Source organism: Streptosporangium sp. NPDC004631, assembly GCF_053601935.1.
Map to the genome: position 1 here is coordinate 56946 of NZ_JBSGCR010000013.1, position 57117 is coordinate 114062.

Sequence of the window (57117 nt, forward strand, 5' to 3'; positions counted from 1 at the left end):
ACGCGTCAGACCTTCAGATAACGGCGCAGGGTGACGAACGAGGCGACGACACAGATCAGGACGCCGGTGAACATCGTCCCGATGATGACCTGGGCCACGTCGTTCCAGGTGAGCTGGGTGCCCGCCGCCAGGCTGATCTGCAGGTCCTCGAAGAGGAACACCTTCGTCACGATGAGCAGCACCGCCGACACGACACCGCCCAGCAGGCCGGAGATGATGCCCTCCATGACGAAGGGCAACTGGATGTACAGGTTGGAGGCGCCGACCAGTCGCATGATCCCGGTCTCACGCCTGCGGTTGTAGGCCGACAGGCGGACGGTGTTTCCGATGAGGAGAATCACCGCGAGCACCAGGAAGCCGGCGATCACCAGGGCGAACCAGCGGATTTTCTCCATGAACTCGAAGAAACGATCCAAAATCTTACGCTCGTCCACCACGGCTGAAATGCCCTGAGCGCTTTTCAGTGAATCGATCACCGCGGTATACTTTTCCGGATCCCTCAGCTTGATTCGGAAGGACTCGGGCATGTCCTGGACCTGAATCGCCTCAAGCATGATGGTGTTCTCGGCGTACATGCTCTTGAAGTTCTCGTAGGCCGCCGCCGCGTTCTCGAAGTCGACCTGCTGAACCTCGGGCATGGCCTGGATCATTTTCATCAGATCCGTTCGCGCCTGCGCGCTCACACCGGCGCTGCCCTTGCAGGAGGGGAAGGCGTCGTTCTTCTTGCACAGGAAGGCCGACACCTCGACCTTCCCCGACCAGAAGCTTCTCATGTTCGCGACCTGAGAGTTGATCATCAGGCCAACGCCCAGCAAGGCCATGCCGATCGCCACGGTCACGATGACCGCGATGGTCATCGTGAGATTACGGCGGAGGCCGATCCAGACCTCAGAGAAGATGAAGTTTGCCCGCATGCTCTTCCTGTCGCTTTTGCCGGTCCTGGTGTCAGTACGCCTGGCCGTACACGCCACGCGACTGGTCTCGGACGATCTTGCCGTCCTCCAGTTCCACTACGCGCTTGCGCATGGAGTCGACGATGGCCGCGTCGTGGGTGGCCATGACGACGGTGGTACCCGTTCGGTTGATCCGGTCAAGCACCTTCATGATGCCGATGCTCGTAGCCGGGTCGATGTTTCCCGTCGGCTCGTCCGCCAGGAGGATCATCGGACGATTCACGAACGCGCGGGCCATGGCGACCCGCTGCTGCTCGCCACCGGACAGCTCGTCGGGCATCCGGTGGGCCTTACCCTCAAGCCCCACCAGTTCGACGACCTCGGGCACAACCTTACGGATGAACCGGCGCGGCTTGCCGATGACCTCCAGGGCGAACGCGACGTTCTCGTACACGTTCTTGTTCGGCAGCAGCCGAAAATCCTGGAAGACACAGCCGATACGGCGGCGCAGGTGCGGGATCTTGAAGTTGGAGAGTCGGGCGAGGTCCTTGCCGGCCACGTGGATCGCCCCCGAGTTCGGGCGCTCCTCCTTGAGGACCAGGCGCAGGAAGGTCGACTTCCCGGACCCCGAGGGGCCGACGAGGAACACGAACTCGCCCTTGTCGACATCGACGCTGACGTGGTCCAACGCGGGCCGGGTCTGGTTCGCGTAGACCTTGGTGACATTATCAAAATGGATCACGGGCGCATCACGGCATGCCAGTCTAGGGGTTAGGACGGTCGCGGTGGTGGCAGAGGTTCACTTCCGCCTCTCGCCTGCCGGGGGGCGCCGGTCTTGACTCTTGATCGACGTTCCGGTTGGCCGAAGCCCAGTCTAGGGGGAAGACTGGCATGGAACGTCCATAACAGAAACAAAACGATTCGGCGCCCGGTAACGACCACATAAAGTAGTTCTGACCTAGGAGCGGGAGGCTCTCATGAGCTGTGAAGACCTCGTCTGCGCCCGGTGCGCCCACCCCGTCGCGGAGGGTCGCTGCCCCCAGTGCCGGGCCTACCGTGATCGAATGCACCATCAGGGCCTCGGCGGCATGACCCCGGCGATGCTCTCGCTGCTGTTGCTCGCACTGCTCTTCCTCACCCTCGCGCTGAAGCACCTCACCGGCACCTAGAGCCCCCCGGGGACGCCCGGAGACGTCCGGCGGAGGCGTTTCAGGCATCCCGAGGGCGCCCGCCGGGCACGGAGGACACCTCCCCCACCGGAAAAGGAGAGCCCGCGGCCGCACCGCCGAGGCGCCGCCCGCCGTCGCGGGCCGCCGCGTTCCTACCCGTCGACGCCCGACTCCTGACGACGGATCCACCGGATCTCCGACTCGATGAACTCGTCGAGGTCGCCGTCGAGCACCGCGCTCGGGTTGCCCGCCTCGGTGCCCGTCCGCAGGTCCTTGACGATCTGATAGGGGTGCAGCACGTAGTTGCGGATCTGGGTGCCCCACGAGGTGGTGGACTCTCCCCGGATCTCGTTGAGCGCGGCCGCCTCCTCCTGCCGCTTGCGCTCCAGCAGCTTGGACTGCAGGACCGCCATCGCGGTCGCCTTGTTCTGCAGCTGGGAGCGCTCGTTCTGGCAGGAGACCACGATGCCGGTGGGCAGGTGGGTCAGCCGGACCGCGGAGTCGGTGGTGTTGACGCCCTGGCCTCCGGGGCCGGAGGAGCGGTAGACGTCGACCCGCAGGTCGTCCTCGTTGATGTCGATGTGGTCGGTCGTCTCGACGACCGGCACCACGTCCACCCCGGCGAAGGAGGTCTGCCGGCGGCCCTGGTTGTCGAACGGGCTGATCCGCACCAGGCGGTGCGTGCCGTGCTCGCCCCGGAGGGTGCCGTAGGCGTAGGGCGCCTTGACCGTGAAGGTGGCCGACTTGATGCCGGCCTCCTCGGCGTAGGAGGTCTCGTAGACCTCCGTCGGGTATCCCTTGCGCTCGGCCCACCGGATGTACATCCGCAGCAGCATCTGTGCCCAGTCCGCGGCGTCCACGCCACCGGCCTGGGAGTTGATCGTGACGACCGCCTCACGGGCGTCGTACTCGCCCGAGAGCAGGGTGCGGACCTCCAGGGCGCCGATGTCACTCCTGAGGGACGCCAGCTCGCGGTCGGCCTCCTCGCGGGTCTCCTCGTCGTCCTCGGCGGCGGCGAGCTCGTACAGGACGCCCAGGTCCTCCAGCCGGCGCCCCAGGGACTCGACCCTGTTGACCTCGCCCTGGAGGTAGGAGAGCTTGCTGGTGACCTTCTGGGCCCGATCCTGGTCGTTCCACAGGTCGGGCGCGGCGGCCTGATCCCCGAGCTCCTCGATCTGCTTGCGCATCACGTCGAGGTCGAGCACGTCCTGAACGCTGTTCAGGGTGCCGACAAGCTCGTTGATCTCTTCTGCCGGATCGATGACTGCCACGTCTGTAAAGGGTACGCGACCGGCGAACCCCGTTGTGTACGGCCCGCACCCCCGCCATGGCTAGCATGGGCGCCGAGGAGATCGTGAGGAGGCGGACGTGCGAGGACGTGGGCGACGGGGGCTGCTCGCGCTCACCCTGGTCCTGGTGACCGTCACCGCGGCGTGCTCGGATTCCGGCGACTCCGCCCCGAGGCGGAGCCTGCCGACCACCGGCGCGGCCTCCACCCCCGCCGCCCTGGCCGGCCCCCCGGTCACCCAGGCGCAGGCGGGCCGGGCGCTGGCCGGCCTCCTCGGCGCCGAGGGGGTGCTGGGCAGTGCCGGGCCGCATCTGGACGCCGATCGCAGGAACGTCCTGGCGCAGACGCGCGACGCGCAGGAGGCGCTCACCTCGGCCGCCTTCAACGGCTCGGCCGACGACTTCCCCCGTTACACCTGGGGCAGTCCGCGACTGCTGATCCCCCGGGAGCAGCGGGCCCCCTTCTGGTTCGCCGCGATCGTGGATCGGGAGGACGAGGCAGGCAAGGTGCGCACCGCCATACTGACCGTGACAAAGTACGGCGAGCGCTCCTGGTACCTCAGCTCCACCTCACTGCTGGAGCCGGGCACGCGGGCGCCGGAGGTCGCGAAGGACGCGCAGGGTTACGCCACCGCGCTGGACGACGACGATCCGACCACGGCGATCAGCCCCCGGCTCATGGCGCCGCTGCACGCGACCTCCGCCGAGGAGGGCACCGCGGGGTTCGCCGCCGGGCTGATCGAGAAGGGGCCGCACACCACCGGCTACGCCGAGGAGATCGCGGGCAGGCGTCCGAAGTACAAGACCGACTGCCTGGGCTACGACTCGATCTTCGGTGCGAGCAACTACCCGGTGCACGCGCTGCGCACCGTCGACGGCGGCGCCGTGGTGATGTACTCGCTGGTCAGGACCACCACCGTGACCTCCAAGATCGAGCCGTGCGCGGAGATCAGGGTTCCGCCGAACGCCGAGAAGCTGGCCTCGGAGCCCGGCGCCCGCAAGGAGTTGCGGACCGTGGAGACGCAGCAGTACGTGAGCACCGTCCCGGCGAAGAACAGCCGCAGGCCGGCCAGGGTCATCGGCTACCTCGGCGGCGTCACCAAGGTGTTCGCCAACTGATCGGCACCGGCCCCGAGGTCGCGAGACCCCGGAGCCCCGGAGGCGGGCCGGACCCCTCGGGGGGATCCGGCCCGGCTCAGGTCACCGCTCGCTGTGCGGGAGGCCGGTGGAGGCCACCAGCGTGCGGATGGCGCGCAGCGCCACCGACAGTGTGGCGAGGTCGAAGTTGTCGCTCTCCCAGATCTCCGACAGGGTCTGCCGGGACCGGGCGACCGCCGCCGAGTTGGCCTTGGTCCAGCGCGCCAGCCGCTCCTCGGGGGTCAGTCCCGGCGTGCTGTGCGCCAGGACGTCGCGGGTGAGTGAGGCGTGCGCGGCGTAGAGGTCGTCGCGGAGCGCGGCCCTGGCCATGGAGTTCCACCGGCTGTCCCTGGGCAGCGCGATCACGCGCTCACGCAGCCTGGCCACCTGGAGCCGGTCGGCCAGGTCGAAGTAGACCTCGGCCACCTCGTTCACCGGACGGCCGGTCTGCGCGGCCACCTCGACCAGGTCGAAGGTGGAGTAGGCCGGCACCATCGCGGCGACCCGCTCGGCCATGTCCCCGGGCACGCCCCGGGAGACGAAGGCGTCGCGCCGCTCCTCGAACCCCGCCAGGTCGGATCCGGTCAGCAGCTTGGGCAGGTGCGGCAGGAGGCCGTTCATGCCCTTGGCGAAGAAGTTCACCGTGGAGGCGAGGTCCAGCGGCGCGCGCCGGTTGCCGAGTAGCCAGCGGGTGCCGCGCTCGGCGAGCTTGCGGGCCTCCAGCTCCATGGCGATCTGGGTGGAGGTGTCCACCTTGTTGTCCAGCGCCTCGATCTGCCGCCAGAAGCTCGGCAGGTCGAAGACCTCACGGGTGACCAGGTAGGCGCGGGCGATGTCCGGGGTGGACGCGCCGCTCTCCTCACCGAGGCGGAACATGAAGGTGGTGCCGCTGGAGTTGACCAGGTCGTTCACCACCCCGGTGGTGATGATCTCCCGGCGCAGCGGGTGGGAGTCCATGTAGTGGCGCATGCGCTCGCGCAGCGCCGACGGGAAGTAGGACACCAGCCAGGAGGCCAGGTAGGGGTCGTCGGGCAGGTCGGAGCCGAGGATCTCGGCGTCCGCCACCAGCTTGGTGTAGGCCAGCAGCACCGAGAACTCCGGCGCGGTCAGCCCGAGCCCGGCCTGGCGCCGCTCGGCGAGCGCCTTGTCCGTCGGCAGGAACTCCAGCTCACGGTTGATCAGCCCGGCCCGCTCCAGCTTGCGGAGCTGGCGCGAGTGGATGTGCAGCATCTCGGACGCCTGCGCGCGGGCCGCGGCCAGCACCACGTTCTGGTCGTAGTTGTCGCGCAGGACCAGTCTGGCGACCTCGTCGGTCATATCGAGGAAGAGCTGGTTGCGCTGCTTGTCGGTGAGCTCGCCGTCCCGGACCGCCCGGTCCAGCAGGACCTTGATGTTCACCTCGTGGTCGGAGGTGTCCACCCCCGCGGAGTTGTCGATGAAGTCGGTGTTGACGAGCCCGCCGCCGCGCGCGAACTCTATCCGGGCGAGCTGGGTGAAGCCCAGGTTGCCGCCCTCGCCGATCACCTTGCAGCGCAGTTCGGAGGCGTTGACCCTCAGGCTGTCGTTGGCCTTGTCGCCGACGTCGCCGTGGGACTCGCTCGACGCCTTGACGTAGGTGCCGATGCCGCCGTTCCAGAGCAGGTCCACCGGGGACCGCAGGATGGCGCTGATCAGGTCGTTGGGGGCCAGCGACGTCACCCCGTCGGCGATGCCGAGCGCGACGCGCATCTGCGGCGACACCGGGATCGACTTGGCCGTGCGCGGCCAGACCCCGCCGCCGGGCGCGATGAGCGAGGCGTCGTAGTCCTCCCACGAGCTGCGCGGCAGCGCGAACAGCCGGGCCCGCTCGGCGTAGCCGCGCGCGGAGTCGGGGTCGGGGTCGACGAAGACGTGCCGGTGGTCGAAGGCCGCGATCAGCCGGATGTGCTGGGAGAGCAGCATGCCGTTGCCGAACACGTCACCGGACATGTCGCCGACGCCGGCCACGGTGAAGTCGGTGGTCTGGATGTCCACACCGGCGGTGCGGAAGTGATACTTGACCGACTCCCAGGCACCTCGGGCGGTGATGCCCATTCCCTTGTGGTCGTAGCCGATGGAGCCGCCGGAGGCGAAGGCGTCGCCCAGCCAGAAGTCGTACTCCTTGGCGACCTCGTTGGCGATGTCGGAGAACTTCGCGGTGCCCTTGTCGGCGGCGACCACCAGGTAGGTGTCGTCCTCGTCGTGCCTGACCACGTCGGCGGGCGGGACCACCTGGCCGTCGACCAGGTTGTCGGTGATGTCCAGCAGGCCGGAGATGAAGGACCGGTAGCAGGAGACGCCCTCGGCGAGCACCTCCTCACGGCCGCCCGACTTCGGCGGGTTCTTCACCACGAAGCCGCCCTTGGAACCGGTGGGGACGATGACGGTGTTCTTCACCATCTGCGCCTTCACCAGCCCGAGGACCTCGGTACGGAAGTCCTCCATCCGGTCCGACCAGCGCAGGCCGCCTCGGGCGACCTTGCCGAAGCGCAGGTGCACGCCCTCGACCCTGGGCGAGTAGACGAAGACCTCGAACTTCGGCCGGGGCAGCGGGAGCACGCTGATCGACGGCGAGTCGAACTTCAGGCTGATGTACGGCTTGCGCTCGCCGTCCACCGTCTGGAAGTAGTTGGTCCGCAGGGTGGCGTTGATCATTTCCAGGTAGGCCCGCAGGATGCGGTCCTCGTCCAGCGACGCGACGTCGTCCAGGGCGCCGAAGGTCTCCTCGTTCAGCGCCTCGCTCAGGTCCGAACGGACGTCGCCGGCGCGCCGGGGGTCGAGCCTGGCCTCGAACAGCCGCACCAGCAGCCGCGCGAGCCGTACGTTGCCGAGCAGCACCCGCTCGATGTAGTCCTGGCTGAACGTGGTCCCCGCCTGGCGCAGATACTTGGCGTAGACCCGCAGGATCTCGGCCTGTTCCCAGGTCAGCCCGGCGGCCAGGACGAGCGCGTTGAATCCGTCGCTCTCCACCCGGCCCCGCCACAGCGCGCCGAAGGCGTCCTGGAACAGCCGCTTGAACTCGTCCCTGTCCACCTCCGACGAGGGGGTGTAGCGCAGGCCGAAGTCGTAGATCCAGGCGTCCTTGGTCGCCGGGTCGTTGTCCCGGTCGATCTCGTACGGCCGCTCGTCGACGACCTCGACGCCCATCCGCTGGAGCAGCGGCAGCACGTGCGAGAGGGAGATGGACGCACCGATCCGGTAGAGCTTGAACCGGCGCTCGCCCTCCGCGGCGTCGTAGGGTTCGTAGAGGTTCATCCCGATCTCGTCGGGCGATCCGGCGAGCGCCTCCAGGCGACGCAGGTCGGCCACGGCCGTGCTGGCCGGGAAGTCGGCCTTGTAGCCCTCGGGGAAGGCGTTGGCGTACCGGCGGATGAGCGCGGGGGCCTCCTCCTGGGGGCTCAGCTCGGTGATGGCGTCCGCCAGGTCGTCGTCCCAGGAGCGGGTGGCCGCGGCCAGATCGGCCTCCAGCTCCTCCACGTTCACCGTGTCGGCGCTCAGCGGCTTGCCCCGCTCACCGCGCACGACCACGTGCAGCCGGGCGAGGGCGGACTCGCCGATCATCGCGCTGTAGTCGAAGGAGGCCCCGCCGACCGCCTTGAGCAGGATCTCCTGCATCCTGATGCGGATCTTGGTGGTGTAGCGGTCACGCGGGAGGTAGATCAGGAAGGAGATGTAGCGGCCGTAGTCGTCCGGCCGGAGGAAGACCTTGACCTGCTTGCGCTCGCGCAGCCTGAGCACGCCGAGCGCTATCGGCATCAGCTGCTCCACCGAGGTCTGGAAGAGCTCGTCCCGGGGGAAGGTCTCCAGTATCTCGATGAGGTCCTTGCCGTCGTGGCTGTCGGGGGCCAGCCCGGCCAGGTCGAGGACCTCGGCCAGCTTGCGCCGGAGCACCGGGATACGGGAGATCGACTCGCTGTAGGCCACGTGGGTGAACAGGCCGAGGAAGCGCCGCTCACCGACGACCTCGCCCCTGTCGTCGAAGAGCTTCACGCCGACGTAGTCGAGGTAGGCCGGGCGGTGCACGGTGGCACGGGTGTTGGCCTTCGTGATGATCAGCATCTGCTGCTTCTCACGGGCCTTGGCCCGCAGCTCCGGGGGGAGGGCGGCGAAGCTCTCGGACCCCGCCTTGTCGTGGCGGAGTATGCCGAGACCGGTCCCGGGCATCGGGCGCAGCGCGTCGCCGCCCTCGCCCGTCTCCAGCCGGTACTCGCGGTACCCCAGGAAGGTGAAGTGCCCGTCGGCCAGCCAGCGCATCAGCTCCAGGCTGTCGGTCACCCCCGACGGGTCCAGCGGCGGCGGGTTGACCGACACGTCCTCGGCGGTCTGTACGGCGAGGGCCTGCATCTTGGTGAAGTCCTCGACGGTGTAGCGCACGTCCTCCAGGACCCGCTGCAGGTCGGTCTCCAGCTGCTTGAGCGTGGCCGGGTCGGACTGCCGGTCGATCTGGAACTGCATCCAGGACTCGACGAGCACCTGTTCGGCGTCGTCCTCCGTGGCCAGGCCGCGCAGGGCCCCGGCGACGTCCCTGCGCACCCGCATCTGGGGGTGGACGACCCGGCGCGCGGTGATCCCGTGCCGGTCCAGTTCCATGGTCACCGAGTCGACCAGGAAGGGCATGTCGTCGGTGACCACCTCGACGACGGAGCAGCCGGGCTCCCAGCCGTGCTTCTCCATTTCCGGCGTGTACGCCCGCACCAGGGCCCGGCCCTGGGGGCGCCGTTCGGCGAGTCGCCGCTGGGCCCTCGCCGGGCCGTACACGTCGACCGGGTCGCGGCTCAGCAGGTCCTCTGGCGCGACATGCCGGTAGTAGAGCCTGAGAAAACCGAGTGCCTGCTCATCACTCACGTGGTTGCCGCCGGGCATGCGCGCGCAGATCTTCGCGGCACTCCTCAGCAGCTCGTCCTTCGCCTCGTCGAGCGGCATGTCGCTCTCACTCCTTTGTGAGGGATTTTTCATATTTTGATGGGATTCACGATGAAACTCGTCGTTCCCACGGCGGGGAAAGTGAAGTGGGCGTGCGCGCCCGGCCGGATGAGGCACCCCGTCGAAACACCTCTACCCAGCTTCATACCGATACGTCACCCGGCCAATGTGTGACATGTCCGCCATAGGCAGCGGTCTTGTCATGGTGGGCCGGTCTTCGGCCAGTTGCCGTGGGTCGTGATGGACCCTCGGTGCCTCGCCACCGTCAGCGCAGGACCGAAGATCCCCTGGTCGGGGACGGCGGATCCTTGCTGGGAGAGGGCGGTGAGACAAGCATCCCACATGGTGGGCTGGGAGGGGCGGTGGCACCGCCGGGCGAGTCCGGTCTTACCGGTGCTCCCCTGCCGGGCTTCACCGGTGTGTCCCGGACGGATCGCGTTCCCCACCGGCGTGGGGAACCCGGTTCCGCGGAACCCGCCGGGCCGAGCCGGCCGGTCCCTGAGGTCCGGCGGTCTCATCGTCCCAAGCACCTCGAACCGCCCCAGGGGAACCCTCGGACCGGAGCGATGGGACGAAATCACCCACTGCTCGCCGAAACTTCGCCCATCGGGCATGGCCCGTGGCACAACACCTCCAGCGGCCATCTACCTCGATCCCCGTTGACCGAAGCATGCCGCCGCTCTTGATACCACCCGAAAAGCTGCAAAACGTCAACGTGGTCCGGTCGTCGCCGAGGTCCCGGAGGATCCGGCCCGACGACACCCGGCGGCTTCGGAAGCCCGCCCATCCCGGAGGCCCGGTACGCAGCCGATCCAGGGGATCAGGCTCCGCACGGACCGCAGGGTCACCCCTGCCCGGCGAGGGCCGTGGAAGGCCCGCATGTCTCGCAAACCGTACGAACCCGCAACGGGTGGGCCCGACGACTCCGCAGTGTTCCACGTACGGCTCACACTCGCGTGCTGTCTCAAAAAAACATCTCAAAAGGCGTCTCAGAACGATGTCTCAGAACGGTGTCGCAAAAAGGCCGCCGAGGGCACTCGGATCCAGGGGACGTCCGGCACCTCCTTCGGCGGGGGCCGAGGGGACACGACGGGCCCGGAGATCCGGAAGGACCGGAAGGACCGGAGCGGCGCGGCCCTCAGGCGGAGGAGGCCTCAGCGGTGCGGGTCGGTGAGGGGCAGGTGCCGGTACACCGTGGCGCGGGACACCCCGAGTGCGGCGGCGATCTCCGCCACGGTGCGCGAGCCGCCCGCGTGCATCCGCCGCGCGGTGTCGATCATCTCGGGGCTCATCACGCCGGGCCTGCCGCCCGTCCGGCGGCGCGGCTCCGGAGGGACGCCGAGGTCCGGTGCCGCCGCCCCGCGCTCCCGGGTGGCCTCGCCGAACAGCCCGCGCACGCCAGCCAGCACCTCCCGCCTCAGCGATTCGGTGGGCGTGCCGGCGAGGAGGACGACCGGGTCGCCGAGCATGGCGACGGCCTGCGCCGCGCGCACCCGCTCCGCCAGGTCCGGATCGGGCCCCGCCACCAGGCGTCTCACCTCGCCGGAGACCCGGACGAAGCGGTGGGAGACCGGATCCCCGGTGAGCGAGGCGAGGTCGTGAAAGATCGGGCGCAGCACCCGCCGGTGGGTGAGATACGCCTCCAGCACCCCCTCGACCACCTTCCGGCGCGTCTCGCGCGGATCCGGCCCGGCGGCGGCGGTCACGGCCGCCTCCAGGTCGCGGACCAGGGGTTCGGCCAGCGCGGCCAGGATGTCGGCCTTGGCGGGGAAGTGGTAGAGAACCGCGGTCTTGGTCAGGCCCAGCCGCTCGGCGATCCTCCGCACCGGCGTGCGCTGGTAGCCGTACCGGGCGAAAAGGTCGAGCGCCGCCCGCAGGATCCTCACACGGGTGTCCGGTGAGGTCGTCTCGCCCACGGGACGAGCCTAGCGCCCTCCTGACCGCCGGTCGGCAACCCGGGGTGACATTGCTGACCACCGGTCAGTGGCGGAGGCTCCAAGGAAGATCAACAACAGACGGCCGGGACGATAAAAGCTGATCTGTCCCACCGGATGAACCGACTCTTCCGACAAAAGATCCACACATCATCAAAGTGATACGAATGTGACCAACCAAGCGGGCTCTCCGGCCGTCTCACCGGGCAGGCAATACCAACCCATCGGGGAGACGATCATGCGGCCCGCTCCGGACAGGCGGACATTCCTTCGAGCCGGCGGCCTGGCCGCTCTGACCCTGGGGGCCGGATCCCCCGCCTGGGCGGCCCCGGCCCCGTCCGACTGGAACGCCCTGGGCCGAGGGCTGGACGGCAGGCTCGTCCGGCCCGGCGACGCCGTCTACGACACGGCCCGCCGCCTGTTCAACCCGGCCTTCGACGCGGTACGGCCGGCAGGCGTGGCCTACTGCGCCCACCCCTCGGACGTGGTGGAGTGTGTGAACTTCGCCCGCCGGACGAACGTGCCGCTGGCCGTACGCTCGGGCGGCCACTCCTACGGCGGCTGGTCGACCGGGACCGGCCTCGTCCTCGACGTCTCCCGGATGAACAAGGTCACCCGGACCGCCGGGCGCGCGACCGTCGGCGCGGGCGCCAAGCTCGTCGACGTCTACGACCGGCTCGCCGCGAGCGGGGTGAGCATCCCGGCGGGGACCTGCCCCACGGTGGGGGTCAGCGGGCTGACACTGGGCGGCGGGATCGGCGTGGTGTCCAGAAAGTACGGCCTGACCTGCGACGCGATGGAGTCGGTCCAGCTCGTCACGGCCGACGGCCGGCTGCTGACCTGCGACGCCGACCACCACCCGGACCTCTACTGGGCCTCACGGGGCGGGGGCGGCGGCAACCTCGGCGTGGCGGTCTCCTTCGGTTTCCGAACCCACGCCACCCGCGAGGTCACCGTGTTCTTCCTGCACTGGCCATGGGCGAAGGCCGCCAGGGCGCTCCGGGCGTGGCAGTCCTGGATGCCCACGACACCCGACGAGATGTGGTCCACGATGCATCTCGGCAACGACGGCGGGATGGACGTGCAGGTCGGCGGGCTCTACCTGGGCGGCAGAGCGGCCTGCGAGCGTCTGCTCGACCGGCTGGCGGACCGGATCGGCCCGGTCTCCACCACGTTCGTCCGGCAGACCTCCCACCGCCACGCCATGATGATCATGGCGGGCTGTTCCACGCTCTCGGTCTCCCAGTGCCACCGGCCGGGCTCCCTGCCGGGGCAGACCCGGGACGGCAGGCTCAGCCGGGACAACTTCCGCGGCAAGTCGCACATGGCCTACCGCCCGCTCTCCGAGGCGGGCGCCAGGGCGCTGGTCGCCGAGGTCTCCCGTCCGGGCAACCACACGGTGCTCCTGGACGCCCTCGGCGGCGCGGTCGGCAGGGTCGGCCCCGAGGCGACAGCCTTCCCGCACCGGAATGCCCTCTACAGCGTCCAGTACTACGCCCACCGCGCCGGAGCGGCCGGATGGGCCAGGAACGCGCACGCCGCGATGCGCCCCCACTTCGGCGACCACGCCTACGTCAACTACGTCGACCCCGAGCTGAGCGGCTGGCGCGCGGCCTACTACGGGGCCAACGCCACCCGCCTCGCCCGCGTCAAGGCGGCCTACGACCCCGGCCGCCTCTTCCGCCTCCCCCAGGGCATCTGAACGCGGCGGAGGGAGGCCGGGGCTCCACCTGCCGTAATTGAGTGGACCCGCACGGGGACGGGTCGGCAGGATCGAAGGCATGCGCAACTGGCCACTCTTCGGGCTCCGGGTGACCACCCCTCGCCTCGAACTCCGGCTTCCGTCCCTCGACGACCTGGACGCCCTCGGCGACCGCGCCGCCGAGGGCGTCCACGCCCCGGGCTCCCTGCCGTTCCTGACCCCCTGGAGCGAGGGGGAGCCGGCCGAGCGGGCCCGGGGAACCGTCCAGTTCCACTTCCGCCAGTGGGGCGCATGGTCTCCGGAGAAGTGGGACTGCCCCTTCGTCGTGGTCTTCGACGGGCAGATCGTCGGCACCCAGGGGCTGGCGGGCGTCGACTTCGCCGTCACCCGGGAGGTCTCCAGCGGCTCCTGGCTCGGCCGCCGGTTCCACGGCCTGGGCATCGGCACCGAGATGCGCGCGGCGGTACTCCACCTGGCCTTTCACGGCCTCGGGGCCCACTACGCCACCTCCGGGGCGTTCGCCGACAACCCCGCCTCCCTGGCGGTCTCCCGCAAGCTCGGCTACACCGGTGACGGAGTCCAGATCCACAACCGGCAGGGGAAGCCCGTGGAGACGCTCCGCCTGCGCCTCTCCCGCGACGACTGGACCACCCCGCCGGGGTTCGAGATCCACGGCCTCGCCCCCTGCCTTCCCCTCTTCGGCGCCACCCCGGCCTGATCGGCCTCTTCGACGCCGGACCTCAGCCCGGTGAGACGGGAGGCTCGGCCACCGGGGTGAAGTACGACAGAACCTCGGGGTTGGCCATGGCGTCGAGGTTGGCGGCCCGCTCGGGCGGGATGCCGAGGAGGATCTTACGGATGGGAACCTCCAGCTTCTTGCCGCTGAGAGTGCGGGGGATGCCGGGAACCTCGATGATCTCGTTCGGCACGTGGCGGGGGGAGAGTTCCCCCTTGAGCGCCTTGCGCAGACTCATGATCAGCCTCCCGGACAGGGGGACTCCCTCGACCATGGTGACGTAGAGCAGCAGGCGCCCCTCCTGGCCGAGCCGGCCGGTGTCGATCACCAGACTGTCGGCGATCTCCTCGAAGCGCTCGACCACGCGGTAGAACTCACTGGTCCCCATCCGGACACCGCCCCGGTTGAGCGTGGAGTCGGAGCGGCCGTAGATCACACAGCCGCCGTCGGGGAGGATCTTGATCCAGTCGCCGTGCCGCCAGACGCCCGGATAGTCGGCGAAGTAGCTCTCCCGGTATCTCGTCCCGCCGGGGTCGTTCCAGAACATGACCGGCATCGACGGCATGGGCACGGTCAGCACCAGCTCACCCACCTCGCCGATCACCGGCGTGCCCGACGGGTCGAACGACTCGACCTTGGCCCCCAGGCAGCGGCACGGGATGACGCCCGCACGGACCGGGAGCAGCGGAACCGCGCCGACGAAGCCGGTGCAGACGTCGGTGCCGCCGGAGAACGAGCCGAGTTGGACCTCCGGCAGCGCCTCGTGCACCCAGACGAACCCCTCGGGCGGCAGCGGCGAGCCGGTGGAGCCGAGACCGCGCAGCGCGGTGAGCCCGGAGGGCCGAAGCCCCGCCTTCATGGACGCGATGAGATACGGCGCGCCGGTCCCGAAGTAGGTGACCTCCTCCTCGGCGGCCAGCCGCCACAGCGCGTCGGTCTCCGGGTGGGTGGCCGCCCCGTCGTAGAGCAGCACCGCCGAACCCGTCAGCAGGCCGCCGATGAGATAGTTCCACATCATCCAGCCGGTCGTGGTGTACCAGAAGAAGACGTCGTCCTCGCCCAGGTCCTGGTGGAAGGAGAGCGCCTTGAGGTGCTCAAGCACCACACCACCGTGGCCGTGCACGATCGGCTTGGGCAGCCCGGTGGTGCCGGAGGAGTAGACGACCCAGAGCGGGTGGCCGAAGGGCACCGGCTCGAAGGCGAGCGGCCCGGCCGTGGCCCGCAGGTCGGCCCAGTCCACCGTACGGCCTCCGCCTGACGGCGGCCCGTCCCCGCCGGACGCCTCCCCCTCCCCCGATCCGCCGGAGACATCCGGCCCGGCCATCCGTACCCGCGCGACCAGACCCGGCAGCTTGGCGGCGATGTCCTGAACCACCTGGACCCGGTCGAACCACTTGCCGTTGTAGGCGTAGCCGTCCACCGCGATGAGCACCTTCGGCTCGATCTGGGTGAAACGGTCGATCACGCTGGGCGCGCCGAAGTCCGGCGAGCAGGAGGACCAGACGGCCCCCAGGGAGGCGGTGGCGAGGAAGGCGACGAGCGTCTCGGGCACGTTCGGCGCGTAGGCCGCGACCCGGTCCCCCCGGCCGACCCCCAGCCCGGCGAGCCCCACCCGGACCCGCGCGACCTCCTCGGCCAGCTCGCCCAGGGTGAGCGTACGGCGCCCGCCCGCCTCGTCACGGAAGATCACTGCCAGCCGGTCGGGGTCGTCGGCGGCCCGGCGCAGCGCGTTGGCCGCGTAGTTCAGCGTCGACCCGGCGAACCACTCGACGCCGGGCATCGTCCCGGACATGACGGGGCCGTCACCACGCTCCCCCACCACGCCGAAGTAGTCCCAGATCGACGTCCAGAACTCGGCCGGGGCCTCCACCGACCACTCCCACAGGGCCTGGTAGTCAACGGGCCGGCCGAGCCACTCCAGATAACGGGTGACGTTGGCCTTCTCCACGATCTCCGGAGTGGGCTCCCACAGCAGCGCGCCTTCCTCAACCATGGCCCCATCCTCTCGGCGCCCCACCGGAATGTCATCCCCCGGGGCCACACACCCCCGAAGCCCCCGATGTGGACCGGCCACGCAGGTTCCCCAACCCCAAACCACACCTCCGGCCGCCCTACCGATTGAGGGCTCAGCCATTGTCGCCCCCGATGGCACACTTTTGTGGACCTCCGGCTCCCTGCCCGGCCCGGTACACGATCTGAAGGCCCCCCGCCTCTGGTGCGGCATCCGCCGGCTGGAGGCCGCCGACCTGATCACGCTCGCCGACAAGGGCTACATCAGCTCAGGTCAGCACGTGCTCGTGCCGTACGGGAGCCGGGACAATCCACAGTCACAAAACCGCCCACACCAAGCTCCGTAGCCCCGGCGAACGCGCCGACGCGCAGGTGAAGGATCGGCACATCCTGCGGAAATCACACGGCCAGAAGACTCAATGTCAGGCCGGGTTGCCCGTCGTTTCCGCCCGGTCAGGATGGAAGATTTCCTCGATGGCCAGGCCGAAGACGTCGGCGATGGTGAACGCCAAGGGCAGGCTGGGGTCGTACCGCTCGGTTTCGATGGCGTTGATGGCCTGCCGGGAGACTTGGCACCGGTCGGCCAGGTCGGCCTGGCTCCACCGGCGAGCAGCACGCAGTTCGCGCAGTCGGTTCTTCATGGTGCGCGGTCACCGGTGCAAGCGGGTACGCAGGTCCGCGATCAGCAGCCAGGTCGCCACGCCACCGAGGAGGATCAACTGCGCGAGTTGATGGAGCCGGATGATGCCTGCGGCATCGAGCAGGGTGGCCACTTGCAGCCCTACGAGGACTGCGGCGAACGCGATGGCCATGCTCTCCAGCTGAATCCTGCGCAGGTATTCGTCCGCGCGCCGGAACGCCCGCAGCAGCACCCAGGCTATCGCGAGGGTGAACACGGCGGTGGTCGCGATCCACCAGGCCTTCTGGGCGGCGCTCTGATCGGGGGTGCTGCCCAGGGCCAGGGCGATCCCGCCCAAAGTGGCCACGGGTATGCCGTCGATGAGCACGGCGCGGCGGGCCGCACGTGTCACCTGGTCCTGCTGTACCTGCTCTGCCATGCGATGAATGTAAGGTGTCCCTTCCATGAAGTCAAGTGGCATTGACTTCATGGAAGGGAGACCTTACATTTTGGCGATGCCGAACGAGAGACGACTCCTGACCCGCCGAGCGCTGCTCGGTACCGCCGTGGCGTCAGCCATCGCTTCCGTCCCGGTGGCCACCGCGGCATTCGCCCGGTCGCGACCCGCCGCGGACTCGCCGGTCGCCGCCACCCCCACGCCGGCTCCGGTGCCGCTTACCCTGCCCGCGCCAACCGGTCCGCATCCCCTGGGCACGGTCTGGTTGCACCTGGTCGACCGGGCACGCGTCGACCCCTGGCGGGATTCCCGCCAGGCCCGTGAACTTATGATCCAGATCTGGTACCCGGCACGCGCGGCCCACGGCCACCCGGCCGCGCCGTGGATGTCACCCGGTGGCGCCACCTTCTTCGAGCAGGAACAGGGCATCCCCTCCGGCACGCTGCTGCTGCCGGCCACGCACGCCCGCCTGGCCGCACCGGTGGACCCCGGCCGGTGCGGGAGGCCGGTCGTCCTGTACTCGCCGGGCCTGCGCAGCGACCGCAGCCTCGGCACTGTTCTGATCGAGGAACTGACCAGCCACGGCTACCTGGTCGTGGCCATCGACCACACCTACGACGCCGACCAGGTCGAGTTTCCCGGCGGCCGGGTGGAAACCTTCGCCATAACCGGCGACATCGACGACACCCTGATCGCCAAGGCCCTCGCGGTGCGCACCGCGGACACCCGGTTCGTGCTGGACCGGCTCACCGCGCTCAACGCCGGACACAACGCCGACGCCGGACGGCGTCCCCTGCCACCCACCCTCGCCGGCGCGTTCGACCTGTCCCGCGTCGGCATGCTCGGCCACTCCCTCGGTGGCGCCACAGCCGCCGCGGCCATCCGCGCCGACCGGCGCCTGCGGGCCGGCGTCAACCTGGACGGCAGCCTTCTGCCGCCTGTCACCACGGGCACCGGGCGCCCCTTCCTTCTCTTCGGCAGCGACCCCGGCCCAGGTCCGGAGGATCCCAGCTGGGACCAGTTCTGGGCCGGCCAGTACGGCTGGAAACGCGAACTGGCCCTCATCGGCTCCACCCACACCTCATTCACCGACCTGGAAACGCTGCTACCCCAGGCCGCGCCCATCCTCGGGTTGACGCCCGGCCAGGTGACGCAGGCGATCGGCACCCTCGACCCGCACCGCGCCATCCACGCGCAACGCGCCTACGTACGAGCATTCTTCGACCTTCATCTACGCCACCTCGACAACCACCTGCTCCAGCGCCCCTCACCCCGCTACCCGCAGATCCGGTTCCTCCGATGAGGCACCGGCCGTCCCCACACCACGGTCACCCTTTCAGGCCTGCGGTGATCCCGGTCCTGGACCGACGACACCTCGGGCAGCCCCACCCGCCATCGAGGCCGGCGGCCCGGCACCCCGGCCCATCGTCCGGCGGGCGACCCGTCAGCCGACGTCGCGGCGGCGGAAGCCGTACAGGCCCGCGGCCACCAGCGCGGCGGCGATCGCCGTCAGCGCGAGCAGCGGCGACGCGGTCACCTCCCCGCCGGGAAGCTTGGGCAGGTGGCTGAAGGGCGACAGGTCCAGCAGCGTCTGGGGCAGGTCCAGCAACGCGCCGACCTGGCCGAACAGCAGGAACACCGCCAGCGCCGCCCATGCCCCGGCGACCAGCCTCGGCAGCAGGCCGAACAGCGCGACCGCCAGGGCGGCCAGGGACCACACCGCGGGCAGCTGCGCGAGCGTCGCGCCCAGCACCCTGGGCAGCTGACCGGCGAGGTCGTCGGCACTGACGCCGTAGGCGACCCCGACCGCCAATCCCAGGACCACCAGCACCACGACCGGGCCGAGCAGCGCGAACACCAGGTGGCTCGCCATCCAGCCGACCCTGCTCACCGCGACGGCCAGGATCGGCTCGGCGCGCATGAGCGTCTCCTCGGTGCGCATCCGCAGCGCGGCCTGTACGGCGTAGCCGGAGGCGCCGATACCGAAGATGCTCAGCACGCCCGCGATGAAGACGTCCGCCACGTTCGTGGTGCCGCCCAGCCTGGCCATCATCTCCATCAGCTGCCTGTTCTCGGCCATCGCGTCGGCCGCGGTCTTCGCCGCGCCGCCGATCACCAGGCCGAAGAGGACGAAGCCCGCGCTCCAGCCGAGCAGCGCCCCCCGGTGCAGCCGCCAGGCCAGCGCCAGCGGGGAGGCGAAGCCGGGGGCCGCCCGCGCCGGGCCGAGGCGCGGCGGCAGCAGACCCGCCGCGACGTCTCTCCGCCCGGCCAGGACGTAGGCGACGGACGACAGCACCACGAGCACCGCGAGCGACAGGGCCAGGGGCCACCAGACCTCACCGGCGAAGGGGCGCAGCTTCTGGCCCCAGCTGATCGGCGACAGCCAGGACAGCCCCGAGGCGCCGGTCGAGTCGCCCGCCATCCGCAGCAGGTAGGTGCCACCGAGCACCGAGAGGGCGATCGCGCGGGCGCCGCCCGCGCTCTCGGTCAGCTGCGCGGCGACCGCGCCCACGGCGGCGAACACCATGCCGACCGCGGCGTAGCCCAGGCCGGTGGCGATCGCGCCGGAGGCCGGGTACCCCTGCTTGGTGAAGGAGACCATGATGATCAGCGCGACGACCAGGTTGGCCGACGCCGTCACGATCAGCGCCGCCGACAGCCCCGCGTGCCGGCCGAGCACGGTGGAGCCGAGCAGCTCGCGGCGGCCGGCCTCCTCCTCCACCCGGGTGTGCCTGATCACCGTGAGCAGGCTGGCCAGGCCCAGCAGCACGGGGGTGAATCCGGCACGCCACACGCCCAGCGCGGCGGCGTTCCAGTGCGTGACCGGGCCGTAGAGCGCCTCAAGCGCCGGGCTGGCGAAGGAGGCGGCGAACTGCCGCAGCGCCTGATCGGTCGTGTAGAGCTTGGCGATGCCCGTGGTCTGGCTGATCGGCAGCACGGCCAGGATCAGCACCCAGAGCGGCATGATCACCCGGTCTCGGCGCAGGATCAGCCTGACGAGCGCGCCGGTGCCGGTCATCGGACCGGCTCACTCTGGTAGTGGCGCATGAACAGCTCTTCCAGGGTCGGCGGCCGGCTCGTGAGCGAGCGCACGCCGGAGTCCGACAGCTGCCGCAGCACCTCGTCCAGCCGGCCGGTGTCGACCTCGAAGTCCACCCGGTTGCCGTTGACGCGCAGTTTGTGGACGCCGCGCAGCCCGTTGGGCGGGGTGGCCAGCTCGGCGGTGATCGACGTGCGGGTCAGGTGGCGCAGCTCGGCCAGCGTGCCGGTCTCGACCGTACGGCCGTCGCGGATGATGCTCACCCGGTCGCACAGCTTCTCGACCTCGGCCAGGATGTGGCTGGAGAGCAGCACCGTACGGCCCTGCGCGCGGATCTCGGCGACGCAGTCGGTGAAGACCGCCTCCATCAGCGGGTCCAGGCCGGAGGTGGGCTCGTCCAGCAGCAGCAGCTCCACGTCGGAGGCGAGCGCGGCGACCAGGGCGACCTTCTGCCGGTTACCCTTGGAGTAGGCCCGCCCCTTCTTCCTCGGGTCCAGGTCGAACCGCTCGATCAGCTCCTTCTTGCGGGCCTCGTTGAACCCTCCGCGCAGCCGCCCGAGCAGGTCGATGACCTCGCCACCCGACAGGTTGGGCCAGAGGGTGACGTCGCCGGGCACGTAGGCCAGACGACGATGGAGCTCGACGGCGTCCTTCCAGGGATCGCCGCCCAGCAGGCGAACCGTGCCGGAGTCGGCCCGGAGCAGGCCGAGCAGGACGCGGATCGTGGTCGACTTTCCGGCGCCGTTCGGGCCCAGGAAGCCATGCACTTCGCCAGGCTGGACCTCAAGGTCCAGGCCGTCCAGTGCGCGTGTCCGGCCGAAGTTCTTCGTCACGCCGGACACGGAGATGACGTTACTCATGCTTTAGACTGTACAGAGACTTCAGACGCACGTGAAAGTAATAAATACGGATTCTTGACGCCCGGGAGGTGGATCGATGCGAGACGAGGAGGCCGTGCGCCAGTTCGTGGAGCGTATGAGCCGGCAGCTGTCCGATTGGGGGTTCCCGCCGATGGCGGCCCGCGTGCTGTTCGCCGTGATGACCGCGGAGGAGGACTCGCTCAGCGCCCTCGATCTGGCCGAGCGGCTCGACGTCAGCTCCGGCGCCGTCTCCGGCGCCGTACGGTATCTCACCGACAGCGGCCTGCTCCGCCGGGAGCCGGTGCCCGGCTCCCGGCGCGACCTCTACCGCCTGGCCAACGAGACCTGGTGGGAGGCCAGCCTCACCAAGATGAACCGGCTCAAGACCATCGCCGACGCCGCCGACGAGGGGGTGTCCGCCCTCGGCGGCCCCGACACCCGCTCCGGCCGCGCCATAGCCGAGATGCGTGACTTCTTCATCTTCTGCCATGACGAGGTCCCGCTGTTGATGGAGAAATGGCGGGAACGACAGGCCGCCCAGGACTGACACTCCGCGAAACCGCCCGACACCACCACGCGCACCCCGTCCGGCCCCACCCGAAACCGGATCGGGGCACGCGGGCCCGTCGACGGGCGGGACGGCGGCGACCTGGTGGATGAGAACGACCGCACCCGGGATCCCCAAGGGCCATGGCCGGATACCTGAGGTCGATCTCTTATCTCGTACGGCTATCCCTTACGGCGCCATCCGAGGTCGGCTGGCCGCGACCAGGCCGCTGAGGGTACCGCTACCCCCGGGCCGCGAGGATGGCGGCCAGGGCGGCGGTGATGTTGGCCTCGGCGGTCGCCTTGTCGACACCGAGGCCGGCGAGCACGCCCGCGCCGTCTTCGAGTTCCAGCAGTGCGAGCAGGATGTGCTCGGTCCCGACGTAGTTGTGCCCCATCCGCAGGGCCTCCCGGAACGTGAGTTCCAGCGCCTTCCGTGACCCCGAGTCGTACGGAATGACCTCGGGCACCTGATCCGCCGCCGGCGGCAGCGTCGCGGCCACGGCCTGCCGGACGGTCTCCAGTGACACGCCCTGCGCGACGATCGCCTTCGCGGCAAGCGCGTCCGGCTCGCTCAGCAGCCCCAGTGCCAGGTGCTCGGGGCGGACCTCGCTGTTGCTCGCCGCGTGAGCCTCGTTGTGCGCCGCCATGACGACGTTCCTCGCCCGCGGGGTGAACCGGCTGAACCCCTGGCTGGGATCGAGGTCCGACACCTCGCCGGGCCCCTTGGGGACGAAGCGCTTCTGAGCCGCCTGCTTGGTGACCCCCATGCTCCTGCCGATGTCGGTCCAGGACGCGCCCGAGCGTCGCGCCTGGTCGACGAAGTGGCCGATCAGATGGTCGGCCACGTCGCCGAGGTGGTCCGCGGCGATGACCGCGTCGGAGAGCTGGTCAAGGGCGTCGGAGTGCGCCTTCTTGATGGCCTCGATCAGGTCGTCGAGGCGGATGGGATGCGTCCTGCGCGTTGGATCCGTCATGCGTCAACCATAGGTTGACGATCCACGTATCGTCAACCTCAGGTTGACGATACGTGGATCACGCCACCCCGACGGCTTATCCCCGCCTTCCGGCCAAGCACCGATGCGCGAAGCCTCTCCGAACGTTTCACCGCGAAACGGCAGACCGAACTTCTTAGCAAGGCTCGTCCCGGACCCGGCCCTGCGCCAGGATCGATCTCATGCGACTTCTCATCCTGGGTGGCACAAAGTTCCTCGGGCGGGTCATCGCCGAGCAGGCACTGTGGCGTGGCCACGACGTGACAACGTTCAACCGTGGCCGGTCCGGCGACGACGTGCCGGGCGTTACGGCGATCCGTGGAGACCGCAGCAGCGCCAAGGACCTGGTGGCGCTCGCCGTACGCGGCCCGTGGGACGTGGTGATCGACACCAGCGGCATGACCCCGGGCCTTGTGGAGGGCTCCGCCCACGCCCTGGCCGACGCCGTCGACCGGTATGTGTTCGTCTCGACGGTCAACGTCTACAAGGGGTGGCCCGTTGAGCCACTGGACGACACCTCTCCTGTCCGCGAGTACACCCCCGAAGGTCCGGAGGGGGAGAATGACGCCGACGGGTACGGCCGTCTCAAGGTCGGATGCGAGCTGGCCGTCACCACCGTCTTCGGCGACAGGGCCACGCTGCTGCGTCCCGGGGTCATCATCGGCCCGTACGAATATGTGGGTCGTCTGCCGTGGTGGCTGTCGCGTATCCAGGCCGGTGGCCATGTTCTCGCCCCCGGCGCATCCACCTGGAAGATCCAGCCGATCGACGTGCGCGACGTCGCGGCCTTCGCCCTGGACGCCGCCGAGCGGAGTCTTGGCGGGACGTTCAACGTGACGGCCCCGGTCGGTCACGCCACATTCGGCGAGTTCCTGGCCGCGTGCCGGGAAGTGACGGGCAGTGGCGCCGACCTCGTCTGGGTCGATGACACCTTCCTCCGTGAACACGGCGTTCCCGAATGGGTTGGCCTGCCCATGTGGCGGGATTACGAGGGGACCTGGCAGGTGGACGCGGAGCGTGCCCGCCGGGCGGGTCTGCTGTGCCGTCCCCTGGCCGAGACCGTCGCCGACACCTACACCTGGCTGAGCACCGGCGTACGGATCTCCTCCGAACGCTTCACCGAACTGGGCATCACCCTGGAACGGGAAACCGAACTCCTCACCGCATGGGACGCCCGCCAAGCTGGCGATTAGTGCTCTCCGGGGGGTAGCACCCGCGCGGTGGACGTGGCGGCGAACTGGAGCACCGCCTCCGTCAACTCATGGACAGCCCGAGTCGGTTCGCCAACCGCGAGTTCTCCCCGGATGCTTTTCAAGCGGTGCAGTACCGGATAGGTCCGCATGTCGGTCGGCAGAGCGAAAACCGGCTGCAAGGTTTCGTGGGTGGCGGTTACATCACCGCCCAATAGCCGGGCCGTACCCATGTCCAGCAAGATCGTCGCTTCTACGACGGCCGAGCGCTGCTCGGGCGGTACAGCCCGCGACATCGTGAGTGCTCGCTCGGAGTGCGCGAGGATCTTCTCAGTTAGCCGGACCAGCATTCCCGAATCCAGATCATCGCGCCGCCGCTGAATCAGTTCGACCAGGGCCGTGGACGCGCACCGCTCCTCCCTCATCCGATCCCACTGGAAGACACCACCGACCACGCTGAGGTCGTCTTCCCCGACTGCTGATGCCCGCGCCTCCTGCGCGGCCCGCACTGCCAGAACCGTCTGCTGTGCATCGCCCAAGTGAGACCAGGTACGCGCCTTGATGCTCCACAGCCGGGCCGCGGCCAAACCGGTCGGACGATGGTCTTCACCGCGACGGACCGCGATCAGAGCTCGTTGCGGGCTGTCGTCCCAGTAGGCGGCGGTCGCCTGCATGCCACGCGCCCATGTCATGAGCTCCACATGTCCGATGTTGCTGGCATGAGTCCATGCCGCTCGGGTGTGGTCAGCAGCCTGCCGGTGCTCGCCAAGGTCGATAGCGGCCTCCGCAAGCAGTAAACCCAGTAACGCGTTCAGGAAGGACAGATCACGGATCTGGCCCGGCTGACGCGTCTCACGAGACTTTTCCTCCACCCGCGTCCGTAACTCCATGATCCGAGGGAACATCGATATAGGAGATCGACATAAGTAAGTCCGAGCCAGGTGGTACACGTCCGCTTCAAGCTGTTCCATAGTGGCTCGGCCGAGCATCGTCTCCGCATCGGCAGCGGATACACGGGATTCTTCAGCAGCAGACATCATCAACTCACGCAAACTCGTAGAAGTGGGTTGGCAGTTGGCCTTAGGAGAGGTCTCGAACGTCGTAGGAATGGCGCCCAAGACAGAAGGAACATCGATCATGTCCGGGACATCCTGATGCGGTACGACTGCTTTTCGAAACAGGCTCCGGACCGATACCTGGAACATCTCCTCCAGCACGCGACACGCATCCGGCTGTGGCCGACTCACCACCTTTCCGGCCAGCCACCGCCCGTACTGCTTACGGGTGATGCTCACTGTACGCAGGCCAATCCGTCGAGCAGCTAGCTGATAGGCGGCAAGAAACGCCGAGTACGGCAGTATGTCCCGCTTTTGAACAAGCTGCTTCAGATAGGTTTCCTGCTCCTGCTCCACCGCGATAACCAGCCTTTCCGGCGGATGGCGTCACCCGCACAGTAAGCGGACATCCGCAATCACGGAAGCCGTTCACTCAACATGTCCAAGATGTCTTATCCGATGTCCCGTCCATGTCTCACGCATGTCCCGCCGCCTCAAGGGAAGTCACTATCGGCGACCTGGCAATGTCTCTGGGGAACCAGAGATGCTCAATACGAACCCACTGCCAAGCATCCAAGGGTCCCTTGATGAGCGAAGAGGTCACATGCGATCCTCCACAGATCACCTTCACCCGACATTCCCCGGCCACTGAGATCGCCGCGCAACTCCAAATCGCGCTGCTAAACAAACACGACGTAATGGCCGACGTGTTTCCTCTTGCCTCCGGTCGTGTCGCGGTCTCGGTCGCTCGTGACGTGGTCGTCCGTACCGACGGCGAGTTCATCTGGTGGACGATCCAGGGGCCCGGCCGCCGTAGCAGACCCCGGCTGGCGCTGTACCGCACCCCACACCTGGCCGCCGAACGGCTCGCCAGGCAGCTGGCCGCCCAGCCGCCCCCGGACGAGGCCCCGGAGTATCGCGACGCGCTTCCCCAGTGACCACCGCTCGTCGCCACCCCCGAATGGATCCAGGCCCCGGACCACGGTGACCGGCCGGTGAGGTGACAGCCGTACGGCTGTCGCCTCCCCCTCGTCCCCGGACGCCAGGTGATCGCGGCCTGGTCCTCCGGATCACCTGACAGCCCGTCTCCAGACCGCCGGCCTCCGTACCCCGGCCATAGACCTGCGGCGGGCCCCATCCGCCGTCGTGACCCCTGCCCGCTTCCCCGGCACGAAGGCAGGGGGCCACAGCGGAGGCCCGCCGCTCCCGGTGGCCCCGGGAACACCCCACCCCCGCCCAGCCGACAAAAAGGGAGAACCGGGCGGATGCTCCCGGGGCCACACCCCCCATCGGCAACGAAGCCGACCGCCCCTCACCCCCAGCACCACCGCTCAGCCCTCACCGCATCGGCAAAGGAGCCGACCGTGATCCCCTTCCCACTTCCCCCGGCAGCCCCACCCCACGCGGCCCTCCACCGGCCGCGCGCCACCGCCGTCGCAGCCGTCGGCCGCCTGCAACAGGCCCTGCACCACAACGGCGTCCACACCTCCACCGCCTACGACGACGGCCTGCCCCGCCTGCACGTCAAAAACGACCTCACCATCTGGACCGACCCCACCGGCCACACCTTCTTCTGGTCCGCCCACCCCGGCGAACGCGCCGAACACGCCCCCGCCACCCAGGTCGACCAGATCGCCGTCCACATCGCCAACCGCCTCACCACGACCCACACGACCGGCACGACGGCGAACCCCACGCGATAAGACCGGCGCGGCGGCCCGGCGGGAAACCGGCCCAGTGGGGGGCCACCTCCCACCACCGTCGCCGCGCCCCCTTTCCGCGCGCCCCAGGGACACCGAAAGGACGGGACACGCGGAAAGAACAGGTGCGGGCCGGTCCCAGGGGTGGCACTCAACCGGCCCGCACCACCCCACCACCCCACAGAAAACCAGCCCCCGCCCGATCACCGGAGAGGCCATGCCCGCCCCCGACACCCCCACCCCCAGTCACGGCCCCGACCTCACCCCCGGCCCCGCCCCTGGTTCGGGCCTCGGGCCCGGCTCGGCCGACACCGCCCGCGACCTGGAGGCCCGCAACCCCGGCTGGGCCATCCTCTGGCGCCCCTGGGCCCGCCGCTACTGGGCCTTCCCCTGCTGGATCACCACCCACCCCGAACCCATCGAAACCCGAAACCCCCACGACCTCATCAACCTCATCCAGCAGACCGAACTCCACCACCCACCACCCGGCGGCCCCCGCCACCCACCCCCCTACCAGCACAACCAGCACAACCAGCACAACCAGCACCAAGGCAGCCGACCCTCAGCGACGTGAAAACCGCCAGTACGTCTGGCTGGGCGACCCTGACGGGCCGAGATGGAACCTTCCAGCCTGAACGGCCCACTAGGGAATGGCGGGTTCGGGGTGTGAACGGGGGGCGTCAGCTCTGCCGGGCTCGGGCCGGGGTGGTGAGGCCGGCGACGGCGGCGACGACCTCGGACGGGTTGGAGAGGTCGGGGAGGATCACGTCGGCGCCCGCGTCGCGGAGGGCGGCCGGGAGGGAGCGGCCGGACGCCACCGCGATCATCGACGCTCCGGCGATCTTGGCGGCCTGGACGTCCCTGGCCGAGTCGCCGATCATCACGGTGTTGCTCCCGTCGAAGATCGCGCCGTACTTCTTCCCGGCCCGGCCCTGGGCGACCTGGAGCAGGGTGGCCTTGGGGTAGACCTCCTCGCCGTATCCGCCCACCTCGAAGTCGATGTGCCTGTCGAGGCCGAAGGCGGTCAGCTTGTGCACGGCGTTGCCCTTGATGGTGCCGGTGAGCACCGACTGAACCGCGCCGTCGAGTCTCGCCACGGCCTTGAGCGCCTCCACCGCGCCGGACATCATCCGCCCCTCCTTGGCCAGGCGTTTGCGGCGGGCGCCGAACGCCTCGGCCAGCGCGTCCAGGAACTTGGGGAGGTGGGCGTCCTCGGCGACGATCCCGTTGATGGCGAGCATCTCGAAGACGATCTCCGAGTCCGGGCGGCCGTTGTGCTGGGTCAGCTTGACCAGGGGGCGCCCGGTGACCTGGCGGAAGGCGTCGGCGTACGCCTCGCGGGCGACGATGGACACGTCGACCAGCGTGAGATCGACGTTCCAGAGAACGAGACGGCTAATCGTGGCCTCCGGAAATGGGGGTGGATGCCCAGAGTACGGCTACCGCCGCCCGCCGACGGCCGTCAACGGCGAAACCGTCACGGTCGAGGGTCAGGCGTGGTCGAGGGCGTTGGCGAGGGTGTCCACGACCGGGACGCCGAACGCCGCGAGGTCGGTCCGGCTGGTCATGCCACCGGTGTAGAGGACGGCCCGCGCCCCGACGTGCTGGGCGGCGTGCGCGTCGTCCACGCTGTCGCCGATCACGAGCACGTCGGCGGGGTCCACCCCCAGTGTCGCGATGTGCTCCACCATCGACTCGGCCTTGTGGCCTCCGGAGGCGCTGCGCAGCCCGTCGACCCGGGTGAAGTAGTGGTCGATGCCGAACTCGGCGACCTTGGGCACCAGCCGTTCGTGCGCCCACATGGAGAGCAGCGACTGCCCGCCCTCCGCCGCCCGCCATGCCTCCAGCGCGGAGAGCGCGTCAGCGGCGAGGCCGCACTCCAGCATCAGCCGGTGGTAGTTGTCGTGGAAGCCGACGTCCAGTCTCTCCCACTCGCCGTCGAGGAGCGAGCGGCCGAGCATGCGCTCGTAGGCCGCCCAGATCGGGCGGGTGTAGACCGCGCGGAAGCCGTCGACGTCGTAGGAGCCGAGCCCGTAGGGCTCGAAGACCGCGTTGGTCGCGCCCACCACGGCGTCGATGTCGTGGAAGAGGGTGCCGTTCCAGTCCCAAACGATGTGTCTCATGTCGTCCTCAAGGGTAACCAGCCCGCCCCACGGCGTGAACACCCGTGAGGCGGGTCCGGGGCCCCTCAGCCGATCAGGTCTGATATCTCCTGGGTGGCGTACCAGAGCAGCTCGTTGGCCTCGGCGCCGTCCACGGCGAACCGGGCGTCGTCGTCGCCCCGGTCGGCTGCGGGCAGCGCGGCGACGGCGGCCTCGACGTCCTCCATCGCGGCCACCTCGTCCACGTGGACCGCGGCGACCTTGCTCAGCGGGACCGCGGCGGCCAGCCGGACCCGGGCGCGTTCCTCCAGGTCGGCGCCGACGGTCACGTCCGTGTCGGCCACGTCGGCGGCGATCACCACCCGGCGGGCGGGCGCCTCGATCCCGTCGGCCCGGTCGTCGGCCAGCATTCGCAGGGAAGCCCTGGCCGCCTCGGTCAGGGCGACGTACTCCAGTTCCTCGGTGTCACCCGAGGCGTACCACTCGGTCAACGCGGGGGTCACCGCGTAGCCGGTCAGCGGGGCCGGGCCGAGCTCCCCCACGGTGACCACGCGGGCCAGCGCCGGGAGCGTGCACGGCAGGTAGACGCGCATCGATGCCTCGATCTGTTTCTCCGACATCGGCGCCGGTTCGGCGCCGATCACCCATCGAGTGTGCCAGCCCTGCGGACTCCGCCGCGAGAAGCCTGGAGGGTCAGCGCAGCGGCATGCCGAAGAGCCCCTCCAGCTCGGTGATGGTCAGGTCGGGGTCGCGGTGGTGCACGCCGACGATGCCGAAGGCGCGAGCGGCCGTGATGTTGGCCTCGATGTCGTCGATGAACACGCACTCGGGCCCGGTCAGGCCCACCTCGCCGAGCGCGTGCTCGAAGATCCTCGGCTCCGGCTTGCGCATGCCGACCTCCCCCGAGATCACGACCGCGTCGAAGAGGTCCTCCCAGTCGTGGCGGGGATACTCGTTGTCCCACGAGTTGGAGAGCAGGCAGGTCCGCAGCCCGGCGGCACGGGCCTCGCGGAGCATGCCGTACATCGGCTCGACCCGCTGGAACCCGGCGAACATCCTGGTCAGCAGCCCTTCGGCGATCGGCGGCACACCGTCCACGGTGACCAGCCTGGCGGCCAGGTCGCGCTCGAACTCCAGCCCGGAGATCTCGCCGCGCTCCAGCGCGTGGATGCCGTTCTCTCCTTGCTCCGAGCCCCGGTAGGCGTGGGCGATGAGTTCGCGCATCACCTCGTGGTAGCGGACGGCGTTGATCCGGTCGGCGACGATCCATTCGGCGATCGCCTCGGACATGCTCGTGGTGAGCACCCCGGCCCAGTCGATCAGCACGCCCTTGTACATCTCGTCTCCTTCATGAAACCCGTTACAGGTTAGGCATGGCCGATGAGCACCCCGGCCAGGGGTGGTGCGAAACTGGCGGCCATGGACTTCGCGCTCAGCACCAAGGCGGAGGAATACCTCGCCAACCTGATCGACTTCATGGCCTCCCATGTATATCCGGCGGAGCCGATCTACCACGAGTGGCGGCTGACCAGGGGGCACCACAACCACGATCTTCCCCCGGTCGTCGAGGAGCTCAAGTCCGAGGCCCGCTCGCGCGGTCTGTGGAACCTGTTTCTGCCCGATGAGTCGGGCATGTCGGTGCTCGACTACGCCAGCCTGGCCGAGGTCACGGGCCGTTCCATCGATCTGGCCCCCGAGGCGCTGAACTGTGCCGCTCCGGACACCGGGAACATGGAACTCCTGCACATGTTCGGTTCGCCCGAGCAGCGGTCCCGCTGGCTTGAGCCGTTGCTCGCCGGTGAGATCCGCTCGGCGTTCGCGATGACCGAGCCCGGGGTGGCCTCCAGCGACGCGACCAACATCTCCACCTCCATCACCCGTGACGGCGCCGAGTACGTGATCAACGGCCGTAAGTGGTTCATCACCGGCGCGGCCGATCCGCGCTGCGAGATCATGGTCGTGATGGGCAAGACCGACCCCGACGCGCCCGCGCACCGCCGGCAGTCGATGATCCTGGTCCCGATGGACACCCCGGGCGTGGAGGTGGTCCGCCATCTGCCGATCTTCGGATACCAGGAGCAGCACGGCCACTCCGAGATCGTCTTCACCGACGTACGGGTGCCCGCCTCGAACCTGATCGCGAAGGAGGGCGACGGCTTCCGCATCGCCCAGGCCCGTCTGGGCCCCGGGCGGATCCACCACTGCATGCGTGCCGTCGGCATGGCCGAGCGCGCCCTGGAGCTGATGTGCGTCCGCGCCGCCAACCGCGTGGCCTTCGGCAAGACCCTCGCCCAGCAGGGCGTCGTGCAGCAGCAGATCGCCGAGTCCCGGGTGGCCATCGAGCAGGCCCGGCTGCTCACCCTGAAGGCCGCCTGGCTGATCGACACCGTCGGCGCCAAGGCCGCCGCGGCCGAGATCTCGGCCATCAAGGTCGTCGCCCCCCGGATGGCCTGCGAGGTCATCGACCGCGCCATCCAGGTCCACGGTGGCATGGGGGTCTGCGACGACGTCCCGCTCGCCATGATGTACGCCCAGGCCCGCGCGATGCGCATCTTCGACGGCCCCGACGAGGTGCACATCCGCGCCGTGGCCCGCCGCGAGCTCAAGCCCTACCTCTCCTGATCATCCGGCCCCCGCCTCTCCTCCCGGCCGCCCCGGCGGCGCTTTTTCGGCCTCTTCCCCACACTTTCGCCGTCCCCTGACCGGCCTCGGCCTTGGCCCCTTCTCACCGGCCGGTGCCCGCTTCCGGCCGTGGCCCCGACCGCTTCCGGCGACAGCTCTCCGGGCGGTTCCCCGCCTACTGTTCCGCCCTCCTTTACGGTGACGTTCCGTATGGGATCAGACACTCAAAGAGAGAGAGTTTTCTGCCTCTGTGTCCGATTCTAAGGTTGGGACGAGTTTCAGGACTCCGGTTCGAGGAAGATTATGAAGATGGCCCCAAAGCCAGAGAACAGCACGTGAGAGGTGGTTCACACCGCTCACGGGCACCACTTGAACCGATTCCTCGACTCCTGTGAGGAGGGGCCATGACCGTAAGTCAGACGGTTCGCGAGAGGCGCGGCCGTACGACGTCGAAGTCCACCACGTCCGCCGAGCCGAGATCCACGGCTCGGAAGCCGGCCACGCGGAGAACCACGGCCAAGACGGCCGGGACGGAGAAGGCCGGCGCCGGAACGGCCACCGCGAGAAGAGTCGCCGCCGGAACGGCCGCGGCCGGAAAGACCACCGCGGGAAAGGCGACCGCCAGGACGACCACCGCGAGGAAGACCACCGCGGGGGCGGCCTCGGCCAGGGCCGGGACGGCCACCACGAAGAAGGCCACGGCCGGAGCGGCCACCGCGAGAAAGACCGCCACCGGGACGACCACCGCCCGGAAGGCCGCCACCGGAGCCGCCGCGGCGAAGAAGACCGCCACCGGGGCGGCGAGGGCGGGGGCGGCCGCCGCGAAGAAGGCCACGGCCGGAGCGGCCAGGGCGGTCACGGGTACGGCACGGAGCGCGGCACGGACCACGACCCGGCGGGCGACCACCGCGCAGCAGAGGGCCACCACACGTCAACGGGCCACCACCGCACAGCAGCGGAACACCGCGCGCAAGGCCGAGAGGCCCACCGCGCAGAAGCCTCCGGCGGGGACGGTCGCCACACGCACGGCCGCGGAGCAGCGGTTCGCGGAGAACGGGCACGACGGCGCCTCGCTCACGCTGAACCTGCCCATGCTGACCGTCCAGCTACGGCCTCCGCACCTTCATCTGCCGCACGTCAACCGGCAGGAGGCCGGCCAGGCGGTCGACGTCGCCAAGTCGTTCCTGCCACCGGCTGAGCGCATGGTCTACTACGGAGGCCTCGGCGCGCTCGCGGTGGTGGGGCTGATCGAGTGGCCGGTGGCAGCCGCCATCGGGATCGGCACGATGATCGCCCAGCGTGCCCGGCGGAAGGATCGCCCCACGCGGCCGGTCTCCCGGACAGCGGGCGTCACGGACCACGCGGGCGCGTCCCGTTGATCGCGGGCACGGTGACGTGCCCGCTCGGAGAGGTGTCGGGGTGTGCTGCGCCCGCTGCCACCCCGGCCCTGCCCGAATGTTTCCCTTCTGCTGGAGAACCGAATGTTCCTGTCGCGTGTGCTCACGCTCTCCGCCGAAACGCTGTGGGAGGTCGTGCCCGGCGCCGTCCGGAACGTGCTGCCGCGTCCCCGCGCGGTACGGGCCTGTTCCGGTGGATTCCACGTCGACCTGCGTGTGATCGGCGGTCCGGGCACCGAGCGGCCGGCCCGGCGGCTCGAAGAGCTGCTGCTCGTGCTGGACGGGGTCGAGCGGGTGGAGGTCAACGGTGCCCTCGGCGCCGTCTTCGTGGGGGGCGACAGCGACTCGGTCGACCTGGACGGACTCCTGTCGATCATCGACGAGCTCGACGGCGAGGAGGACGGCGCCACCGGCGAGCAGGCTCCGGGCCCGTCCATCTCCACACTGGTGGAGCAGCACACGCGCGCCGGCATCCGGCTCGGCGCGAGCCTGATCGGAACAGGTCTGGCGTTGGCCGGGCGGCTGGCGCACCTACCGGCGCTCTCCCCCGCCGTCCCCACCCTGCTGCACCTGGCGGAATCCACCCCGGCGGTCCGTGCCGGGCTGGAGCGCCGGATCGGCCACCAGGCCACCGGCACCCTGTTCACCACGGCGAACATCGTCACCCACACGCTCGCGCTGCGCCCGCTGGGGCTGCTGGTGCAGTCCGTCTCCGCGGCCGGTAGATACGTGGAGGCCCGTGAGTCACGGCAGGCGTGGGAGGCTCACGCGCGGGACCTGGCCGCCACGAAGGGCGCCTACCGCCACACCCGGACGGCCAAGAGGCCGCGCCCGGCCCCCATGGCCCACAGCCCGGTGGAGCGGTTCGAGCGCACCGTGAGCCCGACGGCGCTGGGCACCTCCGCGCTGACGCGGGTGTTCAGCGGCAGCCGGCGACGGGGGCTCGCCATGATGGTCGCGGCGACGCCCAAGGCCGCGAAGGTCGGCCGCGAGGCCTTCGCCAGCGCGGTCGGGCGTGCTCTGGCACGGCGTGGCGCGGTCGTGCTCAACAGCGACGCGCTGCGCCGCATGGACGGCATCGACACGGTCGTCCTGGACGCGGGCCTGCTCGGCACGGGCTCCTGGACGATCGACCGCGTGGTGCCCCTCGCCGAGGACGTGGCCGCCGACGAACTGCACGCCCTGCTCTACAGTCTGATCGACTTCGACGCTCCCGCCACGCGGCGGGAGCGCGGCATGTGGGTGACCGAGCCACCGGCCGATCCGGCGGCGCCGACCGGGCTCGGCCCGGCCGACGCCGAGGAGTGGCGGGCCCGGGGCCTGCGCCCCCTGGTCGTGACGAGGCGGGGGGTCGTGGTCGCCCTGGCCGGTCTGGCGCCTGAGGTCCACCCGCTGGCCGACGCCCTGGTCGCGGCGGTGAGGGGCACCTGCGCCGTGGTCCTGGCCGGAGAGAACCCAGGGCTCGGCCCACGGCTGGGCGCCGACAGGATCGTGCCGGGCGGTAATCGGCTGGCCACCTGGATTCAAGCGCTCCAGGCCGACGGTCACGGGGTGGCCATGGTCTCGGAACGCTCCACCTCCGCGCTGGCCCAGGCGGATCTGGGCATCGGCGTGCCGTCCCTGCCGGGACGGGTGCCATGGGACGCGGACGTCATCGGCGAGCTCGACACGGTCCACCTGCTGCTGAGCTGCCTGGCACCGGCGAGGCGGACGAGCGAGCGGTGCGTACGGCTCAGCGTGGCGGGAGCCGCCGCCGGGGCCGCGCTGACGGCCACCGCCCCCCGCTCCGCGACGGTACGCAGGGCGCAGCTGGTGAACGACGGCACCGCGCTGGCCGCGATCGCCATGGGTGAGTGGGCGGGCCGTAACGCCGGCGACGAGGCGCCCCCGGTCAGCGCCGATCCCACCCCCTGGCACGCCATGCCGGTCGAGGACGTGCTGTCCCGGCTCGGCTCGTCGCCCAGCGGGATCACCGAGGCGGACGCCGCCAAGCGCAGGACGGCGCGGCCCGCCGGGACGCCGGACGGCGCCGACTCGCTGTTCCGCACGTCCGTGGCGGAGCTGGCCAACCCGCTGACCCCGGTGCTGGGGGCGGGGGCGGGCGTGTCGGCCCTGGTCGGCTCGGTCTCGGACGGGGTGCTGATAGCCGCGGTCGTGGTGATCAACGCGCTCATCGGCGGGGGCCAGCGGTTCGCGGCGGACCGGGCGCTCCACCGCCTCACCGAGACGGTCGCGGACCGCGTACGGCTGCGCCGCCCGGACGGGGCGGATCCCCACAAGGCCACCGAGACGAGCGTGGGGACGGGGACGGGGACGGGGACGGAGGCGACCTCGGGGACACCCGGGGGGACGGGCACGGGGGCGACCGCCGACGATCTCGTACCGGGGGACGTCATCGAGTTGCGGGCGGGCGACGCCGTACCGGCCGACTGCCGCGTGCTCACCGCGATGGGACTGGAGGTCGACGAGGCCGGGCTGACCGGCGAGTCCATGCTCGTCACGAAGTCACCGGCCCCGGTCAGCGCCGCCGCCGTCGCCGAGCGCAGTTCGATGGTCTACCAGGGCACGACGGTGGCGGCCGGTCACGGGCTCGCCGTGGTCGTGGCCGCGGGAGAGGCGACCGAGGCGGCGCGCACCGCCAGGTTCGCCTCGGAGCGGCGCCCGCCGACCGGCGTTCAGCTCCGGCTGCGGGCGCTGAACCGGCGGGTCCTGCCGGTCGCGATCGGCTCGGGCCTCGTCCTGCTGGCCGCGGACCTGCTGCGCGGCAGGTCGATGTCGGAGGCGCTCGCGCCGGCGGTGAGCCTGGCCGTCGCCTCGGTGCCCGAGGGGTTGCCCTTCGTCGCCTCGGTCGCCGAGCTGGCCGCGGCCAGACGGCTGTCGACCAGGAACACCCTCGTGCCCAACCCCTCCACGATCGAGGCCCTCGGCCGGGTGAACGTGCTCTGCTTCGACAAGACGGGGACGCTGACCGAGGGGCGCATCAGCCTGCGGTACGTCTCGGACGGGCACATCGAGCATCCCGCCGAGGCGCTGCCGCCGGAGCTGAGGCGGGTGGTGGCCGCCGGGCTGCGCGCGAGCCCCCGGTACGGCCGGGGCCGGGCCATCCCGCACCCCACGGACCGCGCCGTGGTGGACGGCGCCGGGCGGCTGCGGGTGACGCCCGAGGAGGGGCTGGGCACCTGGCGGCGGGTCGACGAGATGCCCTTCGAACCGGGGCGCGGCTATCACGCGGTGCTCGGGCTGGGGTCGGCGGAGCATGTGCTGAGCGTCAAGGGCGCCCCGGAGGCCGTGCTCACCCGCTGCTCGAACCTCCTGCGCGACGAGGAGACGATCTCGCTCACCGACCCCTTCAGGGCGGAGCTCGAAAAGGAGGTGGACCGGCTCGCCCAGCAGGGCTTCCGGGTGCTGGCGGTGGCGGAGCGTCCCGCCTCCGACCGCCGTGACCTCGACGAGTCCCGCATAGAGGGGCTGACCTTCCTGGGCTTCCTCTGCCTGACCGACCCGGTACGGCCCACGGCGGCCGAGAGCGTCGGCCGCCTGATGCGGGCGGGGGTCCGGGTCGCCATGATCACAGGCGACCATCCGAGCACCGCGGAGGCGATCGCCGTGGAGCTGGGCGTGCTGAACGGCGGGCGGATCATGACCGGTCCCGAGCTGGACGAGCTCGACGACGAGGCCCTGACGGAGGAGCTGACGGGGACGGAGCCCGGTGTGACGGTCTTCGCCAGGACCACTCCGGCGCACAAGGTCAGGATCGTCTCCTGCCTGCGCCGCTCCGGAAAGGTCGTGGCGGTCACCGGCGACGGCGCCAACGACGCTCCGGCCATTCGCGTCGCGGACGTGGGAATCGCCCTCGGCTCCCGTGCCACACCGGCGGCCAGGGCCGCCGCCGACGTCGTGGTGACCGACGACCGTGTCGAGACGATCGTCGACGCGATCATCGAGGGCCGGGCCATGTGGAGCTCGGTCCGCGACGCGCTGAGCATCCTGCTCGGCGGCAACGTCGGCGAGATCGTCTTCGCGGTCGGCTCCAGCCTGCTCACCGGCAGGAACGTGCTGAACGCCCGCCAGCTGCTCCTGGTGAACCTGCTCACCGACATGCTGCCCGCGATGGCGGTGGCCGTCCGGCCTCCGGCGTCGACCAGCCCGGAGCGGCTGCTCGCCGAGGGTCCCGAGGCCTCGCTGGGCGCCTCCCTGACCCGCGACATCTACCTGCGCGCCGCCACCACGGCGGCCGCGGCCGGCGCGGCCTGGTCGATCGGGCGGGTCACCGGCACGCGGAGCCGGGCGAACACCGTCGGACTGGTGGCGCTGGTGTCGGCGCAGCTGTTCCAGACCCTGGTCGCGGGCGGCCGGGATCGGGTGGTCGCGCTGGCGGTGCTCACCTCCCTCGCCGTGCTGGGCGCGAGCGTCTCCCTGCCCGGTCTCTGCGGGTTCTTCGGCTGCCGTCCCCTCGGGCCGGTCGGCTGGGGCATCGCGCTCGGAAGCGCCTGCGTCACCACGCTCATCGGGGTGGCGGTCGAGCCGCTGACCCGTGGAACGTCATCGAACGTTAACCAAACAGCAACCTGACATCGTCGCTTCGTATAGATTTGTCCGCAATCATCACAATAAGAGTGATTTATCAATGTGAGGTTGCTATGTCCGGATTCTTGGCCTCGGTGCTCACCAGGGCGACCGTCCTCCTGCTCGAAGCCATCGTCATGCGCATCGTCCAGTCGCTCGTGCTCTCGATGATCCGGCGCGGCGGCCTCCAGCCCTCCTGACCCCCGTCAGGGGGCCCGGTCGTTGATGAGCCGGGCGACCCCGCGATGCTCCGGAGAGCGCAGCACCCGCTCGGCCCGGTCCGCGTCCGCGACCGGGGCCCTCCTCAGCAACCCCCTGGCGGCCTTGAGCTTCAGCAGCCGCCGGACGGACTGGTCGAGCCGCCCGGTGGAGATCTTCCCGGATCGCACCGCGGCCAGCACCGCCTGGTACGCCTTGGGGTAGTCCGGCGGCATCAGCAGCAGGTCCACCCCGGCCTGGACGGCACGCACGGCCACCTGGCCGTCGCCGTACTTCTTGCGCACCCCGGCCATGTCGAGCGCGTCGGTCGAGACGACCCCGTCGAAGCCGAGCCTCTGGCGCAGCAGCCCGGTCAGGATCGGCTTGGAGAGCGTGGCCGGATCACCGGACGGGTCGAGCCTGGGCATGACCACGTGGGCGCTCATGATCGCGTCGATGTTCCCCCCGATGGCGGCGGCGAACGGCGGCGCGTCCAGCTTCTCCCACTGTGACCGGGAATGCCGGATCACCGGCAGCCCGGTGTGACTGTCCACGTTGGTGTCGCCGTGGCCGGGAAAGTGCTTGGCCGTGGAGGCGACCCCGGCGTCGTGGAAGCCCTTGACCGCGGCGGCGACCATCGACGCCACCTTCCTCGGGTCGGAGCCGTAGGCGCGGGGCCCGATCACCGGGTTACGCGGGTTGATGTTCACGTCGGCGACCGGGGCGAAGTCGAGGTTGACGCCCAGAGCCCTCAACTCGACGCCCGTCACCCTGGCGGCCTTGCGGGCCAGCGAGGGGTCTCCGACCGCGCCGATGGTCGAGGCGCCGGGCAGGTCGGTGACCAGCGGCGCGAGGCGGGAGACCCTGCCGTTCTCCTGGTCGGCGCCGATCAGCAGCGGGATCTCGGGGGACGCCTCCTGCAGCCCGTTGGTCAGCGCCACGACCTGACGGACGTTCTTGACGTTGTCCGCCCAGGGGAACAGGATCACCCCGCCCGGCCGGTACTTCGCGACCGCCTTGGCCGGGGTGTCCACGCCGAACCGCGCCTGGTTCTCCCCCGACGAGGTGTCCGCCGCCGGGCCGTACAGCACCGGCATGAAGAGCTGGCCGACCTTCTCCTCCACGCTCATCCGTGCGAGCACCGCCTCCACCTCGGGCGGAGCGGAGGTCGCCGGGGTCGCCTCCGGGGTCGCCTCCGGAGGCGTCACAGGCCGGGGGGACTCAGCCGGAGCCGTGCTCACCGAGGGGCGCTCCCCCGAGACGGACCCGGCCGGCGTGGTCGCCCCCGGGGCGGCACATCCGGCCACCACCGTCGCGACCACCACAAGACCCGTCGTACGAATGCACCGAACCATGGGCCCCACGCTATCCGCGTGGGCGAGTGGACACGCCGTATCCCACCGCCCCCGCCCGCCGCGGCCCCGCCTGCGACCCCACCCTGCCCCTCCGCATCACCCCATGCCCTCGGCCCCGGATGGACAGCCTCTCGAAGGGCCGGAGGACCGAGGGCCGGGCCGGTCGGCCCTCAGCGGGCCGGCGCGTCCAGGTCCGGCAGATGCGAGCGGGCCGCGGCGCACGCCTCCTGCGCGGAGTGCGCGGCGCGCGCGGCCCGGGCGGCCAGCAGGCACTGCTCGCGGGTGTGCCGCGACAGCGCGGCCCGTACGGCGGGCAGTGAGGGGGACGCCATCGACAGCGAGGTGACGCCGAGCCCGACCAGCACACAGGCGAGGGCCGGATCGGCCGCCGCCTCCCCGCAGACCCCGCACGGCCTGCCGCGCTCGGCGGCGCCCGCCACGGCCAGGGCGATCATGTCGAGCAGCGCGGGCTGCCAGGAGTCCTGCAACGTGATCAGCGCGCCCAGCCGGCGGTCGGCGGCGAAGGTGTACTGGGCCAGGTCGTTGGTCCCTATCGACAGGAAGTCCGCCTCCGCGGCCAGGTCGGAGGCGCGCAGGGCGGCCGAGGGGATCTCGATCATCGCCCCCGCGGACGACAGCCCCGCGTCCTTGCAGGCCGCCGCGTACCAGGCGACCTCCTCGGCGACGGCCACCATCGGGGCCATCACCTGGAGCCTGGCCGAGGACCAGGAGGCGGCGCGGGCCAGGGCTCCGAGCTGCCCGCTCGCGATTTCCGGATATTTCTGGAAGAGGCGGATGCCGCGCTGCCCCAGCGCCGGATTCGGCTCCTCATCCTGCGGCAGGAAGGCCAGCGGCTTGTCCGCCCCCGCGTCGAGCGTCCGCACCACCACCCGGCCGCCGGGGAAGGCGTCGAGCACCTCCAGGTAGGCCGCCACCTGCTCCTCCTCGGACGGCGGCGTGGTCCGGTTCAGGAAGAGGAACTCGGTCCGGTAGAGCCCGATGCCCTCGGCACCGTACTTCAGCGCGTCCCGCACGTCGCGCGGCCCGCCGATGTTGGCCAGCAGCGGCACGGCGTGCCCGTCGGCGGTCGCCCCCGGTCCGGTCGCGGCGGCGAGCACGGCCTCCCCGACCGCGGCGGCCCGCGTCACCGTGGCCACCTCGTCGTCCGAGGGCGCGGCCCTCACCCGGCCGGAGGCACCGTCCACCAGCACCGGCGTGCCCGGCTTGATCGAGGTCGCCCCCGGGCAGGCCACGACGGCCGGCACACCCATCGCCCGGGCGAGGATCGCGGTGTGGCTGGTCGGGCCGCCCTGCTCTGTGACGAAGGCGGCCACCACGTCCCTGGACAGCGTCGCGGTGTCGGCCGGCGCCAGGTCACGGGCGATGAGAACGTACGGCCGCGCCGCGTGGGACGGCAGGCCCGGCACCGGCAGGCCCTCCAGCACCGCGACGACCCGGTCCCTGACGTCGTCCAGGTCCGCGGCGCGCTCCCCGAGGTATCCCCCGGCTCCGACGATCAGCTCGCGGTACCGGCCGAACGCCTCGTAGACCGCTCGGGCGGCGGTGGCACCCCCGTCGACCAGCTCGGCCACCTCGACGGCCAGGCCCGGGTCGCGCGCCATCAGCGCCTGCGCCCCCAGGATCTCCCGGGCCGGGCCGGCGGCCCGCGCCCCCCGCCACTCCAGGCCGCCGGCGACCCGCTCCAGCGCCCCGACGGCCCTGGCGCGCTCCGCCCCGGCGTCCCCGTCGTGGCGGGCACCGGACTCGGGCGCGGGGACCTCACGCGAGACGACGTACCCGGGCCCGAACCCGACCCCCGGGCTCACCCCCACCCCCGAGAGCGTGTTCACCGCGCCGACGCTCACGGCGCCGACGCGATGAGGGCGAGCTCGTCCAGCAACCGGTCGGCACCCTCACCCTCGGCCTTGATCACCACGGTGTCCCCCTGCCGGACGTCGAGCGAGAGGACCGCGAGGATGCTCTTGGCGTTCACCGGCAGGCCGTCCCCCTTCGCGACGGTGATCTCCAGGGGCGCCTTGGCCGCGGTCCGCACGAACGTCGCGGCGGGGCGGGCGTGCAGACCGACCTCGGACTCGACGGTGACTTGGCGCTCGGCCACGTGTTCCTCCTGAGGGATCGGCCCGGTGGTCCAGACCTCCGGGCCCGTTGGATGGTGGATGGAGGCCACTCGCCCCATGTCGGGCCGGTGACCACGAGATCCGCTTCGGCCGGGCTCCGTGCCCGCGTGGGTCGTCGCCGGACCCACGCGTGTCATACCCACGGCCTTGGCCGCCGCAATCCCGGCGATCGAATCTTCGAAGACGACGGAGCGGGCCGGATCGACGGACGGTCCGGCCGGCCGCCGACGGGAACCTCCCGACCGGCGGGCCGTACCCGGCCACCCCGCCGACCGGGCTCATATCCAGCGGAAGAGCTCGTCCCCCGCACGCACCGCGCCCTCGGCGAGCGTGGTGACGGCGGCCGGCGCCGCGTCCAGCGCCACCACCGGGCAGATGGGCGAGCGACCGCCCGCCTCGACCTCGGCGGGGTTCCAGGCGACCACGGGCTGACCCGCGCTCACCCGGTCACCCTCGGACGCGAGCAGCTCGAACCCCTCGCCCCTGAGCTGGACGGTGTCGACGCCCAGGTGAACCAGGACCCCCCTGCCGTCGTCGCCGACGACGACGAACGCGTGCGGGTACAGCTTGGCGATCCTACCGGCGATGGGCGCGACCGCCCGGCCCGGCCCCCTGACCGGCTCGACGGCCATCCCCGGCCCGACCAGCCCTTCGGAGAACACCGGGTCGGGCACCGCTCCCAGCTCCACGGCCGCCCCCGCGACCGGGGCCAGAACTGTGGTCATCACTCCCCCCGTCTCCCGCTCCCCATCCTCGTCTCCGTGGCGTGGGGGACCGTGGGGAACGGGGAGGGTACCCGGCACTCTCAGCCGATGATGTCCTCGATGTCACTGGCGATCGTGTCCGCCTCGGGACCCACGACCACCTGGACGACGTTGCCCGCGGTCATCACCCCGTGCGCGCCGGCCGCCCTGAGGGCCGCCTGATCGACCTTGGCCGCGTCGCGCACCTCGGTGCGGAGCCGGGTGATGCAGGGTTCGATCTCAATGATGTTCTGCACGCCACCGAGTCCCGCGATGATCGCGCCGGCGTCAGCCGCCATATCGCCCTCCAGTCGTCATCGGTCTGTGACCAGGCTAAACGAGACCGGGCGATCAGTCGGTCCGTGTCACCTTGTTGAGACCTCGGGGCGCGTCCGGATCGATCCCGAGTCTGCGGGCGAGGGCCTCGGTCAGCAGCTGCCCGGGGACGATCAGGCCGAGCGGGGCGACCCATTCGGGCAGGTCGGGGCCGTTCAACGCGGCGCTGGAGACCGCGGCGAGCGCGGGACCTCCGCCGACGGTGAAGGCCTGGGCCCCCGCGCCGGTGACCCGCTCGGCGAGGGCCACGGTACCGGCCAGCGTCGGCCCCTCGGCCGCCGCGACCAGGATGGCGGGGGTGTCCCGGTCGACCACGGCGATCGGGCCGTGCAGCAGGTCGGCGTAGGACAGGCCCATGGCGTGCAGGTAGCACGCCTCCTTGAGCTTGAGCGCCAGCTCCAGCGCGGTGGAGAAGGCCAGGCCCCGGCCGGAGACCACCACGCCCGGCTTGTCGGCCAGCCCCTCGACGACCGTCTCCAGGTCTCCCGGATCGGAGATCAGCCTCTCCACCGCGTCCGGCACCCGCCGCAGGTCGGCGGGGTCGACGTCGGCGCCCAGGCCGAGACAGAGCACGGCCAGCGCGGCGAGCTGGGTGGTGTAGGTCTTGGTGGCGGGGACGGCCTTCTCCTCACCGGCGAGTGTGCACAGGGCCAGGTCGGCGCTCTGGGCGAGGGGGCTCCGCTCGCCGCCGTTGGTGATGGCCACGGTCCTGGCGCCGCAGTCACCGGCCCAGGCGAGGGTCTCGACGATCTCCTCGGTCCTGCCCGACTGGGAGAGCGCGACGGCCAGCACCCCGTCGAGGTCCAGCCTGCGCCGGTAGGCGGTGGCGATCGAGGGCGCCGCGAGCGTGGCCAGGCGTCCGGTGTGTGCCTCCGCGAGATAACGGCCGTAGACTGCGGCGTTGTCGGAGGTGCCGCGGGCGATGAACAACAGCTGGCGTGTCCGGCTCGCGAGCCGTTCCACCTCCCCGATCCGGGGGAGGAGGGCGTCCAGCGTGGCTCGCAGCGCGGCGGGCTGCTCGGCGATCTCGCTGCGCATCCTGGTCGTCATCTCGCGCCGCCCTTCGTTCGGATCGAGGCGGCCGGGCCGTTACCGATCCGTCGCCGGTCCGCAGATTGACACCCATTTCCGGCCTGTGGTCTAGTCCGGACTAGACCACAGGCCGAACCATAACTCATCTCCATTTCGCGGATCGAGAGGGGGAGGGATCCGGTGGCCCAGATCGATCCCGACAGTCCGGTGCCCAAGTACTTCCAGCTCAGGGAGATCCTGCTCGACCTCGTCGATGGTGACGAGCTGGCGATCGGGGCGGCGATTCCCTCCGAGCGCGAGCTCTGCCAGCGCTTCGGACTGTCCCGCATGACGGTACGGCAGGCCGTGGACCACCTGGTCTCCGAGGGCAGGTTGCAGCGTGTCGCGGGCAAGGGCACCTTCGTGGCCCGTCCGAAGATCGAGATGGCCCTCCGGCTGACCTCGTTCAGCGACGAGATGCGCGCCCGCGGCATGGAGCCCGGCTCCCGCGATCTGGACCGCCGGGTGGTCAGGGCCAGCGCGTACCTCGCCAGGGAACTCGGCATCCGGCCGGGGGACGAGGTCCACTTCATCGAACGGCTCCGCACCGCCGCCGCCGAGCCCATGTGCGTCGAGCGGGCCCACATCCCGGTCTCCCTCGCACCCGACCTCGACACCCACGACCTGACGGGCCGCTCGCTGTACGCCCTGCTCGAAAGCCGTTACGGCCTGATCCTCGACGCCGGTGAGCTCACCATCGACGGCGGCATCGCCGATCCGGGCGACGCCGACCTGTTGAAGCTGCCACGCGGCGGAGCGGTCCTGCTGCTCCAGCGGCGTTCGTTCACGGGGGGAGTCTGCGCCGAACTCGGGGTATCCACCTACCGTGCCGACCGCTACCAACTCCGCACGGCCCTGGAGACACCCGTGCGCCGTACCTGACCTCCTCCCCCTCCGGAGGGGAGTTCGCTGACTTCCTCCCCACGGCTGAAGCCCGGGGTCTCCACGCTCAAGGAGAGTCGATGAGTTCCCTCTCAGCGGACGCGGATCTCCCCGCCGCGTCCCCGACCGGCTCAGCCGTGATGGCCGTGCTACAGCGTCTGGGACGCTCTCTCATGCTGCCGATCGCGGTGCTGCCCGCCGCGGGCCTGCTGCTCCGGCTCGGGCAGGACGACCTGGTGGGGCGGACCGACAACGTCCTGCTCGACAACGTCGCGCACATCCTCGGCACGGCGGGCGGCACCCTCTTCGACAACCTCGCCCTGCTGTTCGCGGTCGGCGTGGCGATCGGCTTCGCCCGCAAGTCCGACGGCTCCACCGCGCTCGCCGCGCTGGTCGGCTACCTCGTCTTCCACGCGGTCAGCATGACCATGTTCTTCAACCTGTTCGACGCCGGGCTCCGCAAGACGATCAGCACGGAGATCTTCGACAGGTCCCACCCCGGCGTCCCCGGCGTGGTGCTCAACCTCGGCGCGCAGAACCCCACCCGGGTGCTCGGCGGCATCGTCATGGGCCTGGTCTCCGCGCTGCTCTGGCAGCGTTTCCACCGGACAAGGCTGCCGACCTGGCTGGCCTTCTTCAGCGGCCGGCGTCTGGTGCCCGTCCTCACCGCGTTCGCCGGGCTCGTGCTCGGCGTGATCTTCGGCGCCGTCTGGCCCGTCATCGGCAGCGGGCTCGGCGCGTTCGGCAACTGGCTCGCCGCCAACAGCACGGTGGGCGCGGGCGTCTACGGCATGGCCAACCGCGCGCTGCTCCCGCTGGGCCTGCACCACATCGTCAACAACGTGGTCTGGACCCAGGTCCCGGGCTGCGTGGTGGGCGGCAAACAGCTCGCCGGCGACCTGGTCTGCTTCAACAACGGCGCCGTGGGCTACGGCGGCTTCGAGGCCGGGCTCTACCCGGTCCTCATGTTCGGCCTGCCCGCCGCGGCGATCGCCATCTGGCGGGCCGCGCCGCCGCACCGCCGCACCGCGGTCGGCTCGATCATGATCTCCGGCGCGCTCACCGCCTTCCTCACCGGCATCACCGAACCGATCGAGTTCGCCTTCGTCTTCGTGGCCCCGATCCTGTTCGTGGTGCACATCGTGCTGACCGGCATCTCCCTGGCGGTCGCCTCCGCGCTGGGCGCCAAGCTCGCCTTCAGCTTCTCCTCCGGGCTGATCGACCTCGGCCTGTACGGCACCGCCCCCAACGCCCGGAACGTCCCGATCATCCTGGTGATGGGGCTGATCTACGCGGTGATCTACTACACCGTGTTCAGCTTCCTGATCAGGAGGCTGAACCTCGCCACCCCCGGCCGCGAGCCCCAGGAGGCCGACCCGCCGTCCAGTACGGCCACCGCCCGGCCGCCCACCCCCTGAGCGGGCCGACCCCGCCCGGTGAGCCGTGTTCCGGCCACGCCCCGGGTGAGGGGGACCGGCACCGTAACCCGTCCGGTCACCGGCCGGAACCAATCCAGCTTGGACCGATCTTCCCTCCCCTATCGGGGTAAAACACCGGGGTGCCGCCGGAAGCTGGCGATCGGCGTATCTGGACGGTGGACCGGAAACTCATAGCTGTGTCCGTTCCGCCGACGACCGCCGGAGTCCGTCCATGCCACGCCCCCCACGGCCGGTGCCGCTGCCCCGCCTCGCCTCCTCCCCCACGGCCGAACCGCCCTACGACGACGAGCGGCCGTTCCCGGGCGTTCCGTCGATTCCGGCCGGGCCCGGCGGCCCGCCGTACGTGCAGGGGGCGCTCGCCCTCGCCTTCGACCCCGCGCCGGTCGAGACCGAGGCGGGGCACGCCCTGATCTGGGGGCCGCCGGGCGCGATTCCGGACGAGCGCCGGCTGCGGGCCCTCGGCCAGGCCGTCGCCGAGGTGCTGGCGGGCAGGCGGGCCCCTTCGAGTGTCCTCTCGCACCTGACCGACCGGGCCGGCGCCGAGCTGGCCAGGAGCGGAAAGATCATCAACTGTTCCGGGCCACCGCTGGTCGGCCGGCCCCACGTGTCCCAGCCCGGAGACGGGGTGGTGGAGATGTGCGTCCTGGTGAACTGCGGCGACCGGTCGCGGGGGCTGGCGCTGAGACTGGAGCGGCGGGGCGTGCGCTGGCTCTGCACCGACTTCGAGGCGACCCCGTGAGGTTCGAGGCGGCCCGCTGAGAAAGCCGGAGGGCCCGCACAGCCGTGCGGGCCCTCCGGGTGGATTCTCCCCGGCCCGTGGTCAGGCCTCGACGTGCTTGGGGTCGCCGTGGCAGCGCTTGTACTTCTTGCCGGAGCCGCAGGGGCAGGGGGCGTTGCGCTCGACGTTGCCGTAGGCGTCGCGCTCCGCCTTGCTGCTGACCCTGGTGTGCTCGACCTCGCCGCGCTCGCCGGGCGCGGTGTACTCCAGCTCGGCGGGGCGCTGCGGACCGCGCAGCCCCCGGGCGATGATGGAGCGGGTCTCCGCGATCGACTCGTCCTCGTGGGCGTCGTGCTCCTCGACGATCGGGTTGGTCTGCACCTCGACCTCAAGGTTGAACAGATAGCCGACCGACTCCTCCTTGATGCCGTCAAGCATCTGGGAGAACATGTCGAAGCCCTCGCGCTGGTACTCGATCAGGGGGTCGCGCTGCGCCATCGCGCGCAGGCCGATGCCCTCCTGGAGGTAGTCCATCTCGTAGAGGTGCTCGCGCCACTTGCGGTCCAGGACCGACAGGATGACCCGGCGCTCCAGCTCCCGCATGGTCTCCGCGCCCAGCTCCTCCTCGCGGCGGTCGTAGGCGGCCATCGCGTCGGCCTTGACCTGGTCGGCGAGGATCTCGGCGGTGAGCTCCTCACGGCCACCGGCCTCCTCGGCCACCCCGTCGACGGTGAGGGTGATCGGGTAGAGCTGGCCGAGCGCCTTCCAGAGCTTGTCGAGGTCCCACTCCTCGGCGAAGCCCTCGGCGGTGGCACCCGCGACGTACTCGCTGACCACGTCGTTGATGAAGCCCCGGATCTGCTCGTGCAGGTCCGCGCCCGCCAGCACCCGGTGACGCTCGGCGTAGATCACCTTGCGCTGCCGGTTCATCACCTCGTCGTACTTCAGAACGTTCTTGCGGATCTCGAAGTTCTGCTGCTCGACCTGGTGCTGAGCTGAGGCGATGGCCTTGGAGACGATGCCCGACTCGATCGGGACGTCGTCCGGGATGTTCAGCCGCGTCATGATCATCTCGACCCTGGCCGAGTTGAACAGGCGCATGAGATCGTCTTCGAGCGAGAGGTAGAAGCGCGACTCGCCCGGGTCGCCCTGGCGCCCCGACCGGCCGCGGAGCTGGTTGTCGATGCGCCGCGACTCGTGCCGCTCGGTGCCCAGCACGTAGAGGCCGCCGAGATCGGTGACCTCGTCGTGCTCGGCCTGAACGGCCTCCCTGGCCTTCTCCAGCGCCTCGGCCCAGGCCTTCTCGTACTCTTCGGGGGTCTCGACCGGGTCCAGGCCCCGGCCGCGCAGCTCGAAGTCCGCCCGGAAGTCGGGGTTGCCGCCGAGCATGATGTCGGTGCCCCGGCCGGCCATGTTGGTGGCGACCGTGACGGCGTGCTTGCGACCCGCCTCGGCGATGATCGCCGCCTCACGCGCGTGGTTCTTGGCGTTGAGGACCTCGTGCTTGACGCCTTTGCGCTTGAGCTCCTTGGCGAGACGCTCGGACTTGGCCACGCTGGTGGTGCCGACCAGGACCGGCTGGCCCCGCTCGTAGCGCTCCTTGATGTCGTCGACACAGGCCAAGAACTTGGCGTCCTCGGTCTTGTAGACCACGTCGGCCTGGTCCTTGCGGACCATCGGCCGGTTCGTCGGGATCGGGACGACGCCGAGCTTGTAGGTCTGGTGGAACTCGTTGGCCTCGGTGGCCGCGGTGCCGGTCATGCCGGACAGCGTGGCGTAGAGGCGGAAGTAGTTCTGCAGCGTGATCGTGGCGAGGGTCTGGTTCTCGTCCTTGATCTTTACGCTCTCTTTGGCCTCGATGGCCTGGTGCATGCCCTCGTTGTAGCGGCGGCCGTGCAGGACTCGGCCGGTGAACTCGTCGACGATCAGGACCTCGCCGTCGACGACGATGTAGTCCTTGTCCTTCTTGTAGAGTTCCTTGGCCTTCAGCGCGTTGTTGAGGAAGCCGACCAGGTGGGTGTGCTCGGGCTTGTAGAGGTTGTCGATCCCCAGCCAGTCCTCGACCTTCTCCACGCCCGACTCGAAGATGCCCACGGTGCGCTTCTTCTCGTCGACGGAGTAGTCGCCGGTGTTCTCCTCGCCGTCCTTGCCCTCGGTGCCCCTGCGGAGCCGGGGCACGATCTTGGCGAACTCGGCGTACCACTTGCCGGACTGCTCGCCGGGGCCGGAGATGATCAGCGGCGTCCTGGCCTCGTCGATGAGGATCGAGTCGACCTCGTCGACGATGGCGAAGTTATGGCCGCGCTGGACGCACTCCTCCAGCGACCAGGCCATGTTGTCGCGCAGGTAGTCGAAGCCGAACTCGTTGTTCGTGCCGTAGGTGATGTCCGAGTTGTACTGCTTGCGACGCTCATCCGGCGGCATGTTCGCCAGGATCACGCCGACCTCCAGACCGAGGAAGCGGTGGATCCGGCCCATCTCGTCGGCGTCACGCTTGGCCAGGTAGTCGTTGACCGTGATGACGTGGACGCCCTTGCTGGAGAGCGCGTTGAGGTAGGCGGGGAGCGTACAGGTGAGGGTCTTGCCCTCACCGGTGCGCATCTCGGAGATGTTGCCCATGTGCAGGTTGGCCCCGCCCATGATCTGCACGTCGAAGTGGCGTTTGCCCAGCACACGCCGGGAGGCCTCACGGACGGTGGCGAAGGCTTCGGGAAGCAGGTCGTCGAGGGACTCGCCGTCGACATGGCGCTGCCTGTACTCCGCGGTGAGTGCGCGGAGCTCGGCGTCGGTCAGGCTCGTGAAGTCGTCCTCAATGGAGTTGACCTGGTCGGCGATCCGCTTGAGCTTACGCAGAAGCTTGCCTTCGCCTGCGCGAAGAATCTTATCGAGAAAGGCTGGCACTTTAGGTAAAGCTCCTCGCAGGTCTTCCGCGGCCGGACGGGCCCGGATGAGGACGAGACATGGTTCTCCGCTGCCATCGTAGGCGGTTCTACCACCGGACACAGCCACCCTGAAAGACGCTCTTCGCGTCCACGGAGTTCCCAGCGTCCTTTTTATAGGGAGTAGTACTCACCCTAAAGGGTATGCCGGTTTGCCCACGCGTATCGCGACAACCGGAGGCCTCCGGCGCGTCGCGAACCGGGGGAGACACCGTCTCGGCCGTCCGCGTCATGGGCGGGATCCCCGCCCTCGCCCTCCAGGTCTTCGAGGATGTCGTGGCGGACGCCCCGCGCGCGCCGTACGGCCCTGCGGGGCCCGCCCGAAGGACACCGGCATAGCCTTTTCGTCGGTGCGGCGCGCTAGCCTCCGCATCATGCCGACACGTTTCCCCTCCCAGGCCCCCTCCCGGCCCCCCTTCCCCGCCCGCCTTCCGGCCCCCGCGCCGGCCCTCTCCCCGGACCGGCCATGACGCCTCCCGGACCGGCCTCGACACTGGAGCTCTCCGCCAACGAGGCCCGCCGGATCATCCTGCGCGCCCAGGGCCTCCTGGGCGCCGACGCCCGCCGCGGCGGGGCCGCGGCGACCCTGCGCCGGCTGGGAGCGGTCCAGCTCGACACGATCTCCGTCCTGGCCCGTTCCCACGAGCTCGTCGCCTACGCCAGGCTCGGCGCGGTCGGCAGACGGCAGGTCGAGCTGGCCTACTGGGACGATCCCGCCCGCGCCTTCGAGTACTGGTGCCACGCCGCCTGCGTGCTGCCGATCGACGACTGGCCCCTCTACGCCTTCCGGCGCAGATACTTCCGCGCCAGGAAGCAGCACTGGCACGCCCTGCCCGCCGACGTGGACAAGGTGCTCGATCGGGTCCGCGAGAACGGCCCGCTGACCGCGACCGACATGGGGGGCGCCAAGAACGGCGGCACCTGGTGGGACTGGTCCGACTCGAAGATCTCCGTCGAGTGGCTGCTGAACACCGGCGAGGTGGTCTGCACCCGCCGTACCGGCTGGCGCCGCGTCTACGACCTGGCCGAGCGCGCGGTCCCCGCCCACCTGCTGGCCGAGGAGCTCACCGACGCGGAGTGCGTCGGCCGCCTCGCCCGGATCGCCGGGCGGGCGCTCGGCGTCGCCACCCGCGCCGACCTCGTCGACTTCCTCCGCCTCAAGCTCCCCGAGGGCGCCCTTTTGGACAGGGCGCTGCTCGACGGCGCCGCCGGCCTCGTCCCGGTGCGCGTCTCCGGCTGGCCCGAGCGGTCGGCGAGCGCCTGGGCCGACCCGGCCGCCCTGCGGAGCGAGCCCCGGGGCCGCCACCGCACCACACCGCTCTCGCCGTTCGACTCCCTGGTCTGGGACCGGGCCCGCACCGCCCGCGTGTTCGGCTTCACCCACCGCCTGGAGGCGTACGTCCCGAGGGATCGGCGGGTCCACGGCTACTTCGCCATGCCCGTCCTCGCCGGGGGCCGGCTGATAGGCCGGATCGACCCCGCCCGGGAGGGGTCCACCCTCGTCGCGCGTCAGATCGGCCTCGAACCCGGGGTCAACCGGCGTGGGGCCGTCGAGTCGCTGGCCGACGCCCTCCGGGAGGCGGCGAGCTGGGTCGGCTGCGACGACGTCCGGGTCGAGCGGGTGGACCCGGACCTGGCGGCGCCCCTTGAGAGGGCTCTGACCCGCTGAGACCCGGGACCGGTGAACCGCCGGACCCCAGAGGGGTGGGGCTGGTAGGACTGGGACGTGTGGGTGGTGCCCGGTGGGCCGGTCACCACCCACAGGTCTCTCAGGTGATTTCGAGCATTCGCTCGCGGACCGCGTAGACGACCGCCTCCATCCGGGAGTGGAGTTGCAGTTTGTCCAGGATGTTGCGGACGTGGTTCTTCACGGTGTTCTCGGAGATGAACAGTTGCTTGGCGATATCACGGTTGTTCATGCCCTTCGCGACCAGGCGGAGCACCTCCATCTCCCGGTCCGTCAGTCGGGGGACGGGAAGCTGGGGGGGCCGCTCGGCCTCCTTGCGGCTCATGTTGGCGAACTCCGTGATGAGCTTGGCCGCCATCGCCGGGTTGATCAGCGACTGCCCTTCGTGGACCCCGCGCACCGCCTCGGGGACCTCGTCGAGCTGCACGTTCTTCAGCAGATAGCCGGTGGCACCCGCCTTGATCGCCTCGAAGAGATCCTCCTCCTCGTCGCTCACGGTGAGCATGATGATCCGTGTGCTCGGCACCGATGCCTTGATCTCACGGGTGGCCTCGATGCCGCTTCTGCGGGGCATCCGGACGTCCATGAGCATGACGTCCGGGGTGAGGCGGTCGGCGAGCTCGACCGCCTCCTGACCGTCGCTGGCCTCACCGACCACCTCGATGTCCGCCTCCGCGGCCAGCGCCATCTCCAGGCTTCGGCGGATCAGCGCGTGATCGTCGACGATCAGCACGCGGATCGGGTCACCTCGCCTGGCAGGGCGGGTCGCCTCGTCGGATTCCGTCACGCCTCCTCCTCGGGGGGCCAGAGCCGTTGGACCGCCATGATTACACGGGTTTCCGGTCCTGGGGTTGGTCGGAGAGGATCTTCGAACGCGTCCGTTCAGGGTTCGACGAGCCGCAACACGCCGTAGTTGTAGCCCTGCCGGAGGTACACGACGCTCGGCTGCCCGCTCTCCTTGTCACGGAAAAGGTAGAAGTCGTGGCCGACCAGCTCCATCTCCAGGAGCGCCTGGTCGATGGTCATCGGGTCGGCCTTGTGGTGCTTCTCGCGGACCACCAGCGGCCCGTCGCCTTCCATCTCGATCGGGACGACGGCCCGGTCCTCCGAGAGGTCGGCCTCGGCCTCGGCCACCGCGGCCGGCTTGTGCGCGGACACGGGGCGGGGCTGGACGGCCTCGGCCTCGGCCTCGAAGGACTGGGCGAGCGCGGTGGCGGTGAGCTCGGCGACGGAGGGGGGACAGTGGTTGCCGTGGTGGATCTTGCGTCGGTCGGCGAGGCGCCGGAGCCTTCCCTCAAGCTTTCCCATCGCCATGTCGAGGGCGGTGAAGCGGTCGTCGGCCGCGGCCTCGGCCCGCACGGCGGGACCGCGTGAGTGGATGGTGAGCTCGACCCGCTCCCGCGGGCCGTTGATGCGGCCGTTGGTTTCCCTGGTCACCTCCACATCAACGCTGATGAGCTTGTTGTCCAGGCGCTCGATCCTGGCCAGCTTGGTCGTCACGTGGTCGCGGAATCGGTCACTCACTCCGGTGTGCCGACCCTTGACGATGATTTCCATGCACAGCCCCCTTCGAATCCCGACGGTGGTACTAGCGGCACCCGCTCGGCCGACCTGGTCTTCGTCCCCACATCCGCCTGCTGAGGGTTTCGCAGCTCTTTGCCACTACATGCCCTTCTCTTCTGGCGAGGAACATCTGGCTCCTCGGGAAGGCAGGACTTACCTCTAAGCCGCACCGTGATCGACCGACGAGAAGTCGTCTTACGTGGACCGTTTGGCCTGCGGCTGGCATCGGCTAGCCAGGCCGACTCCCCTGAGGGGGTCGGTCCGGCGCAACCACGGACCCGAGCGGGTGCCATGGCTCAGACGCTATCCGTATACCGACCGAATGTCAGCCTGGCAGCCGCCCGAAGGATCACTTTGCGTCATCCCCGCCGGGAACGCCGGGGCCGGGGAGGGGTTCTTCGGCGGGCCGATATCCAGATATATGAGGATTTCTCATATCTGTCGGGCGGCCACAGGCTGCCGACCGGGACAGGGAGGTATGACTTCGGAGTGAGGCCGGCACCGCACCGACCCTTTACGATCCGTTACCCTCCGTGATACCCGATAATTCGATCTTTCTTACTCTCCGGCGTGTCGCGGCGACCACGGCGGCCAGTGAGACCGTGACACCGGCCTCGCGCAGTGCCCTGGCCGCCTCGGCGAGGGTCGCACCCGTGGTGACGACGTCGTCAACCAGCACAACCGCCCCCACGCCGCCCCAGGAACGTGCCACAGCCCCGTTCCGGCCACCCGTAACCCCGAATGCCCCAGAGAGGTTCTCGGCCCTCTGGAGCGCGCTCAGCCCCGCCTGATCGGCGAGACGGCGGCGCTGAGTGAGCATCCTCGCCACCGCCGCCGGCCACCCGGCGCCGCGGAGACAACCGGCGGCCAGCTCCGCGAGCCGGTCCACCGGGTCGTGCCCGCGCCGCCTGCCGGCCGGACGCGCGCTCGGCACCGGGACGAGCACCACCGGCCGCTCCCCCGCCGCGGCGGCCACCGCGAGCGCGAGCGCCCCGGCCAGCGGACGGGCGAGGGCCGTACGGCCGCGCTCCTTGTAGGCGAGGATCGCCCCCCGCGCGGCACCGGCGTAGACGGCCGCCGACCAGCACTCGGGCAGGCCGGCCGGGGACGGGTCGGGCATCCTTCGCACGGGCTGCCCGTGCAGCTCGGCCGTGCAGCCGGGGCAGAGGAGGGAGCCGGGCGCGTCGCATCCGGCGCAGCGGGGCGGCAGGACCAGGTCGAGCAGGGCGGTCGGCACGGCTCCACCGTGCCAGGCCCCACCGACAAACGGCCCCTCCCGCCCAGGCGAACGACGCACCCGGGAAAGGACCGGGCCCGCCGCCGGGGTGCCGGGTGCCGAGGGCCGGGGTTCAGCCCAGGGGGTAGGCCGGGGCCGACGGGCCGTTGGGGGCGAAGTCCTGGGAGCCCTTCTCGTCCTTGACCAGGGGCTCCCACTTGGCGGAGGTCCAGTAGAGGATCTGCCGCTTCTTGTCGTCGTCCACGGCTCCGGCCAGCAGGGAGCCGTCCAGCGCGGTGATGGTCTGGATCCGCGAGTCGGAGGCCAGGGACTTGGGCGCCGCGGTGACCGAGGCCTCCAGCAGCTCGGACTTGCCGGTGAGGACGTAGAGGGTCTTGCCGTCCTTCCAGGCGATGTCCTTGATCGTCTGTTTGCCCTCGGCGGGCACCACCAGCTGCAGGTTGGCGATCCGGGTGGCGTTCCCCTGGCCGATGACCGTGCCGATCTTGACCTGCTCACCCTGCGCGTCCCTCACGACCGCCGCTACGTGCACCCCGTCCCGCGCGACCTTGAGCGATGTGACGTAGACCGTCTCCAGGTCGGGGGCGGAGACCTCGTAGCGCTGCCCGTCCCGGAAGCGCATCACCTTCGAGGTGTGGTCGTCGCGCCGGTTCACCGTCCACATCGTCTGGTAGCGGTCCCAGCACGGCGGGGCGAGGGAGTCGCCGGTGACCCACTCCTGCCACTGCCCGCCCGTGACGAGCGGGGCGACGGCGATGCGTCTGTCGCCCCCCGACAGCGCGGCCACCTGCGCCTGGGAGTTGATCGCCGGGTGGTCGCGGGCGCCGTCCTTCTCCCCCGCCTTACCGGGCACCGGCTGCCCGGTCTTCTCCTTGCCGAGCAGCCACAGCGCGCCGTCGGCCATGTAGTACGGATAGATCTCGCCGGGGGTCGTCCAGGGATCGAACGTCGACTGCTCCTGGGCGTCGATGGAGAGCGGGTTGTCGGTGTAGTACGGCTCACCGCCCACCCTGACCTCGAAGCCCCAGCCGCCCTTGGTGAGCTCGGCGAGCGTCGCGGCGAGCTGGGCCGACATCGGTCCGACCAGATCGGCGGCCACCCGCCTGGTCAGGTTGACCACGACACGGTTGTTCTGTGTGGTGACGTCGATGAGCTCGGTTCCGTCGAAGGCGGACCGCACCGCGCCCTTGAGCGAGCTGCTCGGCCCGTCGAGCAGCCGCTCGACCGTCGTCTTGGCGAAGTTGGCCGTGGGGTCGATCGGCACCCGGACCTGGTCGATCACCAGGCCCTTCCACCCCGGATCCAGGAAGTACAGATCCACCTTGAGGTAGGCGCGGTCGGCGTCGGCCTCCGACAGCAGCAGCCCCTGGGGCGCCGCGCTGATCCGCCAGCCGTTCGGCCCCTTGACGAGGGAGAAGGGCTCGTTCAGAAGACCGCCGCTCGGCCGGTACCGGCCGTCCTGGTCGATGATCGCGGTGACGGTGCCCTTCAGGGTGACCCGGCTCTCCTTCAGGCCCGCCTGCACCGCCAGGGGTTCGCCCTGTTTGTAGACCGTCACCCCGCTGTGCGGGTCCCACTTCTTGGCGAAGTCGTCGGTGAGGTAACGGCGCGCGATGTCGCGTTTCGGGTCGTCGACACTCGCCATCGCGGCCCGGAACCCGGTGACGACCTCCTCGGCCGACCAGCCGGGGTTCGGCGGCACGGCGATCACCCGCGCGTACGGGTCGCCCAGCGGATTGCCCTTGCGGACGTTGTCCACGGCGATGGACCCGCCCCCGATGGGGATCACGGAACAGGCCGTCCCCCCGCAGGTCAGCGCGGCCACCAGCATCGCCGTGCCCACGCGCCTGCCGGTCCCGGCCCGCACCGCGCCCGCGCGTCCGCCGGTTCCCGCCCGCACCGCGCCCGGCCGCCCGCCGGCCTCGGCCCGCGTCACACCCGGCCGCCCGTCGATCTCGGCCCGTGTCACGCCGGCCCGTCCTCCGGTCCTAGTCCGCATCGCGCCCCCCGTCGGCCGCCGCCGGTGCCAGCACCGGTGTCATGTGCCCCCGCCACGTCCGCCGCATCTCCACCTCCGGTGGGACCAGCGGCAGCGGTGAGCCGCGCAGCGGCGCCCCGGCCACCCTCGGCAGCGAGAGCCGGAACTGGGAGCCCTCCCCGTGGGCACCCCACGCCTGGAGCCAGCCGCCGTGCAGTATCGCGTCCTCACGGGAGATCGCCAGTCCCAGGCCGGTGCCGCCGATCGTCCGCGCGCGGGAGGGGTCGGCCCGCCAGAACCGGTCGAAGACCATGTTCTCCTCACCCGGCTTCAGGCCCACCCCGTGGTCGCGTACGGCCACGGCCACCGCGTCCCGGTCCGCTCCGACCAGAACGACGATGTCACGGCCCTCACCGTGCTCGATCGCGTTGAACAGCAGGTTGCGCAGGATGCGCTCGACCCGGCGGCTGTCCATCTCGGCTATGCAGGGCTCGCCAGGCAGGCGCAGGTCGAACCGGGTGGAGTGGCGCTCGGCCAGCGCCTCGGAGTCGCCGACCGCGCGCAGCACCACGTCCCTGACGTCCACCGGCTCGACGTCCAGCTCCGCCGCGCCGGCGTCGTAGCGGCTGATCTCCAGCAGGTCGGCGAGCATCGCCTCGAACCGGTTGAGCTGGTTCTGCATCAGCTCGGCCGAGCGCGCGACCATCGGCTCGAACTCCTCGCGGGCGTCGTAGAGCAGGTCGGCGGCCATCCGCACGGTGGTCAGCGGGGTGCGCAGCTCGTGCGAGACGTCGGAGACGAACTGCCGCTGGACATGGGAGAGCTCCTCCAGCTGATGGATCTTCAACGCCAGGTTGGCGGCCATCTCGTTGAAGGAGGCGGCCAGACGGGCCAGGTCGTCCTCGCCGCGAACCTTCAGGCGCTCGTCCAGGTGCCCGGCCGCGAGCCGCTCGGCGGCCTGGCGGGCCAGCCGTACCGGCGTGACCACCTGGCGGGTGACCAGCGAGGAGATCGCGGCCAGCAGCAGCACCAGGGCTGCGCCGACGAGGATGAGCATCCGCCGGACCGAGGTGAGGGTCTTCTCCTCCTCCTCAAGCGAGATCAGATGGTAGATCTCGTATCCGTCGTCCAGCCCGGTCCCGTAGGTGTCCAGGCGGGTGCCGATCACCATGCCCGGAACCGAGTCGCGTCTGCCCTTGTAGCGCAGCGACGTGTAGCGGGTGGTCTCCTCGTCCGCCGACTTCCTGAGCACGTCGTGGTGGAGCCTGACCGGGATGCTCACCGGATCGATGTTGGTGGTGGCGTAGAACTCGCCCGGCTGGTGCTCGTTGCGAATGATCACCGAGTACCGGAGCGCGGGCCCCGCCCGGCCCGCGAGCGCCGCGACCGCCTGGCCGAGCGGGCTGTCTCCCTCTCGCTGAAGCGTCTGCCCCGGTTCGGCCGACTGCTTGGCGGCGTCGCCGTCCTGCTGGTTGAGATAGCCGAGCACCGCCTTGCGGTCGGCCTGCGCCTCGCTTTTCGCCGCGCGCTCCCTGTCCCCCAGGGTGGTGGTGATGATGGCCTGCATGAGGAAGACTCCGAGCACGACGACCACCACGATGGAGATGACCATCGTGCTGGTGACCACGCGCAGCTGCAGGGAGCGCCGCCAGCCCCTGCGCGCGCCGCCGACGGCGCGCCGCGCACGCCGCCTGATCCCGCGCACCATCTGGAGCGGGGTGCGGCGGCGCTTCCTGGGTGTGGGCATGCCGGGGTCCGGGGAGAAGGCCGCGAGGACTTAGGCCGGGCCGGCCTTGTAGCCCACACCACGGACCGTCACCACGATCTCGGGGTGCTCGGGGTCTCTCTCGATCTTGGCGCGGAGCCGCTGGACGT

General features: G+C 70.5%; 49 protein-coding genes (1 of these 49 cut by a window edge). 18 read left to right on the forward strand and 31 right to left on the reverse strand.

The genetic code is table 11. From position 1 onward, the window contains the following. Positions 1–5: 5 nt before the first annotated feature. Complete coding sequence (gene ftsX / locus ACWEF2_RS15645; protein WP_355592190.1) at positions 6–914, reverse strand: permease-like cell division protein FtsX; 909 nt, start codon at positions 912–914, stop codon at positions 6–8. Positions 915–945: 31 nt separating this feature from the next. Beyond that, positions 946–1635, reverse strand: coding sequence for a cell division ATP-binding protein FtsE (gene ftsE, locus ACWEF2_RS15650; protein ID WP_355592064.1), 690 nt, complete (start codon positions 1633–1635; stop codon positions 946–948). Between the two features lie 235 nt (positions 1636–1870). On the opposite strand from ftsE, the gene ACWEF2_RS15655 reads away from it, so the two are divergent. Then, positions 1871–2062: a hypothetical protein gene (locus ACWEF2_RS15655; protein ID WP_355592062.1), complete on the forward strand. Its 192-nt coding sequence runs from the start codon at positions 1871–1873 to the stop codon at positions 2060–2062. 152 nt (positions 2063–2214) lie between these two features. Here ACWEF2_RS15655 and prfB read toward each other — a convergent pair whose 3' ends face one another. After that, positions 2215–3333, reverse strand: a complete 1119-nt coding sequence (gene prfB, locus ACWEF2_RS15660) for a peptide chain release factor 2 (protein ID WP_453815699.1) — start codon at positions 3331–3333, stop codon at positions 2215–2217. 97 nt (positions 3334–3430) lie between these two features. Here prfB and ACWEF2_RS15665 point away from each other — a divergent pair, with 97 nt between their 5' ends. After that, a complete protein-coding gene (locus ACWEF2_RS15665) occupies positions 3431–4468 on the forward strand; it encodes a hypothetical protein (protein ID WP_453815701.1) in 1038 nt (345 codons plus the stop codon). 81 nt (positions 4469–4549) lie between these two features. Here ACWEF2_RS15665 and ACWEF2_RS15670 read toward each other — a convergent pair whose 3' ends face one another. Together ACWEF2_RS15670 and ACWEF2_RS15675 are read right to left on the reverse strand one after the other, a co-directional pair. Further along, entirely contained in the window at positions 4550–9427 is a 4878-nt protein-coding gene (locus tag ACWEF2_RS15670; protein ID WP_453815703.1) for an NAD-glutamate dehydrogenase, read from the reverse strand. 1154 nt (positions 9428–10581) lie between these two features. After that, entirely contained in the window at positions 10582–11343 is a 762-nt protein-coding gene (locus ACWEF2_RS15675) for a TetR family transcriptional regulator (protein WP_453815705.1), read from the reverse strand. 256 nt (positions 11344–11599) lie between these two features. Here ACWEF2_RS15675 and ACWEF2_RS15680 point away from each other — a divergent pair, with 256 nt between their 5' ends. After that, entirely contained in the window at positions 11600–13063 is a 1464-nt protein-coding gene (locus tag ACWEF2_RS15680; protein ID WP_453815706.1) for an FAD-binding oxidoreductase, read from the forward strand. A 79-nt stretch (positions 13064–13142) separates the two neighbouring features. Next, a complete protein-coding gene (locus ACWEF2_RS15685; protein ID WP_453815708.1) occupies positions 13143–13781 on the forward strand; it encodes a GNAT family N-acetyltransferase in 639 nt (212 codons plus the stop codon). A 22-nt stretch (positions 13782–13803) separates the two neighbouring features. On the opposite strand, the gene ACWEF2_RS15690 is transcribed toward ACWEF2_RS15685, so the two are convergent. From ACWEF2_RS15690 to ACWEF2_RS15700, 3 genes are all read right to left on the reverse strand, one after another. Next, on the reverse strand, positions 13804–15792 hold the full coding sequence (locus tag ACWEF2_RS15690) for an acetoacetate--CoA ligase (RefSeq protein ID WP_453815710.1): 1989 nt from the start codon (positions 15790–15792) through the stop codon (positions 13804–13806). A gap of 439 nt (positions 15793–16231) precedes the next feature. Further along, positions 16232–16450: a helix-turn-helix transcriptional regulator gene (locus ACWEF2_RS15695; RefSeq protein WP_453815712.1), complete on the reverse strand. Its 219-nt coding sequence runs from the start codon at positions 16448–16450 to the stop codon at positions 16232–16234. Positions 16451–16459: 9 nt separating this feature from the next. Beyond that, a complete protein-coding gene (locus ACWEF2_RS15700; RefSeq protein ID WP_453815714.1) occupies positions 16460–16918 on the reverse strand; it encodes a hypothetical protein in 459 nt (152 codons plus the stop codon). A 25-nt stretch (positions 16919–16943) separates the two neighbouring features. On the opposite strand from ACWEF2_RS15700, the gene ACWEF2_RS15705 reads away from it, so the two are divergent. After that, positions 16944–18188 (forward strand): alpha/beta hydrolase family protein, encoded by a 1245-nt coding sequence (locus ACWEF2_RS15705; protein WP_453815887.1) that lies wholly within the window; start codon positions 16944–16946, stop codon positions 18186–18188. Between the two features lie 141 nt (positions 18189–18329). Here the strand turns inward: ACWEF2_RS15705 and ACWEF2_RS15710 are convergent, their stop codons facing one another. Together ACWEF2_RS15710 and ACWEF2_RS15715 are read right to left on the reverse strand one after the other, a co-directional pair. Then, positions 18330–19904 (reverse strand): ABC transporter permease, encoded by a 1575-nt coding sequence (locus ACWEF2_RS15710; RefSeq protein WP_453815716.1) that lies wholly within the window; start codon positions 19902–19904, stop codon positions 18330–18332. Further along, a complete protein-coding gene (locus ACWEF2_RS15715) occupies positions 19901–20785 on the reverse strand; it encodes an ABC transporter ATP-binding protein (RefSeq protein ID WP_453815718.1) in 885 nt (294 codons plus the stop codon). Before ACWEF2_RS15715 ends, ACWEF2_RS15710 begins: the two co-directional genes overlap by 4 nt. A gap of 76 nt (positions 20786–20861) precedes the next feature. Between ACWEF2_RS15715 and ACWEF2_RS15720 the strand changes: the two genes are divergently transcribed. After that, positions 20862–21332, forward strand: coding sequence for a GbsR/MarR family transcriptional regulator (locus tag ACWEF2_RS15720; RefSeq protein WP_453815721.1), 471 nt, complete (start codon positions 20862–20864; stop codon positions 21330–21332). Positions 21333–21573: 241 nt separating this feature from the next. Here ACWEF2_RS15720 and ACWEF2_RS15725 read toward each other — a convergent pair whose 3' ends face one another. Continuing rightward, positions 21574–22308, reverse strand: coding sequence for a Clp protease N-terminal domain-containing protein (locus ACWEF2_RS15725; protein ID WP_355592033.1), 735 nt, complete (start codon positions 22306–22308; stop codon positions 21574–21576). A 200-nt stretch (positions 22309–22508) separates the two neighbouring features. On the opposite strand from ACWEF2_RS15725, the gene ACWEF2_RS15730 reads away from it, so the two are divergent. Then, positions 22509–23519: an NAD-dependent epimerase/dehydratase family protein gene (locus ACWEF2_RS15730; protein ID WP_453815724.1), complete on the forward strand. Its 1011-nt coding sequence runs from the start codon at positions 22509–22511 to the stop codon at positions 23517–23519. On the opposite strand, the gene ACWEF2_RS15735 is transcribed toward ACWEF2_RS15730, so the two are convergent. Then, positions 23516–24928 (reverse strand): hypothetical protein, encoded by a 1413-nt coding sequence (locus ACWEF2_RS15735; protein WP_453815726.1) that lies wholly within the window; start codon positions 24926–24928, stop codon positions 23516–23518. The genes ACWEF2_RS15730 and ACWEF2_RS15735 overlap by 4 nt on opposite strands. A 230-nt stretch (positions 24929–25158) precedes the next feature. Between ACWEF2_RS15735 and ACWEF2_RS15740 the strand changes: the two genes are divergently transcribed. The 3 genes from ACWEF2_RS15740 to ACWEF2_RS15750 all read left to right on the forward strand — a co-directional run bounded on the left by ACWEF2_RS15740 (position 25159) and on the right by ACWEF2_RS15750 (position 26845). After that, positions 25159–25509 carry a hypothetical protein gene (locus ACWEF2_RS15740; RefSeq protein WP_453815728.1) on the forward strand — a complete coding sequence of 117 codons (351 nt, stop codon included), beginning with the start codon at positions 25159–25161 and terminating at the stop codon, positions 25507–25509. Positions 25510–25935: 426 nt separating this feature from the next. Further along, positions 25936–26274 carry a hypothetical protein gene (locus ACWEF2_RS15745; protein ID WP_453815730.1) on the forward strand — a complete coding sequence of 113 codons (339 nt, stop codon included), beginning with the start codon at positions 25936–25938 and terminating at the stop codon, positions 26272–26274. Positions 26275–26488: 214 nt separating this feature from the next. Next, positions 26489–26845, forward strand: coding sequence for a hypothetical protein (locus ACWEF2_RS15750; protein WP_453815731.1), 357 nt, complete (start codon positions 26489–26491; stop codon positions 26843–26845). A 106-nt stretch (positions 26846–26951) separates the two neighbouring features. Here ACWEF2_RS15750 and ACWEF2_RS15755 read toward each other — a convergent pair whose 3' ends face one another. The 4 genes from ACWEF2_RS15755 to ACWEF2_RS15770 form a co-directional block, all read right to left on the reverse strand. After that, on the reverse strand, positions 26952–27671 hold the full coding sequence (locus ACWEF2_RS15755) for an HAD family hydrolase (RefSeq protein WP_453815889.1): 720 nt from the start codon (positions 27669–27671) through the stop codon (positions 26952–26954). Positions 27672–27761: 90 nt separating this feature from the next. Then, positions 27762–28394: an HAD family hydrolase gene (locus ACWEF2_RS15760; protein WP_453815732.1), complete on the reverse strand. Its 633-nt coding sequence runs from the start codon at positions 28392–28394 to the stop codon at positions 27762–27764. Between the two features lie 65 nt (positions 28395–28459). After that, a complete protein-coding gene (locus ACWEF2_RS15765; RefSeq protein ID WP_453815891.1) occupies positions 28460–28966 on the reverse strand; it encodes a DUF6912 family protein in 507 nt (168 codons plus the stop codon). A 100-nt stretch (positions 28967–29066) separates the two neighbouring features. Then, the gene (locus ACWEF2_RS15770) at positions 29067–29711 is read right to left on the reverse strand and encodes an HAD family hydrolase (protein WP_453815734.1); all 645 of its coding nucleotides are present in this window, start codon (positions 29709–29711) and stop codon (positions 29067–29069) included. An 81-nt stretch (positions 29712–29792) separates the two neighbouring features. On the opposite strand from ACWEF2_RS15770, the gene ACWEF2_RS15775 reads away from it, so the two are divergent. Beyond that, complete coding sequence (locus tag ACWEF2_RS15775) at positions 29793–30995, forward strand: acyl-CoA dehydrogenase family protein (protein WP_453815893.1); 1203 nt, start codon at positions 29793–29795, stop codon at positions 30993–30995. A gap of 415 nt (positions 30996–31410) precedes the next feature. On the opposite strand, the gene ACWEF2_RS15780 is transcribed toward ACWEF2_RS15775, so the two are convergent. Beyond that, on the reverse strand, positions 31411–31923 hold the full coding sequence (locus tag ACWEF2_RS15780) for a hypothetical protein (RefSeq protein WP_453815736.1): 513 nt from the start codon (positions 31921–31923) through the stop codon (positions 31411–31413). Positions 31924–31926: 3 nt separating this feature from the next. Then, the gene (locus ACWEF2_RS15785) at positions 31927–32088 is read right to left on the reverse strand and encodes a hypothetical protein (RefSeq protein WP_453815737.1); all 162 of its coding nucleotides are present in this window, start codon (positions 32086–32088) and stop codon (positions 31927–31929) included. Between ACWEF2_RS15785 and ACWEF2_RS15790 the strand changes: the two genes are divergently transcribed. From ACWEF2_RS15790 to ACWEF2_RS15800, 3 genes are all read left to right on the forward strand, one after another. Next, complete coding sequence (locus ACWEF2_RS15790; RefSeq protein WP_453815739.1) at positions 32087–32374, forward strand: hypothetical protein; 288 nt, start codon at positions 32087–32089, stop codon at positions 32372–32374. The genes ACWEF2_RS15785 and ACWEF2_RS15790 overlap by 2 nt on opposite strands. Before the next feature lie 102 nt (positions 32375–32476). After that, a complete protein-coding gene (locus tag ACWEF2_RS15795; RefSeq protein ID WP_453815741.1) occupies positions 32477–36964 on the forward strand; it encodes an HAD-IC family P-type ATPase in 4488 nt (1495 codons plus the stop codon). Positions 36965–37032: 68 nt separating this feature from the next. Continuing rightward, the gene (locus tag ACWEF2_RS15800; protein WP_453815743.1) at positions 37033–37158 is read left to right on the forward strand and encodes a hypothetical protein; all 126 of its coding nucleotides are present in this window, start codon (positions 37033–37035) and stop codon (positions 37156–37158) included. A gap of 6 nt (positions 37159–37164) precedes the next feature. On the opposite strand, the gene ACWEF2_RS15805 is transcribed toward ACWEF2_RS15800, so the two are convergent. The 6 genes from ACWEF2_RS15805 to ACWEF2_RS15830 form a co-directional block, all read right to left on the reverse strand. Beyond that, positions 37165–38511, reverse strand: coding sequence for a glycoside hydrolase family 3 N-terminal domain-containing protein (locus ACWEF2_RS15805; RefSeq protein WP_453815745.1), 1347 nt, complete (start codon positions 38509–38511; stop codon positions 37165–37167). A gap of 170 nt (positions 38512–38681) precedes the next feature. Then, entirely contained in the window at positions 38682–40361 is a 1680-nt protein-coding gene (gene ptsP / locus ACWEF2_RS15810) for a phosphoenolpyruvate--protein phosphotransferase (RefSeq protein WP_453815747.1), read from the reverse strand. Positions 40362–40372: 11 nt separating this feature from the next. Next, positions 40373–40630 carry an HPr family phosphocarrier protein gene (locus ACWEF2_RS15815; protein WP_453815749.1) on the reverse strand — a complete coding sequence of 86 codons (258 nt, stop codon included), beginning with the start codon at positions 40628–40630 and terminating at the stop codon, positions 40373–40375. Between the two features lie 297 nt (positions 40631–40927). Next, positions 40928–41374, reverse strand: coding sequence for a PTS sugar transporter subunit IIA (locus tag ACWEF2_RS15820; RefSeq protein ID WP_453815751.1), 447 nt, complete (start codon positions 41372–41374; stop codon positions 40928–40930). Between the two features lie 80 nt (positions 41375–41454). Beyond that, positions 41455–41691, reverse strand: coding sequence for a glucose PTS transporter subunit EIIB (locus ACWEF2_RS15825; RefSeq protein ID WP_355591994.1), 237 nt, complete (start codon positions 41689–41691; stop codon positions 41455–41457). 52 nt (positions 41692–41743) lie between these two features. Further along, positions 41744–42778 (reverse strand): SIS domain-containing protein, encoded by a 1035-nt coding sequence (locus ACWEF2_RS15830; protein WP_453815753.1) that lies wholly within the window; start codon positions 42776–42778, stop codon positions 41744–41746. A 162-nt stretch (positions 42779–42940) separates the two neighbouring features. Here ACWEF2_RS15830 and ACWEF2_RS15835 point away from each other — a divergent pair, with 162 nt between their 5' ends. The 3 genes from ACWEF2_RS15835 (at position 42941) to ACWEF2_RS15845 (ending at position 45859) form a co-directional block, all read left to right on the forward strand. Then, entirely contained in the window at positions 42941–43681 is a 741-nt protein-coding gene (locus tag ACWEF2_RS15835) for a GntR family transcriptional regulator (RefSeq protein ID WP_453815755.1), read from the forward strand. 80 nt (positions 43682–43761) lie between these two features. Continuing rightward, complete coding sequence (locus tag ACWEF2_RS15840) at positions 43762–45099, forward strand: PTS transporter subunit EIIC (RefSeq protein WP_453815757.1); 1338 nt, start codon at positions 43762–43764, stop codon at positions 45097–45099. Between the two features lie 232 nt (positions 45100–45331). Further along, positions 45332–45859: an Rv3235 family protein gene (locus ACWEF2_RS15845; protein WP_453815759.1), complete on the forward strand. Its 528-nt coding sequence runs from the start codon at positions 45332–45334 to the stop codon at positions 45857–45859. Between the two features lie 81 nt (positions 45860–45940). Here ACWEF2_RS15845 and secA read toward each other — a convergent pair whose 3' ends face one another. Further along, a complete protein-coding gene (secA, locus tag ACWEF2_RS15850; RefSeq protein ID WP_453815761.1) occupies positions 45941–48739 on the reverse strand; it encodes a preprotein translocase subunit SecA in 2799 nt (932 codons plus the stop codon). 504 nt (positions 48740–49243) lie between these two features. Between secA and ACWEF2_RS15855 the strand changes: the two genes are divergently transcribed. After that, entirely contained in the window at positions 49244–50446 is a 1203-nt protein-coding gene (locus ACWEF2_RS15855) for a winged helix-turn-helix domain-containing protein (protein WP_453815762.1), read from the forward strand. A 100-nt stretch (positions 50447–50546) separates the two neighbouring features. On the opposite strand, the gene ACWEF2_RS15860 is transcribed toward ACWEF2_RS15855, so the two are convergent. From ACWEF2_RS15860 to mtrA, 6 genes are all read right to left on the reverse strand, one after another. Continuing rightward, the gene (locus ACWEF2_RS15860) at positions 50547–51251 is read right to left on the reverse strand and encodes a response regulator transcription factor (protein WP_355591978.1); all 705 of its coding nucleotides are present in this window, start codon (positions 51249–51251) and stop codon (positions 50547–50549) included. A gap of 95 nt (positions 51252–51346) precedes the next feature. Next, complete coding sequence (hpf, locus tag ACWEF2_RS15865) at positions 51347–52021, reverse strand: ribosome hibernation-promoting factor, HPF/YfiA family (protein ID WP_453815764.1); 675 nt, start codon at positions 52019–52021, stop codon at positions 51347–51349. Positions 52022–52541: 520 nt separating this feature from the next. After that, a complete protein-coding gene (locus ACWEF2_RS15870; protein WP_453815765.1) occupies positions 52542–53264 on the reverse strand; it encodes a ComF family protein in 723 nt (240 codons plus the stop codon). A gap of 112 nt (positions 53265–53376) precedes the next feature. Beyond that, positions 53377–55233: an LpqB family beta-propeller domain-containing protein gene (locus ACWEF2_RS15875; RefSeq protein ID WP_453815766.1), complete on the reverse strand. Its 1857-nt coding sequence runs from the start codon at positions 55231–55233 to the stop codon at positions 53377–53379. Between the two features lie 19 nt (positions 55234–55252). Then, positions 55253–56989: an MtrAB system histidine kinase MtrB gene (mtrB, locus tag ACWEF2_RS15880; RefSeq protein ID WP_453815768.1), complete on the reverse strand. Its 1737-nt coding sequence runs from the start codon at positions 56987–56989 to the stop codon at positions 55253–55255. A 30-nt stretch (positions 56990–57019) separates the two neighbouring features. Further along, a protein-coding gene (gene mtrA, locus ACWEF2_RS15885) for an MtrAB system response regulator MtrA (protein ID WP_355591967.1) crosses the window boundary here: on the reverse strand, positions 57020–57117 show its 3' end. The gene runs 580 nt beyond the window's last position; only the last 98 of its 678 coding nucleotides appear in the window; its start codon lies beyond the right edge, outside the window; its stop codon occupies positions 57020–57022.

Excerpts from the sequence above, each read along its gene's own strand:
- ACWEF2_RS15765 (WP_453815891.1), bottom strand. The coding sequence starts at position 28,966 with ATGCGCGTCTACCTGCCGTGCACGCTCCCGGCGCTGGCCCGCGTGGTC.
- ACWEF2_RS15705 (WP_453815887.1), top strand. The coding sequence starts at position 16,944 with ATGCCGAACGAGAGACGACTCCTGACCCGCCGAGCGCTGCTCGGTACC.
- ACWEF2_RS15830 (WP_453815753.1), bottom strand. The coding sequence starts at position 42,778 with ATGACGACCAGGATGCGCAGCGAGATCGCCGAGCAGCCCGCCGCGCTG.
- ftsX (WP_355592190.1), bottom strand. The coding sequence starts at position 914 with ATGCGGGCAAACTTCATCTTCTCTGAGGTCTGGATCGGCCTCCGCCGT.
- ACWEF2_RS15725 (WP_355592033.1), bottom strand. The coding sequence starts at position 22,308 with ATGACGGATCCAACGCGCAGGACGCATCCCATCCGCCTCGACGACCTG.
- ACWEF2_RS15770 (WP_453815734.1), bottom strand. The coding sequence starts at position 29,711 with ATGTACAAGGGCGTGCTGATCGACTGGGCCGGGGTGCTCACCACGAGC.
- ACWEF2_RS15825 (WP_355591994.1), bottom strand. The coding sequence starts at position 41,691 with ATGGCGGCTGACGCCGGCGCGATCATCGCGGGACTCGGTGGCGTGCAG.
- ACWEF2_RS15680 (WP_453815706.1), top strand. The coding sequence starts at position 11,600 with ATGCGGCCCGCTCCGGACAGGCGGACATTCCTTCGAGCCGGCGGCCTG.
- mtrB (WP_453815768.1), bottom strand. The coding sequence starts at position 56,989 with ATGCCCACACCCAGGAAGCGCCGCCGCACCCCGCTCCAGATGGTGCGC.
- ACWEF2_RS15840 (WP_453815757.1), top strand. The coding sequence starts at position 43,762 with ATGAGTTCCCTCTCAGCGGACGCGGATCTCCCCGCCGCGTCCCCGACC.
- ACWEF2_RS15655 (WP_355592062.1), top strand. The coding sequence starts at position 1,871 with ATGAGCTGTGAAGACCTCGTCTGCGCCCGGTGCGCCCACCCCGTCGCG.
- ACWEF2_RS15710 (WP_453815716.1), bottom strand. The coding sequence starts at position 19,904 with ATGACCGGCACCGGCGCGCTCGTCAGGCTGATCCTGCGCCGAGACCGG.
- ACWEF2_RS15805 (WP_453815745.1), bottom strand. The coding sequence starts at position 38,511 with ATGGTTCGGTGCATTCGTACGACGGGTCTTGTGGTGGTCGCGACGGTG.
- ACWEF2_RS15720 (WP_453815721.1), top strand. The coding sequence starts at position 20,862 with ATGCGAGACGAGGAGGCCGTGCGCCAGTTCGTGGAGCGTATGAGCCGG.
- ACWEF2_RS15730 (WP_453815724.1), top strand. The coding sequence starts at position 22,509 with ATGCGACTTCTCATCCTGGGTGGCACAAAGTTCCTCGGGCGGGTCATC.
- ACWEF2_RS15855 (WP_453815762.1), top strand. The coding sequence starts at position 49,244 with ATGACGCCTCCCGGACCGGCCTCGACACTGGAGCTCTCCGCCAACGAG.
- ACWEF2_RS15795 (WP_453815741.1), top strand. The coding sequence starts at position 32,477 with ATGTTCCTGTCGCGTGTGCTCACGCTCTCCGCCGAAACGCTGTGGGAG.
- ACWEF2_RS15670 (WP_453815703.1), bottom strand. The coding sequence starts at position 9,427 with ATGCCGCTCGACGAGGCGAAGGACGAGCTGCTGAGGAGTGCCGCGAAG.
- ACWEF2_RS15845 (WP_453815759.1), top strand. The coding sequence starts at position 45,332 with ATGCCACGCCCCCCACGGCCGGTGCCGCTGCCCCGCCTCGCCTCCTCC.
- ACWEF2_RS15740 (WP_453815728.1), top strand. The coding sequence starts at position 25,159 with ATGAGCGAAGAGGTCACATGCGATCCTCCACAGATCACCTTCACCCGA.
- ACWEF2_RS15715 (WP_453815718.1), bottom strand. The coding sequence starts at position 20,785 with ATGAGTAACGTCATCTCCGTGTCCGGCGTGACGAAGAACTTCGGCCGG.
- ACWEF2_RS15800 (WP_453815743.1), top strand. The coding sequence starts at position 37,033 with ATGTCCGGATTCTTGGCCTCGGTGCTCACCAGGGCGACCGTCCTCCTG.
- ACWEF2_RS15695 (WP_453815712.1), bottom strand. The coding sequence starts at position 16,450 with ATGAAGAACCGACTGCGCGAACTGCGTGCTGCTCGCCGGTGGAGCCAG.
- ACWEF2_RS15785 (WP_453815737.1), bottom strand. The coding sequence starts at position 32,088 with ATGGGCAGGTTCAGCGTGAGCGAGGCGCCGTCGTGCCCGTTCTCCGCG.
- ACWEF2_RS15685 (WP_453815708.1), top strand. The coding sequence starts at position 13,143 with ATGCGCAACTGGCCACTCTTCGGGCTCCGGGTGACCACCCCTCGCCTC.
- ACWEF2_RS15700 (WP_453815714.1), bottom strand. The coding sequence starts at position 16,918 with ATGAAGTCAATGCCACTTGACTTCATGGAAGGGACACCTTACATTCAT.
- hpf (WP_453815764.1), bottom strand. The coding sequence starts at position 52,021 with ATGGAAATCATCGTCAAGGGTCGGCACACCGGAGTGAGTGACCGATTC.
- ACWEF2_RS15690 (WP_453815710.1), bottom strand. The coding sequence starts at position 15,792 with ATGGTTGAGGAAGGCGCGCTGCTGTGGGAGCCCACTCCGGAGATCGTG.
- ACWEF2_RS15775 (WP_453815893.1), top strand. The coding sequence starts at position 29,793 with ATGGACTTCGCGCTCAGCACCAAGGCGGAGGAATACCTCGCCAACCTG.
- ACWEF2_RS15760 (WP_453815732.1), bottom strand. The coding sequence starts at position 28,394 with ATGAGACACATCGTTTGGGACTGGAACGGCACCCTCTTCCACGACATC.
- ACWEF2_RS15790 (WP_453815739.1), top strand. The coding sequence starts at position 32,087 with ATGCTGACCGTCCAGCTACGGCCTCCGCACCTTCATCTGCCGCACGTC.
- ACWEF2_RS15750 (WP_453815731.1), top strand. The coding sequence starts at position 26,489 with ATGCCCGCCCCCGACACCCCCACCCCCAGTCACGGCCCCGACCTCACC.
- ACWEF2_RS15820 (WP_453815751.1), bottom strand. The coding sequence starts at position 41,374 with ATGACCACAGTTCTGGCCCCGGTCGCGGGGGCGGCCGTGGAGCTGGGA.